Origin of the sequence: Nocardioides sp. CCNWLW216 (assembly GCF_037120545.1) — a bacterium.
Lineage (GTDB): Bacteria > Actinomycetota > Actinomycetes > Propionibacteriales > Nocardioidaceae > Nocardioides > Nocardioides lianchengensis.
In genome coordinates this window covers 474,515-532,185 of sequence record NZ_JBBBBJ010000001.1, presented here as the reverse complement: position 1 = coordinate 532,185, position 57,671 = coordinate 474,515, and the positions used below count along the sequence as shown (strand labels likewise).

At 72.9% G+C, this 57,671-nt stretch carries 49 protein-coding genes and 1 riboswitch (2 of these 50 running past the window's edge); of the genes, 16 read left to right on the top strand and 33 right to left on the bottom strand.

Annotation, left to right across the window (positions count from 1 at the left end; genetic code table 11):
- The 3 genes from V7S47_RS02480 to V7S47_RS02470 form a co-directional block, all read right to left on the bottom strand.
- Positions 1-3,250: the 5' portion of a glycoside hydrolase domain-containing protein gene (locus V7S47_RS02480; RefSeq protein ID WP_336560096.1), read on the bottom strand. Its footprint begins 2,525 nt before the window's first position; only the first 3,250 of its 5,775 coding nucleotides appear in the window; the start codon lies at positions 3,248-3,250; its stop codon lies off the left edge, out of view.
- A gap of 185 nt (positions 3,251-3,435) precedes the next feature.
- Positions 3,436-5,598: a methylmalonyl-CoA mutase gene (gene scpA / locus V7S47_RS02475; RefSeq protein WP_336560095.1), complete on the bottom strand. Its 2,163-nt coding sequence runs from the start codon at positions 5,596-5,598 to the stop codon at positions 3,436-3,438.
- On the bottom strand, positions 5,595-7,313 hold the full coding sequence (locus tag V7S47_RS02470) for a methylmalonyl-CoA mutase family protein (RefSeq protein WP_336560094.1): 1,719 nt from the start codon (positions 7,311-7,313) through the stop codon (positions 5,595-5,597). Before V7S47_RS02470 ends, scpA begins: the two co-directional genes overlap by 4 nt.
- Before the next feature lie 72 nt (positions 7,314-7,385).
- On the opposite strand from V7S47_RS02470, the gene V7S47_RS02465 reads away from it, so the two are divergent.
- Positions 7,386-7,802 (top strand): hypothetical protein, encoded by a 417-nt coding sequence (locus V7S47_RS02465; RefSeq protein WP_336560093.1) that lies wholly within the window; start codon positions 7,386-7,388, stop codon positions 7,800-7,802.
- Here V7S47_RS02465 and V7S47_RS02460 read toward each other — a convergent pair.
- Together V7S47_RS02460 and V7S47_RS02455 are read right to left on the bottom strand one after the other, a co-directional pair.
- Positions 7,799-8,311, bottom strand: a complete 513-nt coding sequence (locus V7S47_RS02460) for a DUF1707 SHOCT-like domain-containing protein (RefSeq protein WP_336560092.1) — start codon at positions 8,309-8,311, stop codon at positions 7,799-7,801. The genes V7S47_RS02465 and V7S47_RS02460 overlap by 4 nt on opposite strands.
- Positions 8,308-9,867, bottom strand: a complete 1,560-nt coding sequence (locus tag V7S47_RS02455; protein WP_336560091.1) for a sulfatase-like hydrolase/transferase — start codon at positions 9,865-9,867, stop codon at positions 8,308-8,310. The genes V7S47_RS02460 and V7S47_RS02455 overlap by 4 nt, the downstream gene beginning before the upstream one ends.
- A gap of 160 nt (positions 9,868-10,027) precedes the next feature.
- Here V7S47_RS02455 and V7S47_RS02450 point away from each other — a divergent pair, with 160 nt between their 5' ends.
- From V7S47_RS02450 to V7S47_RS02430, 5 genes are all read left to right on the top strand, one after another.
- On the top strand, positions 10,028-11,092 hold the full coding sequence (locus V7S47_RS02450; protein ID WP_336560090.1) for a glycosyltransferase: 1,065 nt from the start codon (positions 10,028-10,030) through the stop codon (positions 11,090-11,092).
- 49 nt (positions 11,093-11,141) lie between these two features.
- Complete coding sequence (locus tag V7S47_RS02445; protein ID WP_336560089.1) at positions 11,142-13,967, top strand: helix-turn-helix transcriptional regulator; 2,826 nt, start codon at positions 11,142-11,144, stop codon at positions 13,965-13,967.
- A gap of 142 nt (positions 13,968-14,109) precedes the next feature.
- Complete coding sequence (locus tag V7S47_RS02440) at positions 14,110-14,814, top strand: succinate dehydrogenase cytochrome b subunit (protein WP_090850060.1); 705 nt, start codon at positions 14,110-14,112, stop codon at positions 14,812-14,814.
- 21 nt (positions 14,815-14,835) lie between these two features.
- Positions 14,836-16,857, top strand: coding sequence for a fumarate reductase/succinate dehydrogenase flavoprotein subunit (locus V7S47_RS02435; protein ID WP_336560088.1), 2,022 nt, complete (start codon positions 14,836-14,838; stop codon positions 16,855-16,857).
- Complete coding sequence (locus V7S47_RS02430; protein WP_090850055.1) at positions 16,857-17,600, top strand: succinate dehydrogenase/fumarate reductase iron-sulfur subunit; 744 nt, start codon at positions 16,857-16,859, stop codon at positions 17,598-17,600. Before V7S47_RS02435 ends, V7S47_RS02430 begins: the two co-directional genes overlap by 1 nt.
- Before the next feature lie 96 nt (positions 17,601-17,696).
- Here V7S47_RS02430 and V7S47_RS02425 read toward each other — a convergent pair whose 3' ends face one another.
- From V7S47_RS02425 to trpS, 4 genes are read right to left on the bottom strand one after another with little or no spacing between them, the layout of a single operon-like run.
- The gene (locus V7S47_RS02425) at positions 17,697-17,918 is read right to left on the bottom strand and encodes an SCO4848 family membrane protein (RefSeq protein WP_336560087.1); all 222 of its coding nucleotides are present in this window, start codon (positions 17,916-17,918) and stop codon (positions 17,697-17,699) included.
- On the bottom strand, positions 17,915-18,967 hold the full coding sequence (locus V7S47_RS02420) for a YihY/virulence factor BrkB family protein (RefSeq protein WP_336560086.1): 1,053 nt from the start codon (positions 18,965-18,967) through the stop codon (positions 17,915-17,917). Before V7S47_RS02420 ends, V7S47_RS02425 begins: the two co-directional genes overlap by 4 nt.
- 5 nt (positions 18,968-18,972) lie before the next feature.
- Complete coding sequence (locus tag V7S47_RS02415) at positions 18,973-19,509, bottom strand: 2'-5' RNA ligase family protein (RefSeq protein WP_336560085.1); 537 nt, start codon at positions 19,507-19,509, stop codon at positions 18,973-18,975.
- Positions 19,510-19,518: 9 nt separating this feature from the next.
- Positions 19,519-20,577 carry a tryptophan--tRNA ligase gene (gene trpS / locus V7S47_RS02410; protein WP_090850047.1) on the bottom strand — a complete coding sequence of 353 codons (1,059 nt, stop codon included), beginning with the start codon at positions 20,575-20,577 and terminating at the stop codon, positions 19,519-19,521.
- 91 nt (positions 20,578-20,668) lie between these two features.
- On the opposite strand from trpS, the gene V7S47_RS02405 reads away from it, so the two are divergent.
- A complete protein-coding gene (locus tag V7S47_RS02405; RefSeq protein ID WP_336560084.1) occupies positions 20,669-21,304 on the top strand; it encodes a DUF4328 domain-containing protein in 636 nt (211 codons plus the stop codon).
- 41 nt (positions 21,305-21,345) lie between these two features.
- Positions 21,346-22,455, top strand: a complete 1,110-nt coding sequence (locus tag V7S47_RS02400) for a GNAT family N-acetyltransferase (RefSeq protein ID WP_336560083.1) — start codon at positions 21,346-21,348, stop codon at positions 22,453-22,455.
- 125 nt (positions 22,456-22,580) lie between these two features.
- Here the strand turns inward: V7S47_RS02400 and V7S47_RS02395 are convergent, their stop codons facing one another.
- From V7S47_RS02395 to V7S47_RS02375, 5 genes are all read right to left on the bottom strand, one after another.
- Entirely contained in the window at positions 22,581-23,828 is a 1,248-nt protein-coding gene (locus tag V7S47_RS02395; RefSeq protein ID WP_336560082.1) for an MFS transporter, read from the bottom strand.
- 25 nt (positions 23,829-23,853) lie between these two features.
- Positions 23,854-24,636 (bottom strand): alpha/beta fold hydrolase, encoded by a 783-nt coding sequence (locus V7S47_RS02390; RefSeq protein ID WP_336560081.1) that lies wholly within the window; start codon positions 24,634-24,636, stop codon positions 23,854-23,856.
- Between the two features lie 11 nt (positions 24,637-24,647).
- Positions 24,648-25,319, bottom strand: a complete 672-nt coding sequence (locus V7S47_RS02385) for a DUF4184 family protein (protein WP_336560080.1) — start codon at positions 25,317-25,319, stop codon at positions 24,648-24,650.
- Positions 25,289-25,438 (bottom strand): DUF4184 family protein, encoded by a 150-nt coding sequence (locus V7S47_RS02380; RefSeq protein WP_336560079.1) that lies wholly within the window; start codon positions 25,436-25,438, stop codon positions 25,289-25,291. The genes V7S47_RS02385 and V7S47_RS02380 overlap by 31 nt, the downstream gene beginning before the upstream one ends.
- Before the next feature lie 74 nt (positions 25,439-25,512).
- Positions 25,513-29,022, bottom strand: a complete 3,510-nt coding sequence (locus V7S47_RS02375) for an ABC transporter ATP-binding protein (protein ID WP_336560078.1) — start codon at positions 29,020-29,022, stop codon at positions 25,513-25,515.
- A 138-nt stretch (positions 29,023-29,160) separates the two neighbouring features.
- Between V7S47_RS02375 and V7S47_RS02370 the strand changes: the two genes are divergently transcribed.
- Positions 29,161-30,738 (top strand): hypothetical protein, encoded by a 1,578-nt coding sequence (locus V7S47_RS02370; protein WP_336560077.1) that lies wholly within the window; start codon positions 29,161-29,163, stop codon positions 30,736-30,738.
- Here the strand turns inward: V7S47_RS02370 and V7S47_RS02365 are convergent.
- Genes V7S47_RS02365 through V7S47_RS02350 form a run of 4 tightly spaced genes read right to left on the bottom strand, consistent with a single transcriptional unit; the run spans position 30,690 to position 34,345 of the window.
- Complete coding sequence (locus tag V7S47_RS02365) at positions 30,690-31,118, bottom strand: hypothetical protein (RefSeq protein ID WP_336560076.1); 429 nt, start codon at positions 31,116-31,118, stop codon at positions 30,690-30,692. The two genes, V7S47_RS02370 and V7S47_RS02365, sit on opposite strands and share 49 nt — an antisense overlap.
- 23 nt (positions 31,119-31,141) lie before the next feature.
- Positions 31,142-31,630, bottom strand: a complete 489-nt coding sequence (locus V7S47_RS02360) for a DinB family protein (RefSeq protein WP_336560075.1) — start codon at positions 31,628-31,630, stop codon at positions 31,142-31,144.
- A gap of 1 nt (position 31,631) precedes the next feature.
- Positions 31,632-32,153 (bottom strand): hypothetical protein, encoded by a 522-nt coding sequence (locus V7S47_RS02355; protein ID WP_336560074.1) that lies wholly within the window; start codon positions 32,151-32,153, stop codon positions 31,632-31,634.
- Positions 32,150-34,345, bottom strand: coding sequence for an NADP-dependent isocitrate dehydrogenase (locus V7S47_RS02350; protein WP_336560073.1), 2,196 nt, complete (start codon positions 34,343-34,345; stop codon positions 32,150-32,152). Before V7S47_RS02350 ends, V7S47_RS02355 begins: the two co-directional genes overlap by 4 nt.
- 186 nt (positions 34,346-34,531) lie before the next feature.
- Here V7S47_RS02350 and V7S47_RS02345 point away from each other — a divergent pair, with 186 nt between their 5' ends.
- The gene (locus tag V7S47_RS02345; RefSeq protein WP_336560072.1) at positions 34,532-35,584 is read left to right on the top strand and encodes an MIP family channel protein; all 1,053 of its coding nucleotides are present in this window, start codon (positions 34,532-34,534) and stop codon (positions 35,582-35,584) included.
- A 1-nt stretch (position 35,585) separates the two neighbouring features.
- Here the strand turns inward: V7S47_RS02345 and V7S47_RS02340 are convergent, their stop codons facing one another.
- Positions 35,586-36,164, bottom strand: a complete 579-nt coding sequence (locus tag V7S47_RS02340; RefSeq protein ID WP_336560071.1) for a hypothetical protein — start codon at positions 36,162-36,164, stop codon at positions 35,586-35,588.
- Positions 36,165-36,269: 105 nt separating this feature from the next.
- Here V7S47_RS02340 and V7S47_RS02335 point away from each other — a divergent pair, with 105 nt between their 5' ends.
- Positions 36,270-37,256: a malate dehydrogenase gene (locus V7S47_RS02335; protein ID WP_090850020.1), complete on the top strand. Its 987-nt coding sequence runs from the start codon at positions 36,270-36,272 to the stop codon at positions 37,254-37,256.
- Between the two features lie 121 nt (positions 37,257-37,377).
- Here V7S47_RS02335 and V7S47_RS02330 read toward each other — a convergent pair whose 3' ends face one another.
- The 5 genes from V7S47_RS02330 to V7S47_RS02310 form a co-directional block, all read right to left on the bottom strand.
- Entirely contained in the window at positions 37,378-37,797 is a 420-nt protein-coding gene (locus tag V7S47_RS02330) for a DUF3017 domain-containing protein (RefSeq protein ID WP_336560070.1), read from the bottom strand.
- Positions 37,798-37,809: 12 nt separating this feature from the next.
- Positions 37,810-38,664 (bottom strand): bifunctional methylenetetrahydrofolate dehydrogenase/methenyltetrahydrofolate cyclohydrolase, encoded by an 855-nt coding sequence (locus V7S47_RS02325; RefSeq protein WP_336560069.1) that lies wholly within the window; start codon positions 38,662-38,664, stop codon positions 37,810-37,812.
- A 130-nt stretch (positions 38,665-38,794) separates the two neighbouring features.
- Positions 38,795-40,354: a bifunctional phosphoribosylaminoimidazolecarboxamide formyltransferase/IMP cyclohydrolase gene (purH, locus tag V7S47_RS02320; protein ID WP_336560068.1), complete on the bottom strand. Its 1,560-nt coding sequence runs from the start codon at positions 40,352-40,354 to the stop codon at positions 38,795-38,797.
- Between the two features lie 31 nt (positions 40,355-40,385).
- A riboswitch (ZMP/ZTP riboswitch) is annotated at positions 40,386-40,462 on the bottom strand.
- Positions 40,463-40,464: 2 nt separating this feature from the next.
- Positions 40,465-41,091 (bottom strand): phosphoribosylglycinamide formyltransferase, encoded by a 627-nt coding sequence (gene purN, locus V7S47_RS02315; protein WP_090850012.1) that lies wholly within the window; start codon positions 41,089-41,091, stop codon positions 40,465-40,467.
- 1 nt (position 41,092) lies between these two features.
- The gene (locus tag V7S47_RS02310; protein WP_336560067.1) at positions 41,093-42,343 is read right to left on the bottom strand and encodes a cell division protein PerM; all 1,251 of its coding nucleotides are present in this window, start codon (positions 42,341-42,343) and stop codon (positions 41,093-41,095) included.
- Between the two features lie 70 nt (positions 42,344-42,413).
- On the opposite strand from V7S47_RS02310, the gene V7S47_RS02305 reads away from it, so the two are divergent.
- On the top strand, positions 42,414-44,258 hold the full coding sequence (locus tag V7S47_RS02305; RefSeq protein ID WP_336560066.1) for a hypothetical protein: 1,845 nt from the start codon (positions 42,414-42,416) through the stop codon (positions 44,256-44,258).
- Positions 44,259-44,295: 37 nt separating this feature from the next.
- Here the strand turns inward: V7S47_RS02305 and V7S47_RS02300 are convergent, their stop codons facing one another.
- Positions 44,296-45,078 carry an inositol monophosphatase family protein gene (locus V7S47_RS02300; protein WP_336560065.1) on the bottom strand — a complete coding sequence of 261 codons (783 nt, stop codon included), beginning with the start codon at positions 45,076-45,078 and terminating at the stop codon, positions 44,296-44,298.
- A gap of 123 nt (positions 45,079-45,201) precedes the next feature.
- Here V7S47_RS02300 and V7S47_RS02295 point away from each other — a divergent pair, with 123 nt between their 5' ends.
- From V7S47_RS02295 to V7S47_RS02285, 3 genes are all read left to right on the top strand, one after another.
- Positions 45,202-45,708, top strand: a complete 507-nt coding sequence (locus V7S47_RS02295; protein ID WP_336560064.1) for an RNA polymerase sigma factor — start codon at positions 45,202-45,204, stop codon at positions 45,706-45,708.
- Positions 45,709-45,754: 46 nt separating this feature from the next.
- The gene (locus V7S47_RS02290) at positions 45,755-46,507 is read left to right on the top strand and encodes a hypothetical protein (RefSeq protein ID WP_336560063.1); all 753 of its coding nucleotides are present in this window, start codon (positions 45,755-45,757) and stop codon (positions 46,505-46,507) included.
- A gap of 62 nt (positions 46,508-46,569) precedes the next feature.
- Positions 46,570-47,214: a hypothetical protein gene (locus V7S47_RS02285; protein ID WP_336560062.1), complete on the top strand. Its 645-nt coding sequence runs from the start codon at positions 46,570-46,572 to the stop codon at positions 47,212-47,214.
- Positions 47,215-47,279: 65 nt separating this feature from the next.
- Here V7S47_RS02285 and sucD read toward each other — a convergent pair whose 3' ends face one another.
- From sucD to V7S47_RS02270, 3 genes are all read right to left on the bottom strand, one after another.
- Complete coding sequence (sucD, locus tag V7S47_RS02280) at positions 47,280-48,161, bottom strand: succinate--CoA ligase subunit alpha (protein WP_090849999.1); 882 nt, start codon at positions 48,159-48,161, stop codon at positions 47,280-47,282.
- An 18-nt stretch (positions 48,162-48,179) separates the two neighbouring features.
- Positions 48,180-49,346, bottom strand: a complete 1,167-nt coding sequence (sucC, locus tag V7S47_RS02275; RefSeq protein WP_090849997.1) for an ADP-forming succinate--CoA ligase subunit beta — start codon at positions 49,344-49,346, stop codon at positions 48,180-48,182.
- A 132-nt stretch (positions 49,347-49,478) separates the two neighbouring features.
- A complete protein-coding gene (locus V7S47_RS02270; RefSeq protein WP_336560061.1) occupies positions 49,479-49,763 on the bottom strand; it encodes a hypothetical protein in 285 nt (94 codons plus the stop codon).
- 328 nt (positions 49,764-50,091) lie between these two features.
- On the opposite strand from V7S47_RS02270, the gene V7S47_RS02265 reads away from it, so the two are divergent.
- The gene (locus V7S47_RS02265; RefSeq protein WP_336560060.1) at positions 50,092-51,024 is read left to right on the top strand and encodes a M23 family metallopeptidase; all 933 of its coding nucleotides are present in this window, start codon (positions 50,092-50,094) and stop codon (positions 51,022-51,024) included.
- Between the two features lie 212 nt (positions 51,025-51,236).
- On the opposite strand, the gene pcrA is transcribed toward V7S47_RS02265, so the two are convergent.
- The 5 genes from pcrA to V7S47_RS02240 all read right to left on the bottom strand — a co-directional run.
- Positions 51,237-53,654 (bottom strand): DNA helicase PcrA, encoded by a 2,418-nt coding sequence (gene pcrA / locus V7S47_RS02260; protein ID WP_090849991.1) that lies wholly within the window; start codon positions 53,652-53,654, stop codon positions 51,237-51,239.
- A gap of 53 nt (positions 53,655-53,707) precedes the next feature.
- Positions 53,708-55,129 (bottom strand): APC family permease, encoded by a 1,422-nt coding sequence (locus V7S47_RS02255; RefSeq protein WP_336560059.1) that lies wholly within the window; start codon positions 55,127-55,129, stop codon positions 53,708-53,710.
- 61 nt (positions 55,130-55,190) lie between these two features.
- Positions 55,191-55,886 (bottom strand): hypothetical protein, encoded by a 696-nt coding sequence (locus V7S47_RS02250; RefSeq protein WP_336560058.1) that lies wholly within the window; start codon positions 55,884-55,886, stop codon positions 55,191-55,193.
- Between the two features lie 85 nt (positions 55,887-55,971).
- Entirely contained in the window at positions 55,972-56,622 is a 651-nt protein-coding gene (locus V7S47_RS02245; RefSeq protein ID WP_090849984.1) for a LuxR C-terminal-related transcriptional regulator, read from the bottom strand.
- Positions 56,615-57,671: the 3' portion of a PspC domain-containing protein gene (locus V7S47_RS02240; protein WP_336560057.1), read on the bottom strand. 227 nt of this gene lie beyond the right edge of the window; only the last 1,057 of its 1,284 coding nucleotides appear in the window; its start codon lies beyond the right edge, outside the window — the gene reads right to left on this strand; it ends in the stop codon at positions 56,615-56,617. The genes V7S47_RS02245 and V7S47_RS02240 overlap by 8 nt, the downstream gene beginning before the upstream one ends.

Below are 57,671 nucleotides of genomic sequence, written 5' to 3'. Positions count from 1 at the left end.
GCAGGGCCTCGACGTCGGTCAGGTCCGCGGTGGCGGTGACGTAGGTGCCGAAGGTGGAGGCGGTCGGCGGGGTCGGCACCGTCGCCACCAGGTGACCCGTGGGCGACCCGAGGCGCACCTCGACGGCGGCGTTGGCGTAGCCGTCGGCCGAGGCGCCGGAGTACCGCACCTGGAGCTGGTCGGGGACCTGGCCCTCGCCGAAGGTGACCCCGTTGAACGCGATCCACGAGCCGGGGCGGACGCCTCCGATGCCGGTGGTCTCGTTGCCGAGCGAGCCGCCCGACCACTCGTCCTGCTTCTCGGCCTCGAGCCGGCGGAATCCGCCCTGGCTCAGGACCAGCCCGTCGAGGGCCGCGGTGAGCGCCGCGTCGGCCGCGTCGAGCTCGTCATCCGTCGCCTCCGTGCGGGCGAGGACCGTGCGGGCGGAGTCGCGCGCGGTCGCGAGGGCGGCGTACGTCGAGCCCTCGTAGTTGCCCGCGACGACCAGGCGCGCCTCGGCGTAGGTCTCCTGCAGCTGAGCACGCCAGTGGTCGGTGACCCGGAGGGCGAAGGGGTCCCGCGTGGAGAGGCCCCTGCCGGTGACCGCGGCCGCCGGGACGCCGGTGAGCGCCCCGTCGGTCAGTCGTACGGCGAACCGCGACCGGGCCAGCCGCTCCAGGGTGCCGGTGACCCGGACGGCCAGCGTGGTGGCGCTGGACCTGGTGACCGTCGCGGTGACGCCGGCCGGCAGCCCCACGACCCGGACGAGTCCGGCCGCGGCGAGGTCGGTGCCGGTGGTGCCGGCGAAGGCCGCGCCCTGCAGGGTCATCGTGATGGTGCCGTCGACCTTGCCGTCCGCGTCCGCGGTCAGCGCCACCCGGTCCGAGGTGATGCTCGCCGTCGCCGGCGTCCCCGTCCCGGCGGTGCTCATCGAGAACGCCGGCCGGCTGCCGGTGCCCCACGTCGAGGCGGCGGCGCCCATCGTCAGGTCGAACGAGCCGTCGCCGACGATGTCGGCGTAGTCGACCCAGGTGTCGCCGTGGGTCCGGCCGTTGAGCTCGGCGCCCTGGATGTAGTAGTTGTCCGGGGAGACCTGGCCGGCCGTGATGCTGAACGACGTGCCGTCGGCGTGGGAGATGTCGACGCGCGGGAAGAACGGCGAGCCGACCTGGTACTGCGAGGAGCCGGCGGTGACCGGGTAGAGGCCGAGCGCCGCCGCGACGAACGTCGCCGACATGGCACCGGTGTCGTCGTCCATGGTCGGCAGGAAGCCCTGCGGCTCGTTCTTGAAGACCTTGGTCCTGATCGGAGGGGTCAGCTTGCCGTTGCTCGACGGCGGCGTGTTGCCGTCCGTGCCGCCGGTGGCGATGTACTGCTGCCAGGTCTCCTTGGTGTAGAGGTCGCGCACCCACTTCTGGGTCTTGGCCGGCTGGCCGAGGTAGTTGAAGAGGTACGGCGTCTGCAGGTCGACCTCGTTGGCGTTCGACTTCAGCATCCTGGTGCCGTCGTCGGGCGCCTGCTCGCCGAAGTAGTGGCTGAGCGCCTGCCGCGCGGCGGCGGTGCCGCCCATGGCGGTGATCAGGCCGGCCATGTCCTGCGAGGGGTACCAGTGGAACTGCCAGAGCGTGCCCTGGTAGAGACGCGCGGCCTGGAACTGCTCCAGGTCGTCCGAGGCCCACTCACGGCTGGCGTTGCGCGAGGACAGCACGGCGACGTCGGTGCCGTCGAAGGCCTTCCACGCGGCCGGCTTCAGGACGTTCTTGTAGTTGGCGGCGCGGGCGGCGTACGACGCGGCGTCGGCGCTCAGGCCGAGCTCGGTCGCGATGACCGAGAGCGCGTAGTCGTCGTACGACGCGGCGACGGTGGTGCCCGGGTCGTCGGCGAGGTAGCCGAGGGCGCGGTTGGTCGCGTTGTAGGTGGTGGAGTTGGCGACCACGGCCGGGAAGGCCTTCGCGAGCCGGTCCAGGTGCACACCCTTGGAGATCGCGTCGGCGATGACGATCGCGGAGCGCTCGAAGCGGACGGTCGGAACGGCCATCATCCGGCTGCTCAGCGTCGCGTTGCCCACGGTGGCCGCGTCGGCGTAGAGGTCGACGAGCGACTGCACGAGGTCGCCGTACACGTCCGGGTACATGGTGGCGAGCACCGGGAACTTCCGGAAGTCGTCCCAGGTGCCCCACCCGTCGTAGTGCGTGTAGCCGTCGGCGCGGTGCACCGCTCCGTCGACGCCGCGGTAGGTGTCGTCGGTGCTGGTCGCGTTGGTCGGCGTCGCCAGCATCCGGTAGAGGCTCGTGTAGAAGATCGCGGCCAGGTCGCCGTCAGGATCGCTGGTGGCGTCGGAGGTGACCGCGACCTTGCCCAGGGTCTCCTGCCACACGTCGTGCGCGTCCTCGCGGACGTCGGCGAACGACTTGCCGGCCAGCTCGGCGGCCTGGTCCCGGCGGGCCTGGGCGACGCTGATCGGCGACAGGGTGGTGGTGAGCTGCACGGCCTCGCCGGCGTCCACGTCGAAGGTCATCACGGCGCCGGCGTCGACACCGGTACGGCGCTTCGTGGGCCCGAACGCGGCTCCCTCGCCCCAGGTCTGCACGCTGGCGACGGGCGCGCTGGTGACCGCGGTGTAGTAGAGCTTGTAGTCGTAGCCGTTGAAGGTGCCGGTGACGCTGCCGGACAGCTCGGCACGGCCATCCTCGAGGGTCGTCACGGCGAGCTCGGACCCGAGCCGGCCGGTGAAGTTGTTCTGGAGGTCCAGCACGAGCGAGGCCCGGCCGGCCTGCGGGAAGGTGAACCTCTCCAGACCGCTGCGGACCGTGGCGGTCAGCTCGGCGTCGATGGTGCCGCGCGGCGACTGCAGGCCGACCTGGTAGAACCCGGGCTCGGCCGTCTCGTCCTCGTGCGTGAACGGCAGCGCGTAGGTGCTGGCCGCCGGCCGCGAGGTGTAGGTGTTGTACGTCGGGACGACCAGCAGGTCGCCGCCCGCCCCGGAGCCGCCGACGCCGTCGAGGTTCGTGAGCGTGAAGCCCCGGATGTTGCCCTGCGCGTAGTCGTAGCCCGAGTGGGTGCGCCCGGGCGCGGTCATCGGGTTGGGCTTGGCCAGGCCGTGGGGCACCTGGGCGCCCGGCAGGTTCTGCCCGTGGTCGCCCTGGGTGGCCATGAACGGGTTGACGAGCTCGGTGAAGTCGGTCGCCGGGTCGACGGCGGCTGCCGTGGCGGCCGGCGACGTCGCGGCGAGGCCGGCCACCGCGAGGGCGGCGGCGAGGGCGGTGGACACGAGACGTGGCGCGCGTGGGACACGCCGGTACGAGAGGGGCATGCAGTCGCTTCCTTGGCGGGGGGATGTGGCCGAGAACCGCCATGGAAGTTAAGGAGGGTCGGTTAACCGGAGGGGACCTCCGGGGGACGACCGCCCCCAGGGGAGACGTACGACGTCTGTCGATCAGGTGAACGAGCCCGCGATCAGTGCTCGAGCTCCTCGCGCAGCGCGGCCAGCAGGTCGAGGGCCGACTCCGCGATGACCGTGCCGGGCAGGAACACCGCGGCGGCCCCCATCTCGCGCAGGGTGGGGACGTCGTCGGGCGGGATGACGCCGCCGATCACGATCATGATGTCGGGACGGCCCTGCTCGGCGAGCGCCTCCTTCAGCGCCGGCAGCAGCGCGAGGTGGCCGGCCGCGAGCGAGCTGACGCCGACGATGTGCACGTCGGCGTCGACCGCCTGCTGGGCGACCTCCTCCGGCGTCGAGAACAGCGGCCCCACGTCGACGTCGAAGCCGAGGTCGGCGAACGCGGAGACGACGACCTTCTGGCCGCGGTCGTGGCCGTCCTGGCCCATCTTGGCGACCAGGATGCGGGGTCGGCGGCCCTCGGCCTCCTCGAACTCCTCGGTGGCGTCCAGCACCTGCTGCACCAGGGTGCCGTCGCCCTCGCCGGCGGTGTCGCGGTACACGCCGCTGATCGTACGGATCACGGCCTGGTGCCGGCCGTAGACCTTCTCCAGCGCGTCCGAGATCTCGCCGACGGTGGCCTTGGCGCGGGCCGCGTCCACGGCCAGCGCGAGCAGGTTGCCGTCGAGCGAGCCCTTCGACGCGCCCCGCTCGGCGCTGTTGGTCAGCGCCTCCAGCGCCCGTCGTACGTCGTCGTCGTCGCGCTCGGCCCGCAGCCGCTCCAGCTTGGCGATCTGCTGGCGGTAGACGTCGTCGTTGTCGACGCGCAGCACGTCGAGCTTGTCCTCGGCCGCCAGCCGGAAGGTGTTGACCCCGATGACCTTCTGGGCCCCCGAGTCGATCCGCGCCTGGGTGCGGGCGGCCGCCTCCTCGATGCGCATCTTGGGGATGCCCTGCTCGATGGCCCGGGCCATGCCGCCGGCCTGCTCGGCCTCCTGGATGTGGGCCCAGGCCTTCTCGGCGAGGTCGTGGGTGAGCCGCTCGACGTAGTAGCTGCCGGCCCACGGGTCGATGGTCCCGGTCGTCCCGCTCTCCTGCTGCAGCAGGAGCTGGGTGTTGCGGGCGATCCGGGCGGAGAAGTCCGTCGGGAGCGCGATCGCCTCGTCGAGGGCGTTGGTGTGCAGCGACTGGGTGTGGCCCTGGGTCGAGGCCATCGCCTCGATGCAGGTGCGGCCGACGTTGTTGAAGACGTCCTGGGCGGTGAGCGACCAGCCGGAGGTCTGGCTGTGCGTGCGCAGGCTGAGCGACTTGGGGTTCTGCGGCTCGAACTGGCGCACCAGCCGGCTCCACAGCGCCCGCGCCGCGCGCATCTTGGCGATCTCCATGTAGAAGTTCATGCCGATCGCCCAGAAGAAGCTGAGCCGCGGCGCGAACTGGTCGATCGTCATGCCGGTCTCGAGGCCCGCGCGGATGTACTCGACGCCGTCGGCCAGGGTGTAGGCCAGCTCCAGGTCGGCCGTCGCCCCGGCCTCCTGGATGTGGTAGCCGGAGATCGAGATCGAGTTGAACCGCGGCATCCGCGCCGAGGTGAAGCTGAAGATGTCGGAGATGATCCGCATCGACGGCGCCGGCGGGTAGATGTAGGTGTTGCGGACCATGAACTCCTTGAGGATGTCGTTCTGGATCGTCCCCGCGAGCTGCTCCGGCTTCACCCCCTGCTCCTCGGCGGCCGCGATGTAGAGCGCGAGCACCGGCAGCACCGCGCCGTTCATGGTCATCGAGACCGACATCTCGTCGAGCGGGATGCCGTCGAAGAGGGTCCGGGCGTCGTAGATCGAGTCGATGGCCACGCCGGCCATGCCGACGTCGCCGCGCACCCGCGGGTGGTCGGAGTCGTAGCCGCGGTGGGTCGCCAGGTCGAACGCGACCGACAGCCCCTTCTGGCCGGCCGCCAGGTTGCGGCGGTAGAAGGCGTTCGACTCCTCCGCGGTGGAGAACCCGGCGTACTGCCGGACGGTCCAGGGCTGGGTCGTGTACATCGTCGGGTACGGCCCCCGCAGGAACGGGCTGAGCCCGGGCCAGGTGTCGAGCGCGTCGAGACCGGCGAGGTCGGCGGCGTCGTACGACGGCTTGATCGGGATGCCCTCGGGGGACGTCCAGGTCTCGCCGGGCACCTCGCCGGTCGGCGCGATGGCGCCGGCCAGGTCGAGGCCACTGAAGGACTTCGGAATGCTCATGCCAGGTGCTCCCGGACTCGGGTGAGGAACGCGAGGGCGTCGACGCCCATCGCGCAGGAGTCGTCGGTGCCGTCGATCGGCTTGCCCGCGACGATGACGTACGACGCCCCGGCGGCCCGGAGCGCCTCGGCGGCGGCCGGGCCCCACGCGGCGTAGGCGCCGTCGGGTCCGGCGAGGCAGACCACCCGCTGCCCGTCGTACGCCGCGACCAGCTCGTCGGCGTCCTTCGTCGGCCCGGCGACGTCGACCGCGACCCCGCCCGCGGCGAGGAGGTTGGTCGCGAAGGTGGCCCGCGCGGTGTGCTGGGCGATCGGGCCGAGCGTCGCGAGGAAGACGTGGGCGTCCGGCGGGGTGTCGCGCATCGCCTCGTAGCTGGCGCCGTACGGACGGACGTCGGTCCAGGCGTCGTCGGCCGCGCGCTGCGGCAGCGTCTCGGCCAGGTTCGGGAACTCCGAGAGTCCGGTGAGCGGGCGCCTGAGCTTCGCGACCTCGGCCTCGCGGCGCTCGACGGTGGCGGCGATCTCGGCGTCCAGGTCGGCCCCGTCCTCGAGCCGCCCGAAGAGCTCCCACGCGGCGACGGCCAGGTCGTCGGTGAGCTTCTCCACGGCGTACGAGCCGCCGGCGGGGTCGGCGACCTTGGCCACGTGGGACTCGTCGACCAGCAGGTGCGAGGTGTTGCGGGCGATCCGGCGGCCGAAGCCCTCCGGACGGCCGAGCGGGCTGTCGAACGGCAGCACCGTCACCGCGTCCGCTCCCCCGACGCCGGCGGCGAAGGCGGCGACCGTGGTGCGGAGCATGTTCACGTAGGGGTCGTAGCGGGTCATCATCGGCCGGCTGGTGACGGCGTGCTGGCGCTGCCCGCCCTCGCCGCCGCTCAGCTCGAGGACCCGGGCCCAGAGCCGACGAGCGGCGCGCAGCTTGGCGATCGTCGGGAACTGCTCGTCGGTCGCGGCGTAGCGGAACTCCACCAGCGACGCGGTCTCGGTGACCGGGATCCCGGCGCCCTCGAGGACCCGCAGCAGCCGGGCGGCCACCGCCAGCGCGTGGGCCAGCTCCTGGACGTCGGAGGCGCCGCGGTCGTGGACGGCGGTCGCGTCGACGACGAACGCGAGGACGCCCGCGTCGCGGGCCAGGCCGGCCGCCGCGACGAGGACCTCGTCGGCGGCCGTCGCGTCCACCCCGAGGCTGGTGCCGGTCGCGAGCTCGCGGTCGCCGACGTACTCGAGGAAGGCGCGGGCGGCGGCCAGCGGATCGGCCGGCGCGTCGAGCACGACCGGCGCGAGGTCGAGCAGCACGCCCTCGAGGAGGGCCGCGAGATCGGTGCCGTCGGTGCCGACCCACAGGGAGGTCACGCCGCCGTCGAGGTCGACCAGCGCGGCCTCGTTGGCCGCCTTGGCGTCACCGGCCCCGAGGTGGGCCCGGACGTCCCAGGCGCCGACGCGGGTCGGCCGGCCACTGGTGACCAGGCCGTCGAGCAGGTCGGGGGTGCCGAGCGGGGTGACGGCGATGCCGTCGAGGGTCGTCCGGGTCAGCTTGTCCCAGACGACCGCGTCCGGGTCGTCGTCACCGATCCGCCGGGACTTGCGAAGCACCGCGGCGGTGGCCGCCTCCCACTCCTCACGGGTGTGCCGGTCCTCGGGCGCCGCCAGGTCGAGCGAGCCCTGCTCGGGCTCCAGCTCCTCGGGCTCGGGCAGCCCACCTTCCACCTCGGTCATGGTCGGCACCTTAGGAGCGTCGCGTGACCGGGGCCACGAAGTGTGACCTTTTCGACCGATAGCCTGCGCCGCGTGAAGGTGCGCGACCCGCAGGGCCAGACCTGGCGGGTGACCCGGCGGTGGGTCCCGTGGCGACGCCGGCTGAAGGGCAGCCTCGACGCGTTGCCGGACCTCCCCGGCGGCACCTCGCTCGGCGACGACCCGGTCAGCCTGGTCATCGGCCTCGTCCTCCTCGTCCTGCTGCTCCCCTTCCTCCTGCTCGTCCTGGTCGCCGGGCTGGAGCTGCTGCTGCTCCTGCTGGTCCTGCCGTTCGCGATCCTCGGCCGGGTGCTGCTGGGCCGCCACTGGACGGTCGAGGTACGGCGCGGCTTCCGTCCCTTCTGGGAGCAGGAGGCCGGCGACTGGCAGGCCAGCGGCGTGCGGATCCACGAGGTCGCCGACGCGATCCGCCGCGGCGACCCGCCGGCGCAGACCCTCGGTCGGGGTTAGCGCGGTGGCGGACCAGCCATCAGCTCTCGCTCACGCAGCGCGATCCGCGTGCGCGCCCGGACCAGGGTGAGCAGCAGCGGGATGCCGGTGTAGACGAGGATCCAGACCGGCCAGAACAGCCCGCGGCCGTCGAGCCACCAGACCAGCACGCAGGCCGCGCCGGGACCGAGGAAGACGGCCAGGTCCTTCATCAGCTGGCCCCGGAAGCCGGCCATGGCCATCGCCCGGGCAACCCGGGGGTCCATGCCCCCGGCGGCCAGCGGGTCGGGCTCGGGTCGACCGGTCGGGAGCAGGTCGGAGACCAGCTCCAGCAGCCCGCCGAGGGTGAGCTCCGGCGTCAGATCGGCCGATCTCGACTCCAGGTCGGACTCGGTCAGCCGGCCCTCGGCGTACGCCTCGCGGAGCAGGGCGCGGACCAGGTCGCGGTCGGCGTCGGAGCTGCGCAGCCGGGCGTGCTCGGGAAGGCGGGGGTCGTAGGCGAAGGCGCGCCAGCGGGCGTCGACGTTCACCCCGGGAACCTCGTCGGGTCGGCGGCCCAGGCAGCCGGGTAGAACTCCTGCGGGCACTGCGCTCCCATGCAGTCCCGATAGCGCACCGCGAGCCGCTTCAACGCCAGCAGCACCGGCTTCGACGCCGGGTCGTGAGCGAGGTTGCGCATCTCGTACTCGTCGGTGGCCCGGTCGTAGAGCTCCTCCTCACCGCCGCGGAAGCGGACGTAGGTCCAGGCGCCCAGCCGCACCCCCATGTAGAGCCGGCGGCTGCCGTCGCCGCCCGGCCAGCCCTCGATCGGGATCGCCCGGACCTGGGCCGGCACCTTGATCCACGGCAGGATGTCGACGCCGTCCAGGGGATGGTTCACCTCGGCCCCGGCGACCCCGAGGAAGGTGGCGGCGAGGTCGGGGTTGGTGACCGCCGTGCTCACCTCGTGGCCCTGCGGGAGGTCCGGACCACGCATCAGGACCGGGATGCGCAGCGAGTCGTCCCAGGGGTAGAGCTTGCCGTTGAGGTTGTGGGCGTCGACCGTGAATCCGTTGTCGGAGGTGAAGACGACGAGCGTCCGGTCGAGCTGGCCCGTCTCCGCCAGCGTGTCGACGAGCGCCGCGACCCCGCGATCGATGCCGCGGGCGGCCTCGATCCGCCGCTGGTAGACGGTGCGCAGGGCCCGCTTCTCCACCTTGGTGAACCGCCGGTGGGACGGCTTGTTGGCCTTCGCCAGATCGTCGGTGTCGTCGGGGAACGAGTACGGCAGGTTCGGGATGCTGACCCGCTGGTAGTAGCCGCGGTCCTCGTCGGCCGGGACCGTCGTCTTGAACGCGGCGCGGGTGTCCTTCGGGTGGATGGTCCGCGGGTCGCCCGGGCCCTCCGGGCCGCCGACGTGCGGGGCGACGTAGTTGACCCAGGCGAACCACGGCCTCCCGTCCCGGTCGTCGGTGATCATGTCCTGGGTCTGCTCGGTCATCACCTTCGTGGCGTAGCCGGGCACCCGCCGGACCTCGCCGTTGATGTTCATCCGCCGCCGGTCGAAGCGGTACGTCGACGGGTCGATCGTCGCGCGCCAGTCGGTCCAGCCCGGTGGGAGGTCGTGCTCGGTGTCGGCCCCGGTCAGCGGGTTCACCTTGCCGTAGCCGTTGATGTACTTGCCCGCGAAGAGGGTGTCGTAGCCGACCTTCTGCAGGGCGACGGGCACGGTGTCGGTGTCGTCGAAGCTGGCGTAGCCACCCCCGTGCCCGGTGATGGTCACGGCACCGTGGTTGTGGGCGTACTGCCCGGTCAGCAGCGACGCCCGCGCCGGCACGCAGATCGGCGTCGGCGCGAGGGCGTCACCGAACGCGACCCCGCCCTCCTGCAGGAGCTCGAGCGTCTTCGGCATGAAGGCCAGGTCGCGGACCGCGAGGTCGTCGGCCGTGATCAGCAGGATGTTGGTGCGGCCGTCGGGCCGCTCGACCGCCGGCGTCGGCGTGGAGGCCGCGTCCGACCCGATCCCCGTCACCGCCAGCGCCCCCACGGCCAGCGTCGCCAGCAGCGCGCGAGGCGTCCGCGGCGTCCGTGCGGGCCACCCTCTCACCCGTCCCACCCCGTCATTCGAAGGTCGCTCGATCAATCAGCACAAGTCGAGTCAGGTTACTTCTCGGGGGTGCCCGGCCGACGCGGGCACGCCGGGCGGATTCACGCGACGTCCACCCGCACGCCACCGGGCCGACGGACGGCGGGGCGAGGGTGGGCCCATGAGGATCGCGCTCGTCACCGAGACGTTCTACCCGGCCGTGGACGGCGCCACGACGACGGTGAAGGCGGTCGCCGACCGGCTCATCGACACCGGCCACGACGTGCGGATCATCGCGCCCGGTCCGGGGCTGTCCTGCTACCGGCGCAGCGAGGTGGTCCGTCTACGGCCGCTCGACAAGCCCGGCGGGCAGGTGCGGGACGCGCTGGCGTCGTACCGCCCGGACGTCGTGCACGTGACCAGCCCCGGCACCGTCGGCCGCAAGGCGCTCAAGCACGCCGCCCGGCTGGGCATCCCCAGCGTCGTCGTCCAGCAGGCGCCGGTCCCCGACCTGACCGCCGACTACTGGCGGGCCAAGGTCGCCGACCGCGCCGGGCGGGTCCTCGTCACCGCGCCCTGGATGGTCGACCGGGTCGCCGCGCTCGGCGTCGAGGCGGTGCTCTGGGAGCCCGGCGTCGACACCGACGCGTTCACGCCCGCGCTGCGCGACGCCTGGCTGCACGGGTCCTGGTCGCGGTCCCGCTCGAAGCAGGGCCCCCTCGTCACCGTCGGGTACGTCGGCGGCCTCCACCGCCGCCACGGCGTACGACGGCTGCCGGAGCTGAACGCGGTCGCCGGGATCCGGCCGGTCGTCATCGGCGCCGGCCCGCAGCGCGACTGGCTCCGGTCGCGGATGCCGCAGGCCAAGCTGACCGGTGCGCTGGAGACGGGCGACCTCACGGTCGCGCTGGCCACCCTCGACGTGCTGGTCCACCCCGGCACCGAGGAGACCTGCTGCCACGCGCTGCGCGAGGCCGCGGCGAGCGGGGTCCCCGTGGTGGCGCCGCGGGCCGGCGGCGCGCGCGACGTCGTACGTCCGCTGGAGACCGGGCTGCTCTACGACCCCGAGGACCCGCACGGCCTGGTCCGCGCGGTCCGGGCGGTGACCGCCGACCGGCAGCGCGCGCTGCTCGGCGCCCGGGCCCGCGAGCTGGCCACCCGGGACTGGCGGCAGGCCGTCGACGAGCTGGTGGAGCGGCACTACGGCGTCTTCAGCGGCCGGGAGATTCGCCCCACGACCCGGTAGTCGCGCCCTATGCTTCGCGCGTGCGGGACGACGCGAGGACCGGGGCGCGATGAGCTCCGCCGCGGACATCCTCGAGCGTGAGAGCGAGCTCGACCGGCTCGCCGCGGCGCTGGCGTCCGCCGCCACCGGGTCCGGTCAGGTGGTGGTGATCGAGGGCGAGGCCGGGATCGGCAAGACCCGGCTGGTGCGCGCGGCGCGCGAGCTGGCCCGGGCGCGCGGGTTCGGGCGGCTGCAGGCGACCGGCGACGAGGCCGAGACCGCGGTCGCGTGGGGCGTCGTACGCCAGATGGTGGAGCGGTCGGTCTCCCGCTACTCCGGCGAGGTCCGCGACGCGATCCTGGCCGGGCCGGCCGGCGCCGCGCTGCGCGCCCTCGACGTCGCGCCCGACGGGCCGGGCGCCACCGACGCCGAGGTGGCCCGCACCCTGCACGCCCTGTGGTGGGTGGCCGTCGACCTGTCCGCCACCCGCCCTCTCCTCATCACCGTGGACGACGCGCAGTGGTCCGACCAGCCGTCGCTGCGCTTCCTCAGCTACCTGTCCCGCCGGGTGGCCGACCTGCCCATCGCCCTGGTGGTCGCGACCCGCCCGCCGTCGGGCGGCACCGGCCCGCTCACCGAGCTGACCGTGTCGCGCCAGGCCGAACGGCTGCTGCCCGGACCCCTGACGCCGGCCGCGGTGGCGGCCTTCAGCACCCCCGCTGGCGTCTCGCCGTGCCCGCCCGTCGTCGCGGCGATGCACGCGGCGTGCGGGGGCAACCCGTTCCTGACCGGCGCGCTGCTCGACGAGCTGGTGAGCAGCGGACACGACGTCACCGACCCGGCGGCCGCCGCGGTCGTGGCCGGCCTCGGGCCCAGCACCGTCTCGCGCGCGATGCTCAGCCGGCTCAGCGAGGAGGCGCTCGCGGTCGCCGGGGCGGCCGCGGTGCTCGGCACCGGCGCGAGTCCCTGGCTGGCGGGCCGGGTGGCCGCCGTCCCCGACGACGCGCTGCCGCAGGCGGTGGCCTCGCTGGTCCGCGACAACGTGGTGGTGGAGGGCGCCGAGGGCCTCGTCTTCGTGCACCCCGTGATCCGCGAGGCGACGGTCGCCGCGCTCGGCCCGCTCACCGCCGCGGCCATGCACGCCCGGGCCGCGGTCGAGTTGCACGCGCGCCAGGCCCCGCCGGCCCAGCTGGCCACGCACCTGCTCGCCGCGCCGGCCGGCACCCTTCCCGACGGGCCGGACCTGCTGGCCCGAGCGGCCGCCGGCTCCCTCGCCGCGGGCGACACCCGTACGGCGATCGCCTGCCTGGAGCGCGCGCTCCACGAGCGACCCGGCGACCCGGTGCTGCGCGAGCGGCTCGGCCGGGCGCTGCTGCTGGCGGGCGACGCCGTGGCCGCGCGCGACCACCTGCTCGCCGCCGCCGCAGCGGTCGCCGACCCCCGCGAGCGCGCCGACCTGCTGGCCACCGCCAGCCGGGGCACCCTCGACGCCGACGGCCCGGCGGCCGCGACCGAGGAGTTGGAGCGGGCGCTCGCCGACTGGCCGCCGGTCGAGGACGAGCCGGCCCGGCTGGTGCTCGAGGCCCGGCTCGGGGTCACCCGGTCCTTCGTCCCCGCCCAGCGCCGGGTCGCCGACCGGCACCTGGCCGGGTTCACCGACCTCGCGGGCGACACCCCCGAGGAGCGGACCCTGCTCGCGCTGCTCGCCCAGCGCGGCCGCTACCGCAACGACCCGCACCTGGCGACGGCCGAGTTCGCCCGTCGGGCGCTCCGCCACGGGGCGCTCTTCGACGACGCCGCCCGCGGCGGCGGCCTCGTCGGCTGGGTGCTGGCGATGATGTCGTTCATCTCCGCCGATGCCCTTCCCGAGGCCCGCGCCGAGATCGACCGCGCGCGGCTGCGGGTGGTCCGCGGCGGCTCGCCCGTCGACTTCGCGATGGTCGCCAACGCGGCCTGCCTCGCGGCCTGGCGCTCCGGCGACGTGCGGACCACCGAGGCGGAGGCCGACGCGATCCTGGCCGCCGTCGAGCACGAGCCGCCGTCGCCCGAGGTGGTCTCGCTGCGGGCCACCGCGGCCAACCTCGGCGGGTACGCCGCCCTCGAGCGCCGCGACCTCGAGGCGGTCCGCACCCTGCTCGCGTCGTACGACGACCACACCGGCGGGTTGCGCGTGATGCCGGCGATCTGGCTGCACGAGCTGCGGGCCCGGGTCAGCCTCGCCTCCGGCGACCCGCACGCCGCTCTCCAACAGCTCGATCGGCTGCGCCGCGAGGCCGCCGACGCCGACGTCGACCCGGCCGCGCTGGCCTGGCGGCTGCCCGCCGCGATCGCCCACTGGCGCCTCGGCGACGCGGCGAGCGCCCGGGCCCGGCTGGCCGAGCAGGCCGCGCTCGCCCGTCGCTGGGGCAGTCCCACGGACGTGGGCGCCGCCATCCGCGTCGCGGCCCGCTTCGAGGAGGACGCGGCCGCGCGGGCGGGGCTGCTCGCGGAGGCGGTCGCCGTCCTCGGGGGCGCGGCCGACCGGTTGGAGCATGCCAAGGCGATGGTCGACCTCGCCGAGACCTGGCGGGCGCTGGGTCGTCGTACCGAGTCGCGCGAGCTGCTCGGCCCGGCCACCGAGCTGGCCGCGGCCTGCGGCTCGCCGTGGGTGCGCCAGCGCTGCGGCGCCGCACTGGAGGCGCTCGGCGACCGGCCACGCCGCGTCGTCGCCCCGGGCCCCGACTCGCTGACGGCGAGCGAGCGCCGGGTCGCCGGCCTCGCCGTCGTCGGGCACAGCAACCGCGACATCGCGCACGAGCTGTTCGTCTCGCCGAAGACCGTCGAGAACCACTTGGGTCGGGTCTACACCAAGCTCGGGATCAGCTCGCGGCGCGAGCTGGCGAGCGCGCTGGGCTGACGGGACCGGGCGCTCGGCTTGGCAGGCCACCCGAACCATGGTTAGGCTTCCCTAAGTTTTGCCACCCGAGAGGTTTCGTAGCGGTGTTTGTCACACCGCCTGCCCGTCCCCGCGCGCACGCTGGGCGGTAGCGTGGTCGCTCGTGGCAACCCCGACACTCGTCAAGGGAGCGCGCTCGACCCGCTCCACGATCGCCCTGAAGCTGGCCATGGCCGTCAGCGGACTGATCTTCATCGGCTACGTGCTGGCGCACATGTACGGCAACCTGAAGGCTTTCTCGGGTGAGGAGGCGTTCAACGAGTACGCGCACCACATCCGCGAGATCGGCGAGCCGATCCTCCCGCACGCCGGTGCTCTCTGGATCTTCCGCGTCGTGCTGCTGCTCGCCCTGGTCGTGCACGTGGCCTCGGCCGTCGCGCTGTGGCGCCGCGCCAGCAAGGCCCGCACCCAGAAGTACGCCGTCAAGAAGAACATCCGGTCGTCGCTGTCCTCGCGGACGATGCGCTGGGGCGGCCTGACGCTGCTGCTCTTCATCGTGTGGCACCTGCTCCACTTCACGATCGTCAAGGTCGACGTCAGCACCGGCGACACCGGCAGCGACAACCCGTACCGCCTGCTCGTCGACTCCTTCGACGTGTGGTGGATGACGGTGATCTACCTCGTCGCCATGCTCGCCCTGGCCATGCACCTGCACCACGGCATGTTCAGCGCCATCCAGACGCTCGGCTTCACCAACACGGCGAAGTCCCGGGCCCGGGCGCGCGAGGCCGGCTGGATCCTCGCCGTGGTCGTCGCCGGCGGCTTCTCGTTGGTCCCGATCTTCACGCTCTTCGGCGTCATCTCCTAGGAAACGGAAGCGATCGCACTCATGGCAGCCACCGATCCGTCGCACACCACGCCCCTGAACTCGGCGCCGACGCAGATCTCCGACGACGCCCGCGGCTACTACACGCCCGGCGAGCCGCTCGTCGACCCCGTCGCGCCGACCGGCCCGATCGGGCAGCGCTGGACCCAGCGCAAGTTCGACAACCGCCTGGTCAACCCGGCCAACCGTCGCAAGCTCGACGTGATCATCGTCGGCACCGGCCTCGCCGGCGGCGCGGCCGCCGCCACGATGGGCGAGGCCGGCTACAACGTGAAGTCCTTCTGCTACCAGGACTCCCCGCGCCGGGCCCACTCGATCGCCGCCCAGGGCGGCATCAACGCGGCCAAGAACTACAAGGAGGACGGCGACTCGACGTTCCGTCTCTTCTACGACACCGTCAAGGGCGGCGACTACCGCTCGCGCGAGTCGAACGTCTACCGGCTGGCCGAGGTCAGCGCCGACATCATCGACCAGTGCGTGGCCCAGGGCGTCCCCTTCGCCCGTGAGTACGGCGGCCTCCTCGACAACCGCTCCTTCGGCGGTGTGCAGGTCTCCCGCACGTTCTACGCCCGCGGCCAGACGGGACAGCAGCTGCTGATCGGCGCCTACCAGGCCATGGAGCGCCAGGTCGCGGCCGGCACGGTCACCGAGTACACCCGCCACGAGATGCTCGAGGTCATCGTGGTCGACGGCAAGGCCCGCGGGATCATCGCCCGCGACCTGGTCACCGGCGAGATCGAGACCCACCTCGCGGACGTCGTCGTCCTCGCCACCGGCGGCTACGGCAACGTCTTCTTCCTCTCCACCAACGCGATGGGGTCCAACGTCACCGCTGCGTGGCGCGCGCACCGCAAGGGCGCCTACATGGCCAACCCCTGCTACACGCAGATCCACCCGACCTGCATCCCCGTCTCCGGCGACCACCAGTCGAAGTTGACGCTGATGTCGGAGTCGCTGCGCAACGACGGCCGCATCTGGGTGCCGAAGAACAAGGAGGACTGCGACAAGGACCCGCGGGACATCCCCGAGGAGGACCGCGACTACTACCTGGAGCGGATCTACCCGTCCTTCGGCAACCTGGTCCCCCGCGACATCGCGTCCCGCCAGGCCAAGAACGTCTGCGACGAGGGCCGCGGCGTCGGCCCGATGGTCGGCGACTTCCGCCGCGGGGTCTACCTCGACTTCGCCGACGCCATCGCCCGCCTGGGCGAGGACGGCATCCGGGAGAAGTACGACAACCTCTTCGACATGTACGCCCGGATCACCGGCGAGAACCCGTACGAGACGCCGATGCGGATCTACCCCGCGGTGCACTACGTCATGGGCGGCCTGTGGGTCGACTACCACCTGCAGTCGAGCATCCCCGGCCTGTTCGTGACCGGCGAGGCCAACTTCTCCGACCACGGCGCCAACCGCCTCGGCGCCTCGGCGCTGATGCAGGGTCTGGCCGACGGCTACTTCGTGCTCCCGAACACCATCCGCGACTACCTCGCCGACGGCCCGTTCGAGAAGATCACCGAGGACCACCCGGCCGTCGTCGAGGCCCGCACGCAGGTCGAGGAGCGGGTCACCAAGTTCCTCTCCATCAACGGCACCCGCAGCGCCGACTCCTTCCACAAGGAGCTCGGCCACATCATGTGGGAGTACTGCGGCATGGAGCGCTCCGAGGACGGCCTGCGCAAGGCCATCGACATGATCCGCGAGCTGAAGGCGGCCTTCTGGTCCGACCTGAAGGTGCTCGGCACGGCCGACAGCCTCAACCAGAGCCTGGAGAAGGCCGGCCGCGTCGCCGACTTCATCGAGCTCGGCGAGCTGATGTGCATCGACGCGCTGAACCGGCGCGAGTCCTGCGGTGGCCACTTCCGCGCGGAGTCGCAGACCGAGGACGGCGAGGCGCTGCGCCACGACGAGGAGTTCGCGTACGTCGCGGCCTGGGAGTGGGGCGGCGAGGGCGGCGACCCGGTGCTGCACAAGGAAGACCTGATCTACACCGCCATCGAGATGAAGCAGCGGAGCTACAAGTAATGGACCTGACTCTCAACATCTGGCGACAGCCCGACGCCGTCACCCACGGTGCCCTGCACACCTACCAGCTGGCCGGCATCTCCGAGGACATGAGCTTCCTGGAGATGCTCGACGTCCTCAACGAGCAGCTGAACGCGGCCGGCGAGGACCCGGTGGCCTTCGACTCCGACTGTCGCGAGGGCATCTGCGGCACCTGCAGCCTGATGATCAACGGTCAGGCGCACGGCCCCGAGGTCACCACGACCTGCCAGCTGCACATGCGGTCGTTCAAGGACGGCGACACGATCACCGTCGAGCCGTGGCGTGCCGACGCGTTCCCGGTCCTGAAGGACCTGGTTACCGACCGCTCGGCCTTCGACCGGATCATCCAGTCGGGCGGCTACATCTCCGCCAACACCGGCTCGGCCCCCGAGGCCAACTCGGTCCCCGCGCCCCGCGACAAGGCGATGCGGGCGTTCAACGTCGCGACCTGCATCGGCTGCGGCGCCTGCGTGGCGGCCTGCCCCAACGGCTCCGCCTCGCTGTTCATGGGTGCCAAGATCACCCACCTCGGCGAGCTCCCACAGGGCCAGCCGGAGCGCTACACCCGCGTGGTCGACATGGTCGCCCAGCACGACGCCGAGGGCTTCGGCGGCTGCACCAACATCGGCGAGTGCACCGCCGCGTGCCCGAAGGAGATCCCGCTCGACGTGATCTCCCAGCTCAACAAGGACCTGCGCACCGCCATGAAGCAGGGCCGATAGCCCCACCGCGGGCGCCGAGTCAGCAGAAAGCGAGGGCCGAGTCAGCACTAGTAGTGCTGACTCGGCCCTTTCTGTTGACTCGGCGGTCTCCGGGGGTCAGCGGGGGGTGCGGAGGGCCTTGAGACCCAGGCGGCCGAGGACGACCCCGATGATCACGTTGACGACGATCAGCACGGTGTGGGCGACCCAGTAGCCGGTGGGCCGGTCCTCGCCCGAGGAGTGGGCGTTCCAGAGGTTGCGGGTGAAGGTGGCGTAGGTGACGAAGTTCCACACCGCCACCCCGACGAGCAGCCAGGCGTGCCGGCGTTCGAGCTTCACGAATCGTTCTCCCTGACCTTGTGGACCACGGCGGCGGCCGCGGCCCCCGCGACGGCGCCGGCGGCGAAGGCCGCCCGGCCGGTCGGCCGGCCGTCGTCCTCATTCTCCACCTCGTCGAGCGACGGCATCCGGGGGCCCTGCACCGGCTCGGGGGGTTCGACCCAGCGGGCCTCGCGCGCCTCCGGCGTCGTGTAGGCCCAGGCGGCGGCGTACAGGATCACCCGCGAGGTGTAGTTCATCCACACCACGAGGACGAGCGCGATCCCGAAGGCCTGGAAGGCCGGGTTGCCCTTCGTGGTGGCGAGCAGGACGCCGGACAGCTGCTTGAGGAGCTCGAAGACGACACCCCCCAGCAGCGCACCCGACCACAGCGACCCGCGAGGCACGTGCGGCTCGGCCAACAGCCGGAACATCAGGAAGAACAGCACCGCGTTGGCGCCCAGGCCGAGGACGATGCTGAGCACCCACACCAGCCAGCCCAGCTCGGTGCTCAGCCCGATCCAGCTCAGCACGTCACCCGAGAAGCGGGACACGAAGCCGGTGACCGCGACCGCGACCAGGAGCACGCTGCCGAGGACCACGAGCGCGATCAGGTCACGCAGCTTGCCGGCCACGAACCCGGGCTGCTCCTTGTCGGGCGTCTCGAAGGCCACCAGCAGGGCGTCGCGCAGGGCGGAGATCCAGCCCAGGCCCGAGTACAGGACGCCGAGGACGCCGACCACGGCCGTCCAGCCCGAGAAGGTGCGGATGTCCTCCAGCGAGATCTGGCCCTCGCCGTTGCCGACGATGCCGGGCACCACCGAGTTGATGGTGTTGGCGAGGTCGGGGTCGGGACCGTCGTACAGGCTGGAGAGCCGGCCCAGCACGAAGACCGCCAGGGCCAGCAGCGGGAAGAAGGACAGGAACGCGAAGTAGGTGACCGCACCCGCCTGCTGGGCAGCCTTCACCGAGCCGTAGTGCTCCTGCATGAGCACCGCGTGGTCGACGGCCGGACGCCGTCGGCGTACGTCGGCGACCTTCGCAGTGATGCGGTCCGTGATCGCCGGCATGGGGGCTACCGCCTCGTGGCAGGGGGGTCGGGCTCGGTCAGGGTGAACTCACTGGTGGGTTGCCAGCCGAGCGCCTCGTCATGCACGTAGAGGTGGAAGTCACCCACCGCGAACTCGCACTCGAAGTCCGCGAGCTCGCGGAAGGCCCGGTCGAGGCGGTCGTCGTCGAGGTGGTGGGCGATGGTGACGTGCGGGTGGTACGGGAAGTCCAGGGGTACGTCGAGCGGTCCCCGTCGTACGGCGGAGGCCAGCTGCTCGCACTGCGAGATCCCCTCCACCAGGGTCACGAAGACCACCGGCGAGACCGGCCGGAAGGTGCCGGTGCCGCGCAGGTGCACGGCGAAGCCGGCGAAGTCGTCCGCGACCTCCTGCAGGTGTCCCTCGACGGCGCGCAGCTCGTCGTCGCTGAGCTCGGTCGGCGGCACCAGGGTGATGTGGGTGGGGATCATCGTGGCCGTGAGGTCGCCCACGGCCGTGCGGTAGTCCTGGAGCTCGGTGGCCCAGGGCTCGGGGATCGCCACGGCCACACCGATGGTCGGCATGCCCCGACCCTACTGAGCCGGGGCGACGAACCCGACCCGCTGGTAGACGTCGCGCAGCGTCGCCTCGGCGACCTCGCCCGCACGCTCGGCACCCTGCTTCAGCACGGCGGTCAGGTGGGCCTGGTCGTCGAGCAGCTCCAGGGTCTTCTCGCGGAACGGCGTCACGAAGGTCACGACCGCGTCGGCGAGGTCCTTCTTCAGGTCGCCGTACCCCTTCCCGGCGTACTCCTCGGCGAGGTCGTGGACGCCGGTGCCGGTGAGCGCGGAGAAGATCGTCAGCAGGTTGGAGACGCCCGGCTTGGCCTCGGGGTCGAAGCGGACCTCGGCCTCGGAGTCGGTCACCGCGGAGCGGATCTTCTTGGCGCTGACCTTGGGGTCGTCGAGCATCTCGATGATGCCGGCCGGCGAGGACGCCGACTTCGACATCTTGGCCGTGGGCTCCTGCAGGTCGGCGATCTTGGCCGTGGCCTTGAGGATGTACGGCTCGGGCAGCCGGAAGGTCTTCTTGTAGCGGTGGTTGAACCGCTGCGCGACGTCGCGGGTGAGCTCGAGGTGCTGGCGCTGGTCCTCGCCGACCGGGACGTAGTGCGGCCGGTAGAGCAGGATGTCGGCCGCCTGCAGGATCGGGTAGGTGAACAGGCCGACGCTCGCGGCCCCCTCCCCGCCCTTGGCCGACTTGTCCTTGAACTGGGTCATCCGGCGGGCCTCGCCGAAGCCGGTGAGGCACTGCAGCACCCAGGACAGCTGCGGGTGGGCCGGCACCTGCGACTGGATGAAGATCGACGAGCGGGCGGGGTCGATGCCCATCGCCAGCAGCTGGGCGGCCGCGCGCAGGGTCCGCTCGCGGAGCACCTTCGGGTCCTGCTCGACGGTGATCGCGTGCAGGTCGGCGATGAAGAAGAACGGCTCGTGGTCGCGCTGCAGGTCCACCCACTGACGCAGCGCGCCGAGGTAGTTGCCGAAGTGGAACGAGTCGGCCGTGGGCTGGATGCCGGAGAGCACGCGCGGCCGGGCACCGCCCGACGCCTGCGTGGGCACGGCGACGTCCGGCTGGGTGGTGGTGGACATGGCAGGCATTCTCCCCGATCCCGCCCCCCGGGTCGCGAACGGCCCCTACGCTGACGCCTCCCCCGTCCCAGCACGACCGCCGGAGCCCCCCGTGAGCAACCCTTACCAGCCGCCGACGCCGTACGGCGAGCCGTACCCGGCGCAGCCGTACGCCGAGCCGCTGCCCGCCCTGTACGCCGGGCGGCTGAGTGCCCCGACCGGGCTCGCCGCGGCGACGATCACGCTGGCCGTCGTCCTGACCCTGCTGCAGCTGGCGACGACGGCGCTGCAGCTCACGACGAACGACGTCGAGGACGACCGGATCCCGGTGCTGCTGGCCCTGGGGCTGACCGCCGTGCTCACCTCGCCGGCGCTGGTCGCCGCCTGGGTCGTGACCGCGTGGTGGCTGCACGTCTGCCGCTCGAACGTCGACCAGATCGGGCCACCGATGACGCACGCGCGGAGCCCGGTGTGGGTGTGGCTCGGCTGGGTCGTGCCCGTGGTGAGCTTCTGGTTCCCCTACCAGCTCGTGCGCGACGTGCAGGACGCCGGACGCCGGGAGCGGCGGGCGACCCCGCTGGGCCTGTGGTGGACCGGTTGGATCGTCTACCTGGTGTTCTCGCAGCCGGACAGCTCGGCGGTCGCGGCGGTCATCGCCTCCGCCGGCCTGCTGACGGCGCTGGTGCCCTGGATCCTGCTCGTGCGTCGCCTGACCGAGGACCAACGCCGCCTCGTGCAGCTGCGTTAACGCAGTTGCCCGGTCCGAGCCGGCCGGGAGATGGTGCGGTCATGCGCACCGCCCCGACGCTCACCGACGGCGCCGTCACGCTCCGCGCGCACCGCCCCGCGGACGCCGAGGGCTCATGGGAGCAGTCCCAGGACCCACTCTCGCAGCGCTGGACGACGGTGCCGGTGCCCTACGACATGACCGACGCCACGACGTTCGTCGGCGAGGTCATGCCACGGGGCTGGGCCGACGGCTCGGAGTGGGGCTTCGCGATCGAGTACGACGGCCGATACGCCGGCACCGTCTCGCTGCGCGACCAGGGCAGCGCCCGGGCGGAGATCGCCTACGGCTCGCACCCCGCCGTCCGCGGGACCGGCGTGGTCGAGCGGGCGCTCCGGCTGCTGCTCGAGTGGGGCTTCGCCGAGCAGCGGCTCGAGACGGTGCTGTGGATGGCGCACACCGGCAACTGGGCCTCTCGTCGAGTCGCGTGGCGGCTCGGCTTCTCCTGCGACGGGACCCTGCGGCAGTGGGCGCCGCAGCGTGGTGAGCTGCGCGACGTCTGGATCGGCACCCTGCACCGCGGGGAGCCGCGCGAGCCGCGGACGACCTGGCTGGCCTGCCCGGTGGTCGAGGCGTACGGCGTACGCCTGCGGCCGATCGTCGCCGCCGACGCCCCGCGGATCCAGGAGGCGTGCAGCGACGAGCGCACCCAGCGCTGGCTCGGCCAGCTGGCGTCGCCGTACACGCGGGCGGACGCCGAGGCGTACGTCGAGTCGCGCACGGCGATGCTGGCCGACGCCCGGGGCGAGACCTGGGCGGTCACCGAGCCGGGCGACGACCGGATCCTCGGCAGCGTCGGCTGGTTCGACCACCGGCCGGGCGTGGGGTGCGAGATCGGCTACTGGGCCCACCCCGACGCCCGCGGCCGCGGCGTCACCACGCGGGCGCTGGCTGCCGTGACCGACCACGTCATCGCCACCCTCGGCGTCCCCCGCGTCACCTGCTTCGCCGCCGTCGGCAACACCGCGTCGCGCCACGTCATCGAGGCCAACGGCTTCCAGCAGTACGGCGTCGAGCGGCTCGGTGCCCTGGTCCGCGAGGGTCGCGCCGACCTGGCGCTCTACGACGTCCTCGCCGCCGACTGGCCCTCCCGCCGACCCGTCACTGGATGACCTGTTTCTGCGGCGTGTCGGTCAGCCGGTGACGGTTCGACCAGCGGACGCCGTACGCCGCTCAGCGACCCGTCGATCACGGATCGACACGCCGCGAAAAGGCGACATCGAGTGACGGGTCGCGGTCAGGCGTGGTCGCGGCGGTGGCTGGCCGCCGACCAGAGGAGGATGCCGATGCCGAGGACCGACAGGGCCGCGCCGACGAGGGCGGGCGAGCGGTAGCCGTAGCCGGCCGCGATCACCAGGCCGCCCAGCCAGGCGCCGAGCGCGTTGGCGGTGTTCAGCGCCGCGTGGTTCATCGCCGCGCCGAGGGTGACCGCGTCGCCGGCGACGTCCATCAGCCGCAGCTGCAGGTTGGTGACCAGGATCGAGCCGATGGCGGTGATCGAGAAGACCACCGGCAGCAGCCACCAGCCGTACGGCGCGACCGCCCAGAAGACCAGCATGATCACGGCCGAGCCGACGCCCGACCACAGCAGCGACCGGAAGACCGACCAGGCCGCGAGCTCGCCCGCGAGCCAGGTGCCGCCGACCATGCCGAGACCGAAGGCCAGCAGGAAGAACGGGACCGCGCCCTCGCTGAGGCCGGCGACGTCGGTGACCGTGGTGGCGATGTAGGAGTAGACGGCGAACAGCCCGCCGAATCCGATCGCGCCGGCGGCCATGGTCAGCCAGACCTGCTTGCGGCTGAAGAAGTCACGCGCCTCCTGGCGACCGGTGGCCTCCTTGTCGCCCGGCACCGACGGCACGAACAGCAGCACCAGGACCATCGTCAGCAGCGCGATGACCGAGGTCATCACGTACGCCGCGCGCCAGCCCATGGCCTGGCCGACCCAGGTCGCGGCCGGGACGCCGACCACGTTGGCGAAGGAGAGACCGAGCATCACGCTGGCCACCGCACGGCCGCGGTGCCGCGGCTCGGCCAGGCTGGCGGCGACCAGGCTGGCGACGCCGAAGTAGGCGCCGTGCGGCAGCCCGTCGAGGAACCGGGCCAGGGTGAGCAGGCCGTACCCGCTGGCGGCCGCGCTGAGCAGGTTGAACGCGCCGTACGCGCCCATCAGGCCGACCAGCAGGCCGCGTCGCGGCAGTCGCGCGGCGAAGAACGACAGGATCGGCACGCCGACGACGACCCCGAGCGCGTACGCCGAGATCACGTGGCCGGCCTTCGGCTCCGAGACCCCGATGCCCTCGGCGATCTGCGGGAGCAGCCCCATGGTCACGAACTCGGTGGTGCCGATCGCGAAGCCGCCGACGGCGAGCGCGAGCACGGCGAGCACGAACCTTCGGCCACCGAGCTCCGGGGTCGAGTCGGTGCTGGTGGCGGGCGCGGTCGTCGTCATGATCGCTTTCGGCTCGGAGTCGGGCGGACTCATCCTCCAACCTGGCCCCCGCGGGCACCTATTCCAGGAACTCCCGGACCAGCGGCGTGATGTCGGTCGCGGACTCCTCGAAGAACCCGTGCCGGCCACCCTCGTGCAGGTGCAGCAGCGCCCCCGGGATCCGCTCGGCGAGCAGCGGCGCGTTGGCGGTCGGCACCATCCGGTCGTCGGTGCCGTGCAGCACCAGGGTCGGCGCGGTGATCCGCGGCAGCAGGTCCCAGGCGTCGTGCCGGGCGCTGGCCCGCAGGTGGGCCCGGGTCTCGTCGGCGCTCATCGCCCGGTCGCCGAACAGCACGCTGTCCTCGGGCCGGTGCGGCCACGCGTCGGTGTAGAAGAGGTCGCGCAGCACCGCCCGGCGGTGGGCCGCGTCGGGGTGGGCCAGCTCCCGTCGTACGGCGGCGTCGCGCTCGTGGGCGTGTGCGCCGCCGGGCGAGGTGCAAGCGAGGACCAGCCGGTCGACCAGCTCCGGGTGCTCCCCCGCCAGCACCTGGGCGACCCGACCGCCCATCGACGTGCCGTAGACCGGGACCGGCCCGCCCACCAGATGCTCGACGACCGCGGCGGCGTCCGCGGCGAAGAGCCGCGTCGACCACTCCGTCACGGGACCGCGGCTGTCGCCGGTGCCGCGCTGGTCGAGGCTGATCGTGCGCCAGCGGTCCTCGAAGCCACCGCGCACGTGGTCCCACCAGTGGTGGTTGTTGGCCTGGCCGGCCAGCAGGAGCAGCGGTGGTCCCTCGGCGGGACCGGCGAGCTGGACGGCGATCCCGAAGCCGTCGGGCGTCGGGACGGTCAGGGTCTCCACGGTCGTCGAGGCTAGCCCTCGCGGACCGGGCGGGCGGAGGCCGCCCGGGCCAGCCGGGTCAGGTGCCAGACCGCGGCGTACCAGACGACGACCACGACGAGGGCGGCTCCGGCCTGGACCACCAACTCGCGGGCCAGGTGGTCGGCGAGGGCGGAGCGACTGAAGCCGCCGTACTCGTGCAGGTCGTCGGAGACCTGCCCGGCGACCTGGGCCACCCGGACGACGCCCCAGGCGAGCGGCAGCGCGAGCAGTGCGCCCAGGGCCGCCGTGCGGGTGCCGGGCGCGAGGAGGCGCCCGTCGGGCAGCGGGCGCGGGGCGGTGGTGCGCCACCAGTGCACGGCCCAGCCCAGCAGGACGAGCGCGCCCAGGACGTCGCTGATCAGGTTGAGGCGGGTCGACCAGCCGTAGCCGGCCGCATCGGCCGCCGCGTCCCACAGCAGGTGGGTCGCCGCCCCGACCGCCAGCGACACCACGATGAGGGCGGCGGCCCGCGGGCTGCGCCAGACGAGTCCGTCCGGCGACAGTCGACCCGCCACGGCAGGTGGCAGCAGCGCGACGAGCGGCCGGCGGAGCACGCCGTGGAACACGGCCAGGAGCACCAGCGCGATCGCCGGGTTCAGCCACAGCAGCGAGGACGCCGAGTGGGTCAGCGTCAGGTTGTAGTCGCCGCCGATCCACCGCAACGAGACGAGACGAAGTAGGGCAGGTCCGGAGCCACCGAGCCGAGGACGAGCGCGGACGGCACCAGCGGGGTGCGCACGAGCGGGAGGACGGCGGCGGGGTGGACGAGCGTGAACGGCACACCACGACGCTAGGTCACCGGCCGGGTCGCTCACCTCGGCCGGAGGTACCGGCCCCGTGGCCCGAGGTGCCGGGCTACCCCGCCAGGTGCCCCCAGGTCGGCGCCAGCTCGGCCCACGGCCCGACGCCGGCGACGGTGCCGTCGACCAGGACCACGACGCGGTCGGCCTGGGCCAGGGCCGCCTGCTTCGACGTCGCGCCGAGGACGGTCGTGCCGCGCTCGCGCAGGGCCCGCCACAGCTCGATCTCGGTGGCGGCGTCGAGGGCGCTCGAGACGTCGTCGGCGAGCAGCAGCTCGGTCTCGGCGGCCAGGGCGCGGGCCAGCGCGAGCCGCTGGACCTGACCGCCGGAGAGCCGGACCCCGCGGTGGCCGACCAGGGCGTCGGGGCCGCCGGCGTCGGCGACGTCGGCGGTGAGCCGGGCGTCGGCGACCGCGCCGTCGAACGGCCGCTCGTGGCCGAGTCGGACGTTGTCGGCGAAGGTGCCGGAGAGCACCCGCGGCACCTGGGCGATGTGGGCGACCTGCCCCGGCCGCAGGAAGGTCTGGGCGTCGGCCACCTCAGTGCCGTTCCAGCGGATCGACCCGGTGTGCTCGACCAGGCCGGCCAGGGCGGCCAGCAGGCTGGACTTGCCGGAACCGACCTGGCCCAGCAGCAGCACCAGCTCGCCGGCCTGCAGGGTCAGGTCGACCCCGACCACGCCGCGGACCCCGTCGTCGTGGACCGCCTCGACTCCCCGCAGCTCCAGCTCGCGCAGGGGCACCCGCTCAGCGGTGGCAGGAGCCGGGGCGGCGCCGGTCACGAGGTCGACCCCGGGCGGGAGGTCCATCAGATCGACCCCGCCGGCGAGCCGGCTGGTCGCCTGCTGCCAGGAGCGGGTGCCGGGCGCCTCGGTGATGACCGCGCCCGCGACCCGGCCGAACCAGTCGAAGCCGTTGACGGCGTTGGCGACCAGCAGCGCGGTCGCCAACCCCCAGCCGCCCGAGAAGAAGACCGCCCAGGCCGCGACCACGCCGGCCTGGACCATGACGACCGGGACGCCGTCGAGGACCGCCTGGACGCGGTGCTCGCGGACGGCGGCGTCCACCCGGCCTCCGTCGACCCGGCGCAGGTGGGCGTGGACGTCGGGGGTGGCAGCAGCCAGCTTGACCGTGCGCGCGGACTCCAGCGCGGAGACCAGCGAGCGACCGAACCGGGCCCGGGCCGCGGAGGAGGCGGTCGCCGAGCGGCCCGCGATCGGCCGGCCGACCGAGGAGGCCAGGGCCGAGGCCACCATCACGGCCAGCAGCACGCCACCGGCCAGCAGGCTGCCGCCCAGGATCGCGGTCACGACCACGATGGCCAGGCCGTTGACGAAGTCGACCCAGCGGTCGGCGTAGCGGGCGAACCGGTCGGCGTCCATCGCGCGGGCGACCACCTCGCCGGGCGGGGTGCGGGTCAGCCGGTGCTGCTCGGTCTGGCCGGCGAGGACGCCCATCCGCACGCGCAGCATCACCTCGATCCACCAGCGCGGGTAGCGGACGAACGCGCTCGCCAGCAGCAGCGGCGCCGCGAGCAGCGACACGACCAGCCCGAAGGTCAGCAGCACCGGCTGGCCGCCCGCCTGCAGGTCCTCGACGATGTGGCCCCAGACCAGGCCGGTGACCGCGCCGTAGGCGCCGACGACGGCCGCCAGCAGGAACAGCACGGCACCGGCGACGCCCCACCGCGGCTCGACCAGCAGGGCGTGGGTGATGCCGCGGGTCAGGCTCGGCCCGTCGGGCACCACCGGGAGATCCGGCGGCGCGCCGGAGCGTCGTACGCCGCCGACGGCGGTGACGGGCTCGTCCTCCGGCTCCTCGGCCTGCTCGGAGCCGCCTGCGTCGAGCAGGTCGCGGAAGTGGCCGGGGCGGGTGGCGAGCAGCGCGCGCGGACCCTGCTGGACGACCCGGCCGAGCTCCAGCACGGCGACCAGGTCGGCCCGAGCCACCGTCGAGAGCCGGTGGGCCACCAGGACGCCGGTGCGGCCCGCGAGCAGCCGCTCGGAGGCTCGTACGACGCGCGCCTCGGTGAGCGGGTCCATCCGCGCGGTCGCCTCGTCGAGGACCACGACCCGGACGTCGCGGACGAGCAGCCGGGCGAAGGCGACCAGCTGCTCCTCTCCCGCCGAGAGGGTGGTGCCGCCGGGACCGAGCCGGGTGTCCAGGCCGTCGGGCAGGCCCGCGACCCAGTCGGCGAGGCCCAGCTCGGCGACCGCCGCCTCGATCCGCGGCCGGGGCAGGTCGGCGAAGAGGGCGACGTTCTCGGCGAGCGTGCCGGCGAGGATCTCGGTGCGCTGGGTGACCACGCCGACCGAGGCGCGCAGCCGCTGCAGGTCGAGCTCGAGGACGTCGACCCCGCCCAGCAGGACGCTGCCCGGCTCCGGGTCGACCGCGCGCGACAGCAGCGAGGCGAGGGTGGACTTGCCGGACCCGGTGCGGCCGACGAGGGCGATCGTCTGACCCGCCGGGACCCGCAGGTCGACGTCGCGCAGCGCGAAGGTGCCCTCGGCGTAGGAGAAGTGCAGCCCGCGCAGCTCCACCTCGAGGCTGCCGTCGGGCAGCGGCCGGCCGCCGATCGGCTCCGGCTCCGCGCCCAGCATCTGGCGCAGCCGGATCAGCGCCCCGACCCCCGCCTGGAGGTCGGGCAGGTGGCGGGCGACCTGGTCGATCTGGCCGACGAACATCGTCGTGACCAGGAACAGCGTCACCAGGCGCGGCACGGACAGGTCGCCGCCCGCGGCCAGCGCGACCCCGACCACGCCCACCCCCGCGAGCAGGCCGTGCAGCAGCAGGCCGGCGCGCCGCGCGAGCCGGGTCTCGACGGCCAGCACCTGGCCGAACAGCTCGTGCACGCGGGCCGACAGCCCCGCGAGCCGTCGTACGACGTGGGCCTGGCCGAGGCTGGTGCGCAGGTCGTCGCGGCCGGTGACGCCCTCCTCCATCGCGGCCGCGTGATCGGTCCAGGCCATCTCCTCGACGACCTTGCGGCGCGCGATCTCGCCGAGCAGCGGCCGGACGATCACGAAGGTGACCACCCCGACCACCGGGAAGAGGAACCAGGCCGGCCACCAGGTCACCCCGGCGACGATCCACATCGGCACCGTGGTGAAGACGGTGCGCAGCGCGTCCCAGACCTGCCGGCGCACGAGCGCGCCGACCTCGTGGGTGTCGTCGTCGACGCGGTCGAGCACCTCGCCGACGGCCTGCTCGGACAGCAGCGCCAGGGGTTGGTGCAGCGCGGCCTCGAGCAGGTCGGCGCGGAGCTGGCCCTCGGCCCGGTCCGACACCCCCGCCCAGGCGGTGCGGCCGATCGTGTCGAGCACGGCGGAGCCGACCACGCAGATCGCGAGCAGCCCGACCAGCCGCCCGGTCGGGTCGTCGGCCAGCCGGCCGGCCACCACGGTGCCGAGGGCCTGGCCGATCGCGGAGATCATCGAGGCGACCAGTGCCGCGATCGCCACGCCGTTGCGGAGCCGGCGCCAGTCGACGCGGCGGCGCGGGTCCTCCGTCGTCGGGAGGAGGGTGGTCGTGGCGGTGGTGGTGTCCCCGAGGGTGGCGCTGCTCATCAAGGGAGGACGGTACGTCGATCAACCGACCATCCTCGACGGGTTTTCCTTCCACCCGCGTCCCCGATTCCCCGGACGACGGTGCGCGGGCCGGGTTAGCGTTCCCGCTCCCCCGTCCCACCCTCCCGGAGATCCCCTGTGCGTCGCGCCCTCCTGCTCCTCACCGGCCTGTCCACGCTGCTCGGCGTCCTCGCCGCCCCCGGTCCCGCGTCCGCGGCCGGGCCCGTCGTCAGCTGGCCGGCCATCACGGCCTTCAACCCCGCGCAGACGTCGTACGACGTCACGGTGACCGACGGCGAGGGCGAGGGCGTGCTCCTCGCCTGGTGGGCCGGCACGCCGACCCCCGTCGCCACGTCCGGGACGACCGAGATCGAGTTCTCGACCCCCGGCACCGGACCCGTCCTGCTGACCCGGTGCCCGAGCGCCGAGACGACCTGGGAGGGCTACTGCACCCCCGTCTCGGAGTCCCCGGTCCTGCAGGTCTACGACCGCTTCCTCGTCGACGGGTTCGACGTACTACCCGACAACGGTCCCGTCGCGGCCGGTCCCGCGAAGGCCCGGATCGCGGTCAACCCCGCGCCCCCGGCTGGCACGACCGCGACCTGGAGCCTCGTCGACGACGCCGTGACCCCTGCCCGCACCCTGTCCTCGGGATCGACCGCCCTGGTGCCGGAGGCCGGGACCGGGTTGCTGCGAACCTCCTTCACGGTGCCGGCCGGCGTCCGGCCGGGCCGCTACCAACTGCTGATCACCGTCGTGGCCGACACCGAGGCCTTCGGGCATCTGGAGGGCACGTCCGTGGTCGGCCTCACCGTGCTGGTCGACACCGTCGCGCCCACCCTCCGCGTCCACAGCAGCAGCGACGTCGTCTATCCCTACCGCGACCGCTACGGCGACCAGGCGGTCATCGACTTCTCGGCCAGCGAGTCCGGCACCCGCACCCTGGAGGTGCTCGACTCCCGGAAGCGCGTGATCCACCGCAGCGGCCCCGCGGAGGTCTGGGACGGTCAGCGCGAGTCCGTCCGCTGGAACGGGTACGTCGCCGGCGGCCGGATGGCTCCCGAGGGCAGCTACACGATGCGACTCAGCCTCGTCGACCCCGCCGGCAACACGACCTCGACCACCCGCCCCGTTCGCGTCTCGCACCTGCAGCGCAAGGTCGTGACCTACCGCCGCACCGTCTCGGCCTCGGCCTCGCTGGTCAACAAGTCCGTGGGTCGCTGCTCGACGCTCGCCCGCAAGTCGCGCGGCGCCCTCCTCTTCGCCTCGCAGGCGCGCTGCCGCGACGAGGCGCAGTCGGTGGTCGCGACCAACCACGGCATCTACGTCCCGCGGGCCCTGACCGCGAACGGCTACCGCTCGCTGCGGATCACGCTGCGAGGAGGCGCGGCCAGCGCCGCCCGCGACGACTACCTGGTGATGGGCTACCTGCGCGGCAAGCGGTTCATGAACCGGCGCGAGTTCCACGGCGGCTCGGTGCACCGCGGGTCCCGGGTCACGTCGCCGTCGCGCTACGTCTTCGACCGCACGAAGGACAAGCCCTACGTGCTCTGGTCGACGGGACTCACCTCCGGCAGCCGCTACCTCGTCCGCTCCTTCACCGTCGAGCTGACCTACGAGACGCTGGTCCGCCCGGGCCGGAAGAAGCGGGTCGTGGCCGGCACGCCTCAGCAGACGTCGGTCAGCCCGCGGGCGGCCTCGTCGTACTCCTCCTGAGCGGACGCGACGGCCTCGTCGTCGACCCGGGTGCCGTCGGCGGCGGCGCTCGCCTGGTCGAGCAGGTCGTCGACGGCGCTCCGCGCCTGCTCCAGCCGCTCGCGGGTCTCGCCGCCGAGCCCGCGCTCGGCGGCGGCGAGGCTGTCCCGGAGGGCGGTCAGCTCACGGCGGGCGGAGGCGCGCTCGGAGGCGGTGCCCGAGGCCAGGTCGCGGGCGATGCCGTCGACCCGGCTGCGCGCGTCGTCGACGATGCCGCCGGCGACCGCGCAGGCCGCGTCCGACGCGGCGTCGGAGGCGGCGTCGCGGACGGCGTCCTCCGCGTCCGAGCAGGCGGACAGCACGAGGACGGCGAGCAGGGCGAGCGGCGCGAGACGGGTCACGCCACCGAGGGTGACAGGCGGTCTCAAGGCCGGGAGGCCAGCACCTGCTCGCGCAGGATGTCGGCGTGCCCGCCGTGCTGGGCCAGCTCGCGCAGCAGGTGCAGGTAGATCCACCGCAGCGGCAGCGGTCCCCGGCGGTTGCCGGTGACGACGTCGTCGGGTCCGAGCCCCGCCGCCGCGCGCCGGGACGCCGCACAGGCCTCGTCGTACGCCGCCCGCACCGACGCGATCGTGTCCTCGGGCGCCAGCACGAACGAGTCGTCCGGATGCTCCGGCAGCCCCAGCTCCGCCCGCGACCGGCCGGTGAAGGCCTCCTCGAACCAGACCCGCTCGACGAACACCGCGTGCTTGACCAGCCCCAGCAGGGTCGTCCGCGACGGCACCAGCGAGCGGCGCGCCTCCTCCTCGCTCAGCCCGTCGAGGCAGGCGACCAGCCCGGCCCGGTGCTCGTCGACGAACACCACGAGCTGATCGCGCAGCGGGGCGTGGAGGACGTCCTGGGAGCTCGGCACGTCAGCCGGCCACCACCTGGACGGCGGACTCGATGGCCAGGACCTGGCCGTCGGCCGGTGCGCACGGCTTGCCCGCGAAGGGCGAGCCCGCCACGTCGACCAGGCTGCCGGTCGCCCGGACCTCCTGGTCGGCGCGGGCGGCGGGCTTGCCGTCGGGGTCGTAGACCGTGAGCGTTCCGCCCGGACTCAGCCGCGCGGAGAACCCGGCGGGCCAGGCCACGGCGACCTCGCCGTCGTCGGTGACCAGCACCGCGCAGTCGTCGTCGTCCGCCGCCAGCACCCCGATCACCGGCTCGGTGCCGGACGGCTGCCCCGGCTGCCACGACGACGCCAGCAGCGGCGCCGTGGTGCCCTGGATGTCGGCGTCGTCGTAGTTCCAGACCACCAGCCCGAACAGCCCGGCGGCGATCAGGACCGGGATCACGACGGCGGCGACGTACCCCCTCGTCGAGAGGGCCCGTCGTCCGTACGTCGGATCCGGCCCCACGGGCTGGCCCGGCTGCTCGGCCTGCTGGTCGGTCATCGGGCGAGCGTCGCCAGTGCCTCGTTGAGCGTCGCCGACGGGCGCATCACGGCGTCCGCCTTGGCGTCGTCGGGCTGGTAGTAGCCCCCGATGTCGGCCGGGCTGCCCTGCACGCCGTTGAGCTCGCCGACGATCTTCTCCTCCTGGGAGGTCAGCGCCTCCGCGAACGGGGTGAAGATCTCGGCCAGCGCGGCGTCGTCGGTCTGCTGCGCCAGCTCCTGGGCCCAGTAGAGGGCCAGGTAGAAGTGCGAGCCGCGGTTGTCGATGCCGCCCACGCGACGCGTCGGCGACTTGTCGTTCTCGAGGAACGTGCCGGTGGCCTTGTCGAGGGTGTCGGCCAGCACCTGCGCGCGCGGGTTGCTGTCGTAGCCCGCGAGGTGCTCGAACGACGCCGCGAGCGCGAAGAACTCGCCCAGGCTGTCCCAGCGCAGGTAGTTCTCCTTGACGAGCTGCTGCACGTGCTTGGGCGCGGAGCCTCCGGCGCCGGTCTCGAACAGGCCGCCGCCGTTCATCAGCGGGACGACGGAGAGCATCTTCGCCGAGGTGCCGAGCTCGAGGATCGGGAACAGGTCGGTGTTGTAGTCGCGCAGCACGTTGCCGGTCACCGAGATGGTGTCCTCGCCCTTGCGGATCCGCTCCAGCGAGTACGCCGTCGCCTCGGCCGGAGCCAGGATCTCGATGGTCAGGCCGTCGGTGTCGTGCTCGGGCAGGTACTTCTTCACGAGCTCGATCAGGTTGGCGTCGTGGGCGCGGGTCTCGTCGAGCCAGAAGACGGCCGGCGAGCCGGTGGCGCGGGCGCGGGTGACGGCCAGCTTGACCCAGTCGCGGATCGGGGCGTCCTTGGTCTGGCAGGCGCGCCAGATGTCGCCCGGCTGCACGTCGTGGCTGATCAGCACCTCGCCGGCCGCGTTGACGACCTGGACCGTGCCGGCGGCCGGGATCTCGAAGGTCTTGTCGTGCGAGCCGTACTCCTCGGCCGCCTTGGCCATCAGGCCGACGTTGGGCACCGAGCCCATGGTGGCCGGGTCGAAGGCGCCGTGGGCGCGGCAGTCGTCGATGACGGTCTGGTAGACCCCGGCGTACGACGAGTCCGGGATCACCGCGAGAGTGTCGGCCTCCTCGCCGTCCGGGCCCCACATGTGGCCGGAGGTGCGGATCATCGCCGGCATCGAGGCGTCGATGATGACGTCGCTCGGCACGTGCAGGTTGGTGATGCCCTTGTCGGAGTCGACCATGGCCAGCGCCGGGCCGTCGGCCAGCCCCTGCTGGACGGCCGCCTTGATGGCCTCGCCCTCGGGAAGGCCCTCGACCGCGCTGAGCAGGCCGCCCAGGCCGTCGTTCGGGGAGATGCCGGCGGCCTTCAGCTGCTCGCCGTACTGCTCGAAGAGGGTCGGGAAGAACGCCTGCACGACGTGGCCGAAGATGATCGGGTCGGAGACCTTCATCATCGTCGCCTTCAGGTGGGCGGAGAACAGCACGCCCTCGGCCTTGGCCCGCGCGACCTGCTCGGCCAGGAAGCGGCGCAGCGCGGCGACGTCCATGTAGGTGCCGTCGACGACCTCGCCCGCGAGGACCTTGATGCCGGTCTTGAGCTCGGTCTCGGTGCCGTCGGCGGCGACCAGCTTGATGGTCAGGGTGTCGTCGGCGGGGATGACCACGGACAACTCGTTGGACCGGAAGTCGTGCTCGCCCATGGTGGCGACGTTGGTCTTCGAGTCGGCGCTCCAGGCACCCATGCGGTGCGGGTGGGCCTTCGCGTAGTTCTTCACCGAGAGCGGCGCGCGGCGGTCGGAGTTGCCCTCGCGCAGCACGGGGTTGACCGCGGAGCCCTTGACCTTGTCGTACTTGGCCGCGGTGGCCTTGTCCTCGTCGCTCTGCGGGTTCTCGGGGTAGTCGGGCAGGTCGTAGCCCTTCTCCTGCAGCTCCTTGATCGCGGCCTTCAGCTGCGGGACGGAGGCGGAGACGTTGGGCAGCTTGATGATGTTGGCCTCGGGCTTGGTGGCCAGTTCGCCCAGCTCGCCCAGCGCGTCGTCGGCCAGCCCGAACTGGGCCAGGATCCGCGCCGCGACCGAGATGTCGCGCGTCTCCACCTCGACGCCGGCCTGCGCGGCGTACGCCTGGATGATCGGCAGGAAGGAGTACGTCGCCAGCAGCGGCGCCTCGTCGGTGTGGGTGTAGATGATCGTGGCCATGGCGCAGCGACTCCTGAGCTGGTGGAGGAAGTTTCTCGACGTCAAGATACCTGACGGCTCCGACCCCTTCACCCTCGCACCCGAGGAGGTCGTCGGCAACGTGAGTAGGCCGGCCGCAATGTGGGGAGGGATGACTACAGTTCTCACGCCCGGACCCGCCGGGATACGCCTCCAGGAGCCACCCCCATGACTGAAGCCGTCGTCGAGGCGCCACCCGCGCCCACCACCCTCCAGAAGATCGTCGCCGAGGTCCTCGGCACGTTCGTGCTCGTGTTCTTCGGCTGCGGCTCCGTGGTCTACGCCGGGATGCGCGAGACCTTCGACATCCTCGCCATCGCCCTGACCTTCGGCCTGGCCGTGCTGGTGATGGCCTACGCCGTCGGCCGGATCTCCGGTGGCCACTTCAACCCGGCCGTCAGCGTGGCCGCCGCCATCGGCGGCCGGATCGCCTGGCGGGAGGTCCCGATCTACGTCGGGGCCCAGCTCGCGGGCGCGATCGCCGCCGGCGGCGCGCTGCTCGGCCTGCTCCAGGGTTTCGAGGTCTACGACGTCGACCGCTTCGGCCTCGGCCAGAACTCCTTCGGTGACGACGGGTCCGGCTACTCGCTGTGGGCCGCGCTGATCCTGGAGCTCCTGCTGACCGCGATCTTCGTCTTCGTGATCCTGGCCGTCACCGACGCCCGCAACGAGCACCCCGCCCTCGCGCCGCTGGTCATCGGCTTCACGCTGACCGCGATCCACCTGGTCGCCATCCCCGCCACCGGCACCTCGGTCAACCCGGCCCGCTCCATCGGCCCGGCCCTCTTCGCCGGCACCGACGCCATCCAGCAGGTCTGGCTCTTCATCGTCGCGCCGCTGCTCGGCGCGGTCATCGCCGGTCTGGCCTACCCGGCCGTCTTCGGCCACGCCGGTGAGCCCGTCCCCGGCTCGGGCTTCCGCTTCCCCGAGCGCACCGCCGCGGCGGCCGTGCCCGGTTACGGCGCCTCGGACCAGTACCAGCAGCAGTGGAACCAGCAGGTCTGGAGCGGCGAGCCGATCATCCAGGACGGCTGGCAGTGGGACCCCTACGCCCAGCAGTGGATCCCGGCCCCGCAGCCCGGTGCCGCGCCCCCGGCGCCCCCGGCCGCCCCGGCCGCGCCCGCGGCTCCGGCTGCGCCCACCGGTCCGGTGACCCCGGGTCAGCCGGCCCCGCCGGACACCGACGAGGGCCACACCCAGATCCGCCCCCCGCAGGTCTGAGCTACCGCTCGAAGACTCCGGCACCGGTCTCGATCCGTACGAGGCCGGTGCCGTTCTCGTAGGTCGCCACGGTGTGCTCGCCGGGTCGGGCCGGGTCGATGGTCGTGATCTCGAGGGTGTCGCCCTCCAGCTCGGTCACCTCGGCCCGCTCCTCGACGACGCCCTCGTCGTACGCCGTGCGGTAGCCGTCGCCGTACCGCGGGGTGGCCGCCATGAACAGCCCGGCCTCCCCTTCCTCCAGGAAGCGCCACACGTTGCCGTCGTCGTCCTGCGCCAGCAGGTACGACGTGTCGCCGAGCGTCATCGTGGTGACCGCGACGCCCCCGACGGTGGTCGTCTCGTCGCCGACCGCCAGCACCAGGTCGCCGGTCGGACCGGTCAGCGTGGTGCTCTCCCCCGGGCCGAGCGCCAGCCACGGGTTGTCGATCCGGTCGACGAAGTCGTCGGGGTCCGGCGACGGGGTGGGGATGGTCAGCTCGTCGACCCCGGCCGGCGGGCTGGCCTCGGGGTCGGAGGCGCAGCCGGTCAGGAGGACCGCCGCCGCCACGGTCACCGCGGCCCGGCGTACTCGTCGCTGCATGGGGGAAGCATCTCTCACGCCCCGAGCCACCCGGCCGCGGGCCTCCCCCCGCTGCTAGCGTCCGAGACGGATACGTCATCGGACCAGAACCGACTAGGAGTCCCCGTGAGCACTGCCCCCCTGAAGGTCGCCGTCACCGGCGCCGCCGGCCAGATCGGCTACAGCCTCCTCTTCCGCCTCGCGAGCGGCGCCCTGGCGGGCGACCGGCCGATCGAGCTGCGCCTGCTGGAGATCACGCCGGCGCTGAAGGCGCTCGAGGGGGTCGTGATGGAGCTCGACGACTGCGCGTTCCCGAACCTCGCCGGCGTCGAGATCGGCGACGACGCCGAGAAGATCTTCGACGGCGTCAACCTCGCCCTCCTCGTCGGGGCCCGCCCCCGCGGCCCCGGCATGGAGCGCAGCGACCTGCTCTCGGCCAACGGCGCGATCTTCACCGCCCAGGGCAAGGCTCTCAACAAGGTGGCGGCGTCCGACGTACGCATCGGCGTCACCGGCAACCCCGCCAACACCAACGCCCTGATCGCGATGTCGAACGCCCCCGACATCCCGCAGGAGCGGTTCTCGGCGCTCACCCGCCTCGACCACAACCGGGCGATCTCCCAGCTCGCGGCCAAGACCGGCGCACCCGTCACCGACATCACGAAGATGACGATCTGGGGCAACCACTCGGCCACCCAGTACCCCGACCTCTTCCACGCCGAGGTCGCCGGCCGCAACGCCGCCGAGGTCGTGGGCGACCAGGAGTGGCTCGAGAGCACCTTCATCCCCACCGTCGCCAAGCGCGGCGCGGCCATCATCGACGCCCGCGGCTCCTCCTCGGCCGCCTCCGCCGCGTCCGCCACCATCGATGCCGCGCGCGACTGGCTCTTCGGCTCCGCCGAGGGCGACTGGGTCTCGATGGCCGTCCGCTCGCAGGGCGAGTACGGCGTGCCCGAGGGCCTGATCTCCTCGTTCCCGGTCACCACCTCCGGCGGCGACTGGTCGATCGTCGAGGGTCTCGAGATCGACGAGTTCTCCCGCGGCCGGATCGCCGCGTCGACCGACGAGCTCGCCGAGGAGCGCGCCGCGGTCACCGAGCTCGGCCTGATCTAGCCGCCCGCGACCGCCCGGTGAGAGTTTCATCGGCTGGCCGACGGACCTCACGCCTGGACGACGAAGCTTTGTCGTCCAGGCGTGAGTTTCATCGGCTAGCCGATAAAACTCTCCCGCCCCCTCAGAACCCCGGCTGGTCCGGGATCGTCTGGGCCAGGAAGATCAGCGCGACGCCCACGCCACCGAGCAGGACGCAGTCGAAGAGCCGGTGGCGGACGGCGAGCATGCCGGCGTCGCGGCGGGGCAGCACCAGGCGCACCGCCGCGGCCACGATCAGCGCCCCCGCCATCCACTGCACCCCGAGCCGCCAGTTGCCGGACCAGACGATGCCCAGGCCGACGCCGGTCGCGAGCAGCACGAGCAGGTAGAACGCCCCGCCGATCGTCGAGGGGTAGCGGCGGGTGTCGTCGGGCTCCCCCGACTCTTCGGGTCCGACCCCGTCCCCCGCCTCGGCCGCGGCGAGCTCCGCGGCGACCTCGTCCGGCGTCGGGACAGGGGTCTCCTCCGGCTGCTCGGACGGCGGTACGCCGGGGTCGCTCACGCGGGCTCGATCTCAGGCGGACGCCGCGGCCGACTGCTCGGCCATCGACACGATGTTGGACAGCAGCATGGCGCGGGTCATCGGACCCACCCCGCCCGGGTTCGGGGACACCCAGCCCGCGACGTCCCAGACGCCGGGGTCGACGTCGCCGGCGATCTTGCCGTCGACGCGCGAGACGCCCACGTCGAGGACGGCCGCACCGGGCTTGACCATGTCGGCGGTGATGATCCCGGGTACGCCGGCCGCGGCCACCACCACGTCCGCCTGGCGGGTGTGGGCAGCGAGGTCGCGGGTGCCGGTGTGGCACAGCGTGACGGTGGAATTCTCGCTGCGGCGGGTGAGCAGCAGGCCCATCGGCCGGCCGACGGTCAGGCCGCGACCGACCACGACCACCTCGGCCCCGTTGAGCTCGACGCCGTGGCGGCGCAGCAGCTCGATGCAGCCGATCGGGGTGCAGGGCAGCGAGCCGGTCTCGCCCAGCACCAGGCGGCCGAGGCTGACCGGGTGCAGACCGTCCACGTCCTTGTCGGGGTCGACGCGCGACAGCAGCGCGAACTCGTCCAGCCCGGTCGGCTGCTGGATGAGGAAGCCCGTGCACGACGGATCGGCGTTGAGCCGGTCGATCTCGGCCTCGACCTCGGCCTGGGTGGCGGTCGCGGGAAGGTCGACCCGGATCGACTCGATCCCGATCTCGGCGCAGTCCTTGTGCTTGGCGCCGACGTACCAGTGCGAGCCCGGGTCGTCGCCGACCAGCACGGTCCCGAGGCCAGGGACGATCCCCTGCTCCTTGAGCCGGGCCACGCGCTCGGCGAGCTCGAGCTTGATGGTCTTCAGCGTGGCGCTGCCGTCGAGCTTCTGTGCGGTCATCGCGTTCAATCCTGTCAGGGTTGCTGCTGCTTCTTCACTCACTGGTGTCTCGACACGCGCGTTCCGACTTCGCAAGCTCAGTCGGAGCGCTCGCTCGACCTTTCCACCTACGGGGCCGCTGGCGCGTCCCCTAGTGGAAGAAGTGGCGGGTGCCGGTGAAGTACATGGTCACGCCCGCCGCCTTGGCGGCCTCGATCGTCAGCTCGTCGCGGACCGAGCCGCCGGGCTGCACGATCGCGGCGACGCCGGCGTCGATGAGGATCTGCGGGCCGTCCTCGAAGGGGAAGAAGGCGTCGGAGGCGGCGACCGAGCCGACCGCGCGCTCCCCCGCCCGCTGGACGGCGAGCTTGCAGGAGTCGACCCGGTTGACCTGGCCCATGCCGACGCCGACCGAGGCGCCGTCCTTGGCGAGCAGGATCGCGTTGGACTTCACCGCGCGGCAGGCCTTCCAGGCGAAGGCCAGGTCGGCGAGGACCTCCGGCGAGGCCGCCTCGCCGGTGGCCAGCGTCCAGGTCGCCGGGTCGTCGCCCTCGGCGTCGACGTGGTCGACGTGCTGCATGAGCAGGCCGCCGCTGATCGGGCGGGTCTCGACCGCCGCGCCCCCGTCCGCGGGCGCCACGAGGATGCGAATGTTCTTCTTGCCCTGGAGCACCTCGACCGCGCCCTCGTCGTACGACGGCGCGACGATCACCTCGGTGAAGACCTCGGCGACCTGCTGGGCCAGCTCGACCGAGACCGGCCGGTTGACCGCGATCACGCCGCCGAACGCGGAGACCGGGTCGCAGGCGTGCGCGCGCCGGTGGGCCTCGGCGACGTCGGCGCCGACCGCGATGCCGCACGGGTTGGCGTGCTTGATGATCGCCACCGCCGGCTCGGCGAAGTCGTTGGCGGCACGGCGCGCCGCGTCGGTGTCGACGTAGTTGTTGTAGGACATCTCCTTGCCGTGCAGCTGCTCGGCGGCGGCCAGGCCGGCGCCCGGGGCGGAGACGTAGAGCGCGGCGGGCTGGTGCGGGTTCTCGCCGTAGCGCAGCACCGCCTTCTTCTCCCAGGTCGCGCCGGCCCAGGCCGGGAAGCCGGTGCCCTCTGAGGAGTCGGTCAGCACGTTGCCCATCCACGACGCCACGGCGACGTCGTACGACGCGGTGTGCACGAACGCCTCCGCGGCCAGGGTCTGCCGCTGGGCCAGGGTGAAGCCGCCGTCGGCGACCGCGGCCAGCACGTCGGCGTAGCGCTCCGGGGAGGTCACGATGGCGACCGAGGGGTGGTTCTTGGCGGCCGCCCGGACCATCGAGGGGCCACCGATGTCGATCTGCTCGACGCACTCGTCCGGGCCCGCGCCCGAGGCGACGGTCTGGGTGAACGGGTAGAGGTTGGACACGACCAGGTCGAACGGTTCGACGCCGAGGTCGGCCAGCTGGGCGACGTGGGAGTCGAGGCGACGGTCGGCCAGGATGCCGGCGTGCACGCGCGGGTGCAGGGTCTTCACGCGGCCGTCGAGGCACTCGGGGAAGCCGGTCAGGTCCTCGACCTTGGTGACCGGCAGGCCGAGGCCCTCGATGAGGGCGGCCGAGCCGCCGGTCGAGACCAGCGCGACGCCGGCCTCGTGCAGTCCGCGGACGAGGTCCTCGAGACCGGACTTGTCGTAGACGGAGACCAGCGCGCGCTTGATCGGGACACGGGCTTCAGACACGGAACGCTCCTGAGGGGTGGGGCTGGGGCGGTCGGGGCACCCAGGCGGTCGATGCTCCCGCGTTCACTCCCTGGTGGTCACCCACCTGCGCCAGTCGTGTGGACGAGAGTCTACCGGCCGTAGCGGACCCGGCGTCCCTCGACCGTGAACCCCTCGCGGGCCATCCGACCGAGGGTCTCCACGAGCATCGTGCGCTCGGCGACCTTGATCCGCTCGTGCAGGGTCTCGACCGTGTCGTAGTCCTCCACCGGTACGGCGGTCTGCGCGATGATCGGCCCGGTGTCGACGCCCGGGTCGACGACGAACAGGGTCGCGCCGGTGATCTTCACGCCGTACGACAGCGCGTCCTCGGCGCCGTGCATGCCCGGGAAGGCCGGGAGCAGCGCCGGGTGGCTGTTGACGTACTTGCCTCCGTAGAGGGCGAGGAAGGTCGGGCCCGCGAGCTTCATGAAGCCCGCGGAGACGATGAGGTCGGGGTCCCACGCCGCGACGGCGCCGGCCATCGCCGCGTCCCACTCCTCGCGGGTCCCGAAGTCGGCGACCTTCAGCACGAACGTCGGGATCCCCGCGCGCTCGGCCCGGGCCAGCGCCTCGATCCCGTCGCGGTCGGCGCCGACGGCGACGACGCGGGCGCCGTACGCGGGGTCCCGGCAGGCCTCGATCAGGGCCTGGAGGTTGGTGCCGGACCCCGACACGAGGACGACGATGGCGGCGGGTTCGTCTGGCACGGGCGGCACTCTAGGGCATGGCGTCGCGGCGGGCGCGGCGTCGCTGCAGCGCGGTCGCGAGCACCCCGCCGAGCAGGCCGCCGAGGCCGAACGCGGTCACGGCGTACACGGTGGTGTCGAGCACGAGCGGCCCGACCTCGGCCATCCGCCCCGGCCCGACGGCGCCACCGGCGAGCGCCGCGAGGACGCCGAAGAGCAGGCCGGCGAGGACGCCGCCGGCCAGCCCGCGGATGATGCCCTCGTCCCAGCGGGTCGTCGGGGCCAGCCGCTGCGAGCGCATGGTCGCGACCAGGGCGACCAGCGGCGGCAGGAGCATGAGGTACGCCGTCCAGACCGGCGGTGTCCCGGCGTCGGGCAGCGCGGCCAGCAGCGGGAACATCGGCAGCGGGCCGAGCGCGACGGCCGACGGCGAGACCAGCGTGCCGACGCCGACGGCGAAGCCCGGCCCGAGCAGGTAGGAGCCGGAGAAGATCACGGCGTTGGGCACCACGGTGGCGCTGAGCAGGGTGAAGAGGGTCGCGTCGCCCGCGTCGGTGTGGAGCTGCGACATCACGTTCACGGCGGTGTCGAGGTCGACGATCAGCGCAGCGAGCAGCACGAGGCCGGCCACCAGTGCCCAGCCGAGCAGGATCCGGCGGCAGGTGGCGGCGGCCTCGCGCAGCGCGACCGGGAGGAACGAGGCCCAGATCGCCGCGCGCCCCGAGCCGACGGCGACCGCAGACCCGCCCACGAGGCCGCACAGCAGGACCGTCCACAGCAGCGGCCGGACCAGCGAGGGGTCGGTCGCGGGGGTGGCGGCGACCGCGTGGGTGACGACCACCACGACGGCGTACCCGAGCGCGAACAGGCCGGTCGCCGTCGGCACCGTCCAGTCGCGCTCGCCGTCGGCGATGGCGTCGGCGTCGGGCCCGTGGCCGGACACGGCGTCGCCGACCCGGGTCGCGACCCGCCAGATCGTCCAGGCCACGACCAGCGTCAGCGCCAGGGGTACGGCGGTCACCGGCGTGCCCTGCACGTGCACGCCCGAGCCGTGGCCCATCAGCCAGCCCAGGGCGCCGACCCGCAGCGCGTCGCGCGGCTCCCCGTGGGCACCGGCATCGGTGAGGAACCAGCCCGCCACCCCGGCCCCCAGGCAGACGACCAGGGTCGCGGCCGCGGCGGTCGCGCCACCGAGCGTCGCCAGCAGGACGAGCGGGCGACGGTGCCGCAGGTCGTCCCGGGCACGGGTCGCGTCGGGCCGGTGAGGGAGCACGGAGGTCATGGTCGATCCATCATGACCGGAGCGTCCGGGGCGACGGCGTTGCCACGCCGTCGCGTACCGTGGTCGGGCCATGAGGGACCCCGACGAGTTCGACGCGTGCTACCAGGACGCCCGGACCAGGCTGCTGCTGCAGACCTACGCGCTCACGGGCGACCTCTCGGCCGCCCGGGCCGCCGTCCGCGACGCGTTCGTCGTCGCGTGGCACCACTGGCGCAAGGCCACCCGCCACGGTGACCCGGAGGCCTGGATCCGCCCGATCGCCTGGGCCCACGCGCAGCGCCGGCACACCGCACGCCTCTGGCACCGCGAGAAGGGCCTGTCCCCCGAGGTCCGGGCCACCCTCGACGCACTGGGCAAGCTGAGCGTCGACCAGCGCAAGATCCTGCTGCTCACCGTGCTCGCCAGCGGGACCCTCGCCGACTTCGCCCGCGAGGTCGGGCTGACCCGCGAGGACGCCGAGCGCGAGCTGCAGACCGCCACCTCCCAGCTGGCCATCCACCTCGACCTCGGCACCCCGGTGGCCCGCACGCTCTTCGCCCCGCTCGCCGAGGCCGTCGGGGAGGTCCGGCTGCCCCGGGCCTCGATCCTGCGGCGGGCCGGGGCAACGCGCCGTCGTACCCACACGACGGTGGGGGTCGTCGCCGCCGTCGCCGCCCTGGTCCTGACCGGCACGGCCGTCACCGACGGCGGCGGCGTCCGGCCGACCCTCGACCGTGGCCTGGTCTCGTCGTCCGACGAGCCGGACCCGCAGCCCGAGCCCCCGCCGCCCCCGGCGCTCTCCGAGGACGCCCTGCTCACCGCCGCCCAGGTCGACGCGAGCGTCCCCGGCCGACCCTGGGCGGTCGGGACGACCCACGACAACAGCGCGGGCGACGGGCTGGTGCTCCCCTGCCAGCGCGAGCGGTACGCCGACGCCCGCAGCTCGGTCGCCCTGGTCCGCGACTTCGCGGCCGCCCCGCAGCGCCGCGAGCCCGCGCGCACCACCGTCCAGCTGGCCGAGGCCTCCGCCTCCGAGCGGGCCGCCCACCGGGCGTTCCGCACCACCCTGCGCTGGTTCGCCGGCTGCACCGACCCGCGCACCCAGCTGCTGACCACGCAGCGGGTGACCGGGGTCGGCGACGAGGCGGTGCTGCTGACGCTGCGTCGCTGGGGGGCCGGCGAGGCCACCTACGTGGCCGCGGTCGCCCGCACCGGGCAGCTGACGACCACGACCTTCACGACGGTCGCCTCCGACGACGAGGCCCGCGCCCGCCCGGCCGCCAAGCTGCTCAGCGCCGCCGTGGGCGACCTGTGCACGCTCCCCGACGCCGGCGGATGCGGCGTCGCGCCGCGGCTGGAGCCGATGGACCCGCTGCCGGTCGGGGTGGTGCCCGCGATGCTCGACGTCGTCGACCTGCCGCCGCTGAGCGACGTCCGGCGGCGCACCTGGGCCGGCACCGAGCCCCGCCTGGCCCGCACCAACCTGGCCGCGACCCGGTGCGACGGCGCGGAGTTCCGCGGCCGGGGCTGGTCCAGCAACCTCACCCGCACGTTCCTGGTCCCGGAGGCGCGGCTGCCCGCGGAGTTCGGGCTCACCCAGACCGTCGGCGCGCTGGGCCCCCAGCGGGCGCGGGCCTTCGTCGAGGACGTCCGCGAGGCGATGCGGACCTGCCCGGAGGAGGATCTCGGCACCGACGTCAGCCGGATCACCGACCGCCGCGAGGACGGCGAGGACCTCACCGTCTGGCGGATCACGACCGAGGTCTCCGACGACCAGTCGGTGGAATTCCGGATGGCCATCCTGCGCACCAGCACCTCGGTCGCCCAGATCAGCTTCGTGCCCACCGCGGACGTGCGGATGAGCGACGACGACTTCGTCGCCCTGGCCGAGCGGGCCCTGACCCGGCTGACCCGGCTGCCCCGCCCGGGCAGCTGACGGCGGCCCCTGCGTCAGACGCTGCCCAGGCGCTGCGTCAGAGGCCGGGCAGCGCGCCCAGCAGGCCCTGGACCAGGTCGTAGGTCGGCCGGTCCGCGGCCGCGACCAGGCCCGAAGGCAGGGGCGCGCGGGCGTCGTACGGCTCGCCGGCGAAGGTGCCGACGAAGCCGCCGGCCTCGGTGAGCAGCAGCGAGCCGGGCGCGTGGTCCCAAGGCTTGGTCCCGCGGTAGAGCACGTAGTCGGCGTCGCCCTCGACCAGCTTCGGGTAGTCCACGCCGCAGCAGACCCAGGTGGTCTCCAGCTTGCGCAGGGTGCCGAGCGCGCGGCCGAGCCAGCTGCGCCGCGAGGTGATGCCGCGCAGGTCCTCGCCCAGCGGCGGACGCTCGAGCCGCACGCCGTCGCGCCAGGCGCCGGCGCCCCGCTCGGCGACGTAGGCGACGCGGTGCTGCGGCTGCCAGATCCAGCTCCGTACGACGACCCCGCCCCGCAGCTCGGCGGCCATCACGGCGTGGTCGGGCGAGCCGTGGACGAAGTTGCGCGTGCCGTCGACGGGGTCGACCGTGAACGCGTGCTCGGCCGCCTGGAAGCGCTCCAGCAGCCCCGGGTCGGCCGCGGCGGCCTCCTCCCCCAGCACGAGCGCGTCCGGGTAGGCGTCGGTCAGCGCCGCGGTGATCAGCACCTCCGCCTCGCGGTCGGCGATGGTGACGAGGTCGCCCGGGCCCTTCTCGTCGACCTGGTCGTCGGCCAGCGCCCGGAACCGCGGCTCGATCACCTCGGCCGCCACGTCCTGGAGCAGGGTCAGCACCTCGTCGGTCCGCACCCGGCCAACCTACCGACGCGTGGTGACGTCTAGACGGGCACGTCGTATGCAACCGTGCTGCCAGGTGGGGCGTATCCACTCCGACAAGCACCACGGAGAACCCCAGCAGACGGGAACGAGGAGATGGACGAACGCGAGTTCGACGCCTTCTACACCGCGTCGTTCACCCGCATCGTCGGCCAGCTCTACGCCATGATCGGGAACCGCGACGAGGCGCAGGAGTGCGTGCAGGAGGCGTTCGTGCGCGCCTGGGCACACCGCCGCAAGCTCGACCGGGCGGACTACCCGGAGGCCTGGGTGCGGACGACGGCGTACCGCCTGGCGGTGAGCCGCTGGCGCCGTACCGTCCGGGCCAGGCGGCCCGAGGACCGCGCCCTCGGCGCCGTCACCCAGGCGCCGGCGCCGAGCGAGAGCCACGTCGCCCTGGTGACGGCCCTCAAGCAGCTGCCCGAGGCGCAGCGCCAAGCATTGGTGCTGCACCACATCGCCGACATGTCCGTCCACGACGTCGCCCGCGAGGTCGGCGTCCCCGAAGGCACCATCAAGGCCCGGCTCAGCCGCGGCCGGGCCGCGCTCGCCGCGCTGCTCTCCGACGACGGAGGCCTCCAGGAGGGAGCCAGTCATGCCTGACCTCAACGACGAGCTCTTCTCGAGCTTCAGGACCGAAGGACCCACCGTGAACCCCCTGCCCGCCGCCGAGGTACGCCGCCGCGGCGACCGGATGCGCCGGCGCAACAACGCCCTGGCCGCGGTCGGGGGTGTCGCCGCCGCGCTCGTCGTGATCGCGGCCCCGGTCGCGGTCATCACCCAGCAGGGCACCGACGATCCCAGCCCGCCGGTCGCCACGCAGACGACCGAGGCACCCCGGGTCTCGTGGCTGCAGGAGATCCCGGCCGACCTCGACGTCGCTGCGGGCCTCGCGGCGGGTGCGGAGACCTCGGACGAGCCGGGAGTCTCACAGCTGACGTTGTGCGACCAGACCGCCTTCGACGCCGAGCGGCAGACGGTCGACGTCGCCGGCGCGGTCAGCCGCGGGCGGCCGAACACCGACGAGTCCGTGCTCAGCCGCACCCTGGCGCTCTACCCGGACGATGCTGCGGCGGCGACCGCCGTGGCCGACCTGCGCGACGCGGCCCGCTCCTGCCCCTCGGCGGCGGGCGCCGCGGACGGCGACACCACCCGGACCCGCGTCGACAACGCCCAGCTCGCCGCCGACGAGTCCCTGGTGGTCACCGAGGGCTACTACGGCGACGGGGACGACTACCCGAGTCTGGGCGTGGACTACGTCGTCGTCGCCCGGACCGGCAACGCCGTGCTGGTCACCGTGACCCCCGGCATCACGGTGGACGACCAGAAGATCCAGGACGTGCAGGACGACGTCACCGATGTCGTCAGCGCGATGAAGGCCTTCTCCCCCGAGCCCGACTGACCCACCCGTCGACCAGCGGACCCGTCCGACAACCTCGGGCGGGTCCGCTGCGTCCCAGGCCCGTGCGCGCTCCCACCGTCCTCCTCGCTCTCGGGCTGCTGCTGGCCGGCTGCGGCAGCGGCCACCCGACCACGACGACCACCACGTCCTCCCCGGCTCCCGCACCCGTCACGCCCGTCCCGGAGGGCATCCCCCTGACGGCCGACTATCCGGCCGACGACGAGGCCGAGTCGCCGGACCTGGGCCGGCAGGAGCCGCACCGCGGGGACGGCTTCGCCTTGGACGTCTGCGGCGTGACGTTCCCCGCACCCACGACCGAGGACCTCCTGTCCGCGGGCTGGCGCAACGTCGAGGACGTCCGCGACCGCCACCTCGTCACCTTCGCCGACGCAGCGGCCGCGACGTCGTACGTCGACGCCGTGCTCGACGCGTACCGCGCCTGCCCGACCCACGAGGAGAACGGGTGGGTCACCCACACCGAGGTCCACCCGACCGACCTCGGCGACCAGGGTGGAGCAGCGGCCACGCGCGAGGACGCAGGCACCGGGCTGAGGATCACCTACGTCGTCCGAGTCGGCGCCGCCGTGCTCGTCAGCGAGACCCTCGGCGAGGGCGGGGCCGGGCCGGACGGCACCATCGAGCGGAATGTCCGAGCCGACGGCCGGGCGATCGCGGGCATCGTCGAGGAGATGGTCCGGCTGGGCTGACCGACCCCCGGACGCACGAACGGCCCCCGGGAAGGTCGCCGGGGGCCGTCGTACGAGCGGATGGATCAGAGGCTCTGCAGGATCTCCCGCATCAGCGCGGCCGTCTCGGACGGCGTCTTGCCGACCTTCACGCCGACGGCCTCGAGGGCCTCCTTCTTCGCCTGCGCGGTGCCGGAGGAGCCCGACACGATCGCACCGGCGTGGCCCATCGTCTTGCCCTCGGGGGCGGTGAAGCCCGCGACGTAGCCGACGACCGGCTTGGTGACGTTGTCCTTGATGTAGGCCGCCGCCCGCTCCTCGGCGTCGCCGCCGATCTCGCCGATCATCACGATCGCCTTGGTGTCGGGGTCCGCCTCGAACGCCGCGAGGGCGTCGATGTGGGTGGTCCCGACGATCGGGTCGCCGCCGATGCCGATGGCGGTCGAGAAGCCGAAGTCCCGCAGCTCGTACATCATCTGGTAAGTCAGCGTGCCGGACTTCGACACGAGACCGACCGGGCCGGTGCCCGCGATGGTGTGCGGCGTGATGCCGGCCAGCGACTCGCCCGGCGTGATGATGCCGGGGCAGTTCGGGCCGATCATCCGGGTGGACTTGCCCTGCAGGTAGGACCAGACCTCGGCCGTGTCCTGCACCGGCACGCCCTCGGTGATGACCACGAGCAGGCCGATGCCGGCGTCGATGGCCTCGATGCAGGCGTCCTTGGTGAACGCCGGCGGCACGAAGACGACCGACACGTCGGCGCCGGTCTCCTTGATCGCCTCGGCCACGGTGCCGAACACCGGCTGCGTGGTCCCGGCGAGCTCGACCGTGGTGCCGGCCTTGCGGGCGTTGACCCCGCCGACGATGTTGCTGCCGGACTGGATCATCAGGGTGGTGTGCTTGGAGCCCATGCCGCCCGTGATGCCCTGGACGATGATCTTGGAGTCCTTGTTGAGGTAGATGCTCACTGTTCTCTGCTCTCTATCTCAGGCGTTCGCCAGCTCGGCGGCCTTGTCGGCCGCACCGTCCATCGTGTCGACCTGGGTGACCAGCGGGTGGTTGAGCTCGTCGAGGATCCGACGGCCCTCCTCCACGTTGTTCCCGTCCAGGCGTACGACGAGCGGCTTGGTCGCCTCGGCGCCCAGGATCTCCAGGGCGCCCTTGATGCCGTTCGCGACCTCGTCGCAGGCGGTGATGCCGCCGAAGACGTTCACGAACACGCTCTTGACCTGCGCGTCGTTCAGGATCACGTCGAGGCCGTCGGCCATCACCTGGGCGTTCGCGCCGCCACCGATGTCGAGGAAGTTGGCGGGCTTGACCCCACCGTGCGCCTCGCCGGCGTACGCGACGACGTCGAGGGTCGACATGACCAGGCCCGCGCCGTTGCCGATGATGCCGACCTGGCCGTCGAGCTTGACGTAGTTGAGCCCCTTGTCCTTGGCCTTGGCCTCGAGCGGGTCCGTCTCGTCCTTGATCTCGAACGCCTCGTGCTCGGGGTGCCGCACCTCGGACGCGTTCTCGTCGAGCGAGACCTTGCCGTCGAGGGCCTCCAGCTTGTCGCCGGCCAGCCGCGCGAGCGGGTTGACCTCGACCAGCGTGGCGTCCTCCTCGACGAAGACCGTGTAGAGCGACTGGATCATCGCCACGGCCTGCTCGAAGACGGCCTCGGGGAACGCGGCCTCGGTCGCGATCTCGCGCGCCTTGGCCTCGTCGACACCGGCACCCGGGTCGATCGGGATCTGCTTGACGGCGTCGGGGTTGGTCTTCGCGACCTCCTCGATCTCGACACCGCCCTCGACGCTGGCGATGCAGAGGTACTGGCGGTTCGCGCGGTCGAGCAGGAACGAGAAGTAGTACTCCTCCTCCGGCGGGGTCGCGGGCGTGACGAGCACGCGGTTGACCGGCAGGTCCTTGATCTCGAGGGCGAGGATGTTCGTCGCGTGCTCGAAGGCCTCGTCGGGGGTCTTGGCGAGCTTCACGCCGCCGGCCTTGCCGCGGCCGCCGGCCTTGACCTGCGCCTTGATGACGGTCACGCCGCCGATCTGCTCGGCAGCGGCCTTGGCGGCCTCGGCGGTCTCGACGACGACACCCAGAGTCGTTGCCACACCATGCTTGGCGAAGAGCTCCTTCGCCTGGTACTCCATCAGGTCCACTGATCCACCAGTCTCTAGTCGCGGGTATCCCACGGGACGTATCCCACGGGACGATAGCCCTGTCACGTCGCCCCCGATAAGGGCCGGGGGGCCGACGTGACGGAGGACATACGCGGGCCGGGTATCCCGTCGTCAGCCGTCGTACGCCGCCACCCGGCGCAGCGTCCCGGCGAGGTCCGCCGGGTCGGCGACGACCATCGGCACGTCGGTGACGTCCCGGTCAGCGAGAGCCACGAGCAGGCCGTCGAGCGGGCCGCCGAGCGTGACGACCAGGTCGGCGTCCTCCTGCAGCACGACGGCAGCGAGGCCCGCCTCGTCGTACCCGCCGGCCAGGACGACCTCGTGCCCGGCGTCGCGCAGGGCCCGGGCGAGCGCCTCGGGACCGGGACCCGGTCCCCCCAGGACGATGCGCACCATGTGGTCAGCCTGACACGCGCCCGCGTCCGGGCGGGCTGACCTGCGAATATCCCCGAATCGATCACGACCGGGCAGTGAAACGTGCACAATCGGACGGCGCCCGGTTTCGGCCTGCCGAAGCCATCCGTTACAGTCTGGGGCGCTTGTCACACCTCTGCACGACCTCGTGAACGAGACCTCCGGAGCGACTTGATCCATGGGTAACCACCGAGCGGAATACCGCGGCTCACGTCGTGGACCCTCGGAGACCCAGGAGACGCCCTCGACCTACGTCGGACGTCGCGTCGCTCGCCCTGCAGTACCCGAGGCGCCGCCGACCATGCCGGTCGTGCCCGAGCGGGCCCTCTTCGCCGAGCCGGTCGTCGCCGCGGAGCCCGCCCTCTTCGCCGAGCCGGAGCCGACGCCTTCGTACGTCCGCTCCGACGTGACGACCCCGCTCCACAGCGACACCACCGCCTCGCTGCCGCTCGTGACCGCCCCGGGCAAGCGCAAGGCCGTTAAGCACGTCGGCGACCGCGGCCCCCTGTTCCGCGGGCTGCCGTCGGTGCCGGTCCTCGTCGGCATCGCCGCCCTCGCCGTGTCGGCCGGCGGCGCCGTCCTCGCGGGCGGCCCGGGCACCGGGGTCGGCGAGCCGCCCCGCCTGAGCCAGGCCAGTGCCCTCAGCGGCGCCAGCGCCGGCTCCACCGTCAACCTGATGAAGGACAAGCGCCGCCAGGTCGTCAGCCGCGACCACCGTCGTGACGCGCTCGCGGACGCGGCCGACCAGGAGCTCCAGGCGGCCGTCGAGAAGCAGTACGAAGCCCACACGGGCGCGCTGCAGAGCCTCGCCAAGGAAGCCGGCAAGTTCGCCGCCGTCCTCGAGGAGAACAAGTGGGTGCTGCCGCTCAGCGGCTACCGCCTCACGGCCCGCTTCGGTGAGTACGGCCTCTGGTCGAGCTACCACACCGGCCTCGACTTCGCCGCGCCCACCGGCACCCCGATCAACGCCGTCGCCAACGGCACGGTGACCGAGACCGGTTACGACGGCGCCTATGGCAACAAGACCGTCGTGACCCTCGAGGACGGCACCGAGCTCTGGTACTGCCACCAGACGACGATCGACGTCAACGTCGGCGACGTCGTCCGGGCGGGCGAGCACCTCGGCACCGTCGGCTCGACCGGCAACGTCACCGGCCCGCACCTCCACCTCGAGGTCCGCCCGGGGGCGGGTGACCCGGTCGACCCGTACTCCGCGATGGTCGTCAACGGGGTGACTCCCTGATCTGCCGAGCAGATCAGAGAGTCACATCGGTGTCGAGTAGCGTCCGCGGCTGAGCCTGCGAAGCCGCGCCGAGCGTATCGACACCAATCCAGGTCTCGCGTACCTCGCTGGTCGAGTAGCCCGGCGAGGAACGAGTCGGTCGCGACTTCGCCCCCCAGTCGCGCGGCTCGCTCGACCACCCATCAAGCTGTTGGAACTCGCTTCGCTCGCTCCTACAGCTTCTCCACCGGGGCGTACCGCAGCAGCAACCGCTTGACGCCCTCGGTCCCGAAGTCGATCGACGCGACCGCCTTGTCGGCCGCCCCCTCGACCGCAACCACGGTGCCGAGGCCGAAGGTGTCGTGCTGGACCCGGTCGCCCGGCTCCAGGGACGGGACCTCGCGGGCCGGCTTGGCCTTCCGGGCCGCGTCGGCGCGGGCGGCGGCCGAGGAGAAGTTGCGGCGGCCGGCGGCCGTGGGCTCCCCCATCCGGGCCGGGGAGCCGCTGGCCAGGTCGGGACGGCCCCAGCGGGTCTGGGCGGCCTCGGTCCGGCGCCAGTCGACCAGGTCGACCGGCAGCTCGTCGAGGAACCGCGAGGCCGGGTTGTGGGACGGCGCGCCCCAGGCCGAGCGGACCACGGCGCGGGAGATGTAGAGGCGCTCGCGGGCCCGGGTGACGCCGACGTACGCGAGGCGTCGTTCCTCCTCGAGCTCGGGCTGGTCGCCCAGCGAGCGGGCGTGCGGGAAGACGCCGTCCTCGAGTCCGGTCAGGAAGACGACCGGGAACTCCAGGCCCTTGGCGGTGTGCAGCGTCATCAGGGTGACCACCCCGGCGTCGGTCTCGGGGATCTGGTCGGTGTCGGCGACCAGCGCGACCCGCTCCAGGAAGTCGGTGAGGCCGGGCGCGACCGTGCCGGCGTCGACGTCGGCGGGGTCGGCCGACGGGCCGGCGACCGGGTCGTCGCTGAACTCGCGGGCCACGGCCACCAGCTCGGCCAGGTTCTCCAGCCGGGTGGCATCCTGCGGGTCGTCGGACTCCTCCAGCTCGGTGAGGTAGCCGGACCGCGCCAGCACGGTCTCGAGGACCACGTCGGCCCGCTCCCCCGCCTCGACCATCGACTGCAGCTCCTCGACCAGGCCGACGAAGCCGCGGATGTTGGTGAGCGAGCGGGTGGCCAGGCCCGGGGCCTGGTCGGCCCGGCGCAGCGCCTCCCAGAAGGTCAGCCGGTCGCGCTCGGCCAGCACCGTCACGCACGCGACCGCCCGGTCGCCGATGCCGCGCTTCGGGGTGTTGAGGATCCGCCGCAGCGAGACCTGGTCGTCGGGGTTGGCCAGCATCCGCAGGTAGGCCAGGGCGTCGCGGACCTCGCGCCGCTCGTAGAACCGGACCCCGCCGACCACCTTGTAGGGCTGGCCGGTGCGGATGAAGATCTCCTCGAACACCCGGGACTGGGCGTTGGTGCGGTAGAAGATCGCGACGTCGGACGCCTTGGTGCCGGCGTCGGTCAGCTGGTCGATCTCGTCCGACACGAAGCGGGCCTCGTCGTGCTCGTCGTCGGCGACGTACCCGACGATCCGCTCGCCGTCGCCGGCCTCGGACCACAGCCGCTTCTCCTTGCGGCCCTTGTTGTGGCCGATGACGGAGTTGGCGGCGGTGAGGATGGTCTGCGTGGAGCGGTAGTTCTGCTCCAGCAGGATCGAGGTCGCGTTCGGGAAGTCCTGCTCGAAGTCGAGGATGTTGCGGATGTTGGCCCCGCGGAACGCGTAGATCGACTGGTCGGCGTCGCCGACCACCATCAGCTCCGCCGGCTCGACCCGCTCGCCGCCGCTGTGCTCCGGGACCTCCTCCATCTGCTCGGCACAGAGCTGGTGGATGAGGGCGTACTGGGCGTGGTTGGTGTCCTGGTACTCGTCGACCAGCACGTGCCGGAACCGGCGCCGGTAGACCTCGCGCACGTCGGGGAACGACTGGAAGAGGTGGACGGTCAGCATGATCAGGTCGTCGAAGTCGAGCGCGTTGGCCTCGGTCAGCCGCCGCTGGTAGAGCGAGTACGCCGCGGCGTACTGCTCCTCGAGCTTGTTGCGGGCGTCCTTGGCCGCCTCCTCGGCGTCGCGCAGCTCGTTCTTGTGGTTCGACACCCAGTGCAGGACAGGTCCCGGCTGGTACTGCTTCGGGTCGAGGTCGAGGTCCTTGAGCACCAGCGTCATCAGCCGCTTCTGGTCGGCGGCGTCGTAGATCGAGAAGCTGGACTTGAACCCGAAGCGGTCGATCTCCTTGCGCAGGATCCGGACGCACGCGGAGTGGAAGGTGCTGACCCACATGATCCGCGCGCGCTTGCCGACCAGGTCCTCGACCCGCTCCTTCATCTCGGCCGCGGCCTTGTTGGTGAAGGTGATCGCCAGGATCGACCCCGGGTGCGCCTTGCGCTCCTGGATCAGCCACGCGATCCGCCGCGTCAGCACCCGGGTCTTCCCCGACCCGGCCCCCGCGACCACCAGCAGCGGCGCCCCCTCGTGGACCACGGCGGCGCGTTGAGGGTCGTTCAGCCCCTCGAGCAGCTCCTCGCGACTGGGGCCGCTGCGGGTCGTGCGCGGCTCGGGCGGCGGCGCGGACGTGAGGTGCTCGAAACCAGGAAGGGAGGGGGTGCTCATGCTGCGCTCAGCCTACGTTCCGCCGGGGACGGTCGGGGGCGGCGGGCGCCGGGTCACCGGGAGGCGGTCGGACCGCCCCCACCCACCTCGGCCGGCCGGTCGGTCGAGCCGAAGAGGTGCTCGAGCACGAACAGCACCCCGCCCACGGCGATGAGACCGGCCGACCAGATGAGCGTGGCCGGGTCGTCCCGGACGACGTACACGAGCAGACCCGCGTTGCCGACCAGGCCGAGCAGGAGCAGCGCGGTCGGAGCCCGGTAGGTCTCGTCAGACTCGTCCTGCCCCCGCAGCTTCAGCGCGGACACGATGACCATCGCGTAGACGAAGAGCAGCAGGACGACGGTGACCGCGGCGAGCCGGCGTACGAGATCGACCTCGACGCCCGCCTTCGGGAGGATGGTGCCGACGACCAGGAGCGCGCCGACGACGACGGCCGAGAAGACCAGGCCGACCCAGGGGCTGCGGCGCGAGCCGTGGATCCGGGCGAAGACGTTCGGGACGACGTCCTCCTGGGCCATGCCGTAGAGGATCCGCGACTGGGTGACCACGGCCACGAGCGTCGTGTTGGTGATCGCGGTCATCGCGATCAGCGCGAAGACAACGGTGAACACCCCCATCGGCAGCGGGATGATCCCGGTCTCGACGACCTCCATCAGGGAGGCCGGGGAGGTGGCGAGGGTGTCGATGGGCACCGTCAAGGCGGCCGAGACGGCGACGAGGACGTAGATGAGGCCGGCTCCGATCATGCCGCCGATCAGCGCCTTCGGGAAGGTACGGCGGGGCGCGGTGCACTCCTCGGCGACGTTGGCGGCGTTCTCGAACCCGGTCATCGCGAAGAACCCGGTGGCGACACCGGCCACCAGAGCGAGCACGGCGTTCTGGTCCCCGGTCTCGAACTCGGTCAGCACACCGAAGTCGGCGTCGCCGCTCAACACATGGACCAGCCCGATCGCGATCACGATCGCCAGGCCGAGGACCTCGACGACGGTCATCACCAGGTTGGCCACGACCGACTCCGTGATGCCGACGAAGTTGATCACCGACAGCATCACCACGAACGCGAGGGACACCAGGAGCGCCGGTGGCAGCGACCACACCTCGGCGAAGTAGTCCGAGAAACCGGCCGCCAAGGAACCCGCGGCGGCGAAGCTGGAGGAGAGCATCGCCACGGTGACGAAGAACGTCAGTCCCGGACGGCGGAACGCCCGGTTGACGTAGAGCGAGGCACCGGCTGCACGGGGGTACTTCGTCACCAGCTCCGCGTAGGCGAGCCCGGTGAGCGTGGCGACGGAGATGCCGAGGAGGAACGCGAGCCAGAACGCGCCGCCCACCGCCGCGGCGACGGCGCCGATGAGCACGTAGACGCCCGACCCGAGCACGTCGCCGAGGACGTAGAAGAAGAGCAACCGGCCGGTGATGGTCCGGTTGAGCTCGGTCTCCTCGAGCTGCTCGGTGGTCTCAGCGGTCGCCGTCATCGGGCCTCCTGGATCGCGATCCTCGGCGAGTACCCCTCGCCCCCGGGGACGAAACGGCGAGCTACTTGGTCAGACAGAGGTCGGGGAACGAGACCTTCTTGGCCACCGTCTGCCGCTCCGCTCCCTGACTGTCCTTCATCCGGAAGTAGCCCGACAGGCTGGTGCACAGCTTCACCGATCCCGGCTCCACCACGGAGTCCGAGCCGTCCCACCCGAAGGCGTAGCCCTCCGTGTCCAGCACGAACCGGTAGGCGCGCCGGGCCCGGCCGTTGACCTCGCCGACCTTGGCGACCTTCTCGCTGCCGCAGTCGGGAGTGATCCCCACGCCGACGGTCCAGGGTGCCCCGGCGGAGAACGACGGGTCGAAGGAGCACTTGTAGCCGTAGTAATAGTTGCTGTACGAGATCTTGTTCGCGCGGTGCTTCTTGCGGTACTTCGCGTCGTCGTCGCAGGTGCGCTTGACGGTCACCTGCAGGCTCGGGTCGATGATCTTGGGGTCTCGCAGCTCCGAGACGACGCCCTGGGAGATGGGCCGCCGCTTGTAGGTGGCCTGGAGACGCGCCGTGGCATAGACGCCGAGGCAGAAGCCGAACTGCGGCACGTCGACGTACCGGTAGCTCGAGTAGGACCGGGAGACGGTCTCCCCGCCACGCCGCTCGTTGGCGGAGGCGGACCCGGACGGGCTGAGCAGCGAGACGGTCAGGACCGCGGCGAGCGCCCCGGCCAGGAGCAGGATCGAGCGACGTGCTGAGGTCAAGGTTGGCTCCCGAGAACCGCGCCGGTCGGGTGAGCGGCGTCACCGGGCCCCCGTACCGCAGCGCGCCGTACGGCAAACCCGCCGTTCAGAGCAGACGGCGGTCCGAGGCCCAGCGGCTCAGCTCGTGGCGCGAGGAGAGCTGCAGCTTGCGCAGCACGCTCGACATGTGGGTCTCGACGGTCTTGATGGAGATGAACAGCTCCTTGGCGACCTCCTTGTAGGCGTAGCCGCGGGCGATCAGCCGCATCACCTCCCGCTCGCGCTCGGTCAGCCGGTCGAGGTCCTCGTCGACCGCGGCCACCTCGATGGAGCCGGCGAAGGCGTCGAGCACGAACCCGGCCAGCCGCGGCGAGAACACGGCGTCGCCGTCGGCGACCCGGCGGATCGCGGAGACCAGCTCGGGCCCGGTGATGGTCTTGGTGACGTAGCCGCGCGCTCCCCCGCGGATGGTGCCGATGACGTCCTCGGCCGCGTCGGAGACGCTCAGCGCGAGGTAGCGGGTCTCCGGCGACTGGCCGCGCCGCATCACCTCGACGCCGCCCCCACCGGGCAGGTGCACGTCCAGGAGTACGACGTCCGGCCGGTGCGCGGCGACCGCGGTCACGGCCTCGTCCACGTCGGCGGCCTGCGCTAGCACCTCGACCTCCCCCGCGCCCGCGGCCTCGAGCTCGGCGATGACGCCGCGGCGGAACATGGCGTGGTCGTCGACGACGACGACCCGCACGGGGCTAGTCATGAGATGCCTCCTGGGTGGTGGTGCGGGACAGGTGCAGGCGCACCTCGGTGCCCTCGCCGGGGCCGGTGCGGATCTCGGCGGTGCCGCCGTGGCGGCGCATCCGGTCCACGATGCTGTTGCGGACGCCGTACCGGTCGTCGGCCACCGCCTCGGGGTCGAAGCCGACCCCGCGGTCGCGGACGAAGACGTCGACGGCGGCCGGGGTGATCTCGGCGTACACGTCGACCCGGCCGGTCCCGGCGTGCTTGGCGGCGTTGGTGACGGCCTCGCGGGCCGCCTGGACCACGGGGCGCAGGTCGTCGGTCAGCGGGCAGTCGCCGACGGCGACCACGTCGACCGAGACGCCGTGGGCGTCCTCGACCTCGGCCGCCGCGCCGCGCAGCGCGCTCGCCGCGGAGGACTCGTCGGCCGACTCCCCGGCGTACAGCCAGGAGCGCAGGTCGCGCTCCTGGGCCCGGGCCAGCCGGGCGACCGTGGCGGCGTCGCCGGAGCTCTTCTGGATCAGCGCGAGGGTCTGGAGGACCGAGTCGTGCAGGTGGGCGGCGACGTCGGCGCGCTCCTGGGAGCGCACCCGCTCCTCGCGCTCGGCACTGAGATCGGAGGCCAGGCCGAAGACCCAGGGGCCGATCACGATCGCCAGGCCGATCAGCACCAGGCCACCCGCGATCAGCCCGGCCCGGGCGTCACTCGCCGAGGCCCCCTCGAAGCCGACGATGAAGACCGCCGAGACCACGAGCAGCGCCCCCGCGGCCACCCGGGCGTACGACGCCCAGCCGCCGCTGCCGAAGACGATCCGGACCGGGTCGATCCGCCCGCTCTGGTCGTTCCAGCGCTCGCGCTGCGCCTCGTCGGCCTGCCGCCAGAGCAGCGCCAGGCCCACCAGACCGAAGAACGCCGGCCAGAACGCCGCCCCCCGCCCGACGAGCGCCTGCAGCGCGAGCACGCCGCCGAGACCCAGCGCGGCGAGCGCGATCGCCGGCCCGACGTCGCCGAGCCGCCGCAGCCGACCGGGCCGCCGACCGCCGCGGGTCGCGCTGGCCAGGCCGGGC

Coding starts and splice junctions, on each gene's coding strand:
- V7S47_RS02375 (WP_336560078.1), bottom strand. CDS start 29,022: ATGAGCAGCGCCACCCTCGGGGACACCACCACCGCCACGACCACCCTC.
- V7S47_RS02305 (WP_336560066.1), top strand. CDS start 42,414: ATGAGGGACCCCGACGAGTTCGACGCGTGCTACCAGGACGCCCGGACC.
- V7S47_RS02470 (WP_336560094.1), bottom strand. CDS start 7,313: ATGACCGAGGTGGAAGGTGGGCTGCCCGAGCCCGAGGAGCTGGAGCCC.
- V7S47_RS02255 (WP_336560059.1), bottom strand. CDS start 55,129: ATGACGGCGACCGCTGAGACCACCGAGCAGCTCGAGGAGACCGAGCTC.
- V7S47_RS02270 (WP_336560061.1), bottom strand. CDS start 49,763: ATGGTGCGCATCGTCCTGGGGGGACCGGGTCCCGGTCCCGAGGCGCTC.
- V7S47_RS02295 (WP_336560064.1), top strand. CDS start 45,202: ATGGACGAACGCGAGTTCGACGCCTTCTACACCGCGTCGTTCACCCGC.
- V7S47_RS02445 (WP_336560089.1), top strand. CDS start 11,142: ATGAGCTCCGCCGCGGACATCCTCGAGCGTGAGAGCGAGCTCGACCGG.
- trpS (WP_090850047.1), bottom strand. CDS start 20,577: ATGTCCACCACCACCCAGCCGGACGTCGCCGTGCCCACGCAGGCGTCG.
- V7S47_RS02355 (WP_336560074.1), bottom strand. CDS start 32,153: ATGACCGACCAGCAGGCCGAGCAGCCGGGCCAGCCCGTGGGGCCGGAT.
- V7S47_RS02245 (WP_090849984.1), bottom strand. CDS start 56,622: ATGACTAGCCCCGTGCGGGTCGTCGTCGTCGACGACCACGCCATGTTC.
- V7S47_RS02345 (WP_336560072.1), top strand. CDS start 34,532: ATGACTGAAGCCGTCGTCGAGGCGCCACCCGCGCCCACCACCCTCCAG.
- V7S47_RS02340 (WP_336560071.1), bottom strand. CDS start 36,164: ATGCAGCGACGAGTACGCCGGGCCGCGGTGACCGTGGCGGCGGCGGTC.
- V7S47_RS02450 (WP_336560090.1), top strand. CDS start 10,028: ATGAGGATCGCGCTCGTCACCGAGACGTTCTACCCGGCCGTGGACGGC.
- V7S47_RS02325 (WP_336560069.1), bottom strand. CDS start 38,664: ATGACCGCACAGAAGCTCGACGGCAGCGCCACGCTGAAGACCATCAAG.
- V7S47_RS02395 (WP_336560082.1), bottom strand. CDS start 23,828: ATGAGTCCGCCCGACTCCGAGCCGAAAGCGATCATGACGACGACCGCG.
- V7S47_RS02415 (WP_336560085.1), bottom strand. CDS start 19,509: ATGCCGACCATCGGTGTGGCCGTGGCGATCCCCGAGCCCTGGGCCACC.
- V7S47_RS02430 (WP_090850055.1), top strand. CDS start 16,857: ATGGACCTGACTCTCAACATCTGGCGACAGCCCGACGCCGTCACCCAC.
- scpA (WP_336560095.1), bottom strand. CDS start 5,598: ATGAGCATTCCGAAGTCCTTCAGTGGCCTCGACCTGGCCGGCGCCATC.
- V7S47_RS02400 (WP_336560083.1), top strand. CDS start 21,346: ATGCGCACCGCCCCGACGCTCACCGACGGCGCCGTCACGCTCCGCGCG.
- pcrA (WP_090849991.1), bottom strand. CDS start 53,654: ATGAGCACCCCCTCCCTTCCTGGTTTCGAGCACCTCACGTCCGCGCCG.
- V7S47_RS02420 (WP_336560086.1), bottom strand. CDS start 18,967: ATGCCGGCGATCACGGACCGCATCACTGCGAAGGTCGCCGACGTACGC.
- V7S47_RS02310 (WP_336560067.1), bottom strand. CDS start 42,343: ATGACCTCCGTGCTCCCTCACCGGCCCGACGCGACCCGTGCCCGGGAC.
- V7S47_RS02435 (WP_336560088.1), top strand. CDS start 14,836: ATGGCAGCCACCGATCCGTCGCACACCACGCCCCTGAACTCGGCGCCG.
- V7S47_RS02350 (WP_336560073.1), bottom strand. CDS start 34,345: ATGGCCACGATCATCTACACCCACACCGACGAGGCGCCGCTGCTGGCG.